The organism is Lysinibacillus sp. EB271-A1-10B (genome assembly GCF_058791335.1).
In genome coordinates this window covers 57672-115342 of record NZ_JBYTDL010000010.1, presented here as the reverse complement: position 1 = coordinate 115342, position 57671 = coordinate 57672, and the positions used below count along the sequence as shown (strand labels likewise).

Annotated in this window: 56 protein-coding genes and 2 pseudogenes; 37 read left to right on the top strand and 21 right to left on the bottom strand. The window is 37.2% G+C overall.

Annotated features, from left to right (window positions below):
* Nucleotides 1-54 precede the first annotated feature (54 nt).
* The 13 genes and pseudogenes from AC3WSK_RS14780 (at nt 55) to AC3WSK_RS14720 (ending at nt 16691) form a co-directional block, all read left to right on the top strand.
* A complete protein-coding gene (locus AC3WSK_RS14780; protein WP_492414177.1) occupies nt 55-1941 on the top strand; it encodes an ABC-F family ATP-binding cassette domain-containing protein in 1887 nt (628 codons plus the stop codon).
* 12 nt (nt 1942-1953) lie between these two features.
* Complete coding sequence (locus tag AC3WSK_RS14775) at nt 1954-3078, top strand: conserved virulence factor C family protein (protein WP_492414176.1); 1125 nt, start codon at nt 1954-1956, stop codon at nt 3076-3078.
* 452 nt (nt 3079-3530) lie between these two features.
* Complete coding sequence (locus tag AC3WSK_RS14770; RefSeq protein ID WP_079560087.1) at nt 3531-4439, top strand: hypothetical protein; 909 nt, start codon at nt 3531-3533, stop codon at nt 4437-4439.
* A 1339-nt stretch (nt 4440-5778) separates the two neighbouring features.
* A pseudogene (locus AC3WSK_RS14765) lies at nt 5779-7010 on the top strand (M20 family metallopeptidase).
* Nucleotides 7007-8095 carry a tartrate dehydrogenase gene (locus tag AC3WSK_RS14760; RefSeq protein WP_427484639.1) on the top strand — a complete coding sequence of 363 codons (1089 nt, stop codon included), beginning with the start codon at nt 7007-7009 and terminating at the stop codon, nt 8093-8095. Before AC3WSK_RS14765 ends, AC3WSK_RS14760 begins: the two are co-directional and overlap by 4 nt.
* Before the next feature lies 1 nt (nt 8096).
* On the top strand, nt 8097-8843 hold the full coding sequence (locus AC3WSK_RS14755; RefSeq protein WP_079560090.1) for an SDR family NAD(P)-dependent oxidoreductase: 747 nt from the start codon (nt 8097-8099) through the stop codon (nt 8841-8843).
* Nucleotides 8844-8854: 11 nt separating this feature from the next.
* The gene (locus tag AC3WSK_RS14750) at nt 8855-10309 is read left to right on the top strand and encodes an aldehyde dehydrogenase family protein (RefSeq protein WP_079560091.1); all 1455 of its coding nucleotides are present in this window, start codon (nt 8855-8857) and stop codon (nt 10307-10309) included.
* Between the two features lie 25 nt (nt 10310-10334).
* Nucleotides 10335-11363, top strand: a complete 1029-nt coding sequence (locus AC3WSK_RS14745; RefSeq protein ID WP_079560092.1) for an ABC transporter ATP-binding protein — start codon at nt 10335-10337, stop codon at nt 11361-11363.
* Nucleotides 11338-12315, top strand: a complete 978-nt coding sequence (locus tag AC3WSK_RS14740; RefSeq protein ID WP_427484641.1) for an ABC transporter ATP-binding protein — start codon at nt 11338-11340, stop codon at nt 12313-12315. Before AC3WSK_RS14745 ends, AC3WSK_RS14740 begins: the two co-directional genes overlap by 26 nt.
* Nucleotides 12316-12352: 37 nt before the next feature.
* Entirely contained in the window at nt 12353-13324 is a 972-nt protein-coding gene (locus AC3WSK_RS14735) for a P1 family peptidase (RefSeq protein WP_079560094.1), read from the top strand.
* 18 nt (nt 13325-13342) lie between these two features.
* Entirely contained in the window at nt 13343-14890 is a 1548-nt protein-coding gene (locus AC3WSK_RS14730; RefSeq protein ID WP_079560095.1) for an ABC transporter substrate-binding protein, read from the top strand.
* A gap of 17 nt (nt 14891-14907) precedes the next feature.
* The gene (locus AC3WSK_RS14725; protein ID WP_079560361.1) at nt 14908-15849 is read left to right on the top strand and encodes an ABC transporter permease; all 942 of its coding nucleotides are present in this window, start codon (nt 14908-14910) and stop codon (nt 15847-15849) included.
* A gap of 14 nt (nt 15850-15863) precedes the next feature.
* Nucleotides 15864-16691: an ABC transporter permease gene (locus AC3WSK_RS14720; RefSeq protein ID WP_079560096.1), complete on the top strand. Its 828-nt coding sequence runs from the start codon at nt 15864-15866 to the stop codon at nt 16689-16691.
* On the opposite strand, the gene AC3WSK_RS14715 is transcribed toward AC3WSK_RS14720, so the two are convergent.
* Nucleotides 16680-18317, bottom strand: a complete 1638-nt coding sequence (locus tag AC3WSK_RS14715) for a PucR family transcriptional regulator (RefSeq protein ID WP_492414175.1) — start codon at nt 18315-18317, stop codon at nt 16680-16682. The two genes, AC3WSK_RS14720 and AC3WSK_RS14715, sit on opposite strands and share 12 nt — an antisense overlap.
* 213 nt (nt 18318-18530) lie before the next feature.
* Nucleotides 18531-18983 carry a MarR family winged helix-turn-helix transcriptional regulator gene (locus AC3WSK_RS14710; RefSeq protein ID WP_079560098.1) on the bottom strand — a complete coding sequence of 151 codons (453 nt, stop codon included), beginning with the start codon at nt 18981-18983 and terminating at the stop codon, nt 18531-18533.
* A gap of 202 nt (nt 18984-19185) precedes the next feature.
* Here AC3WSK_RS14710 and AC3WSK_RS14705 point away from each other — a divergent pair, with 202 nt between their 5' ends.
* Entirely contained in the window at nt 19186-19626 is a 441-nt protein-coding gene (locus AC3WSK_RS14705) for a GNAT family N-acetyltransferase (RefSeq protein WP_079560099.1), read from the top strand.
* A gap of 208 nt (nt 19627-19834) precedes the next feature.
* Here AC3WSK_RS14705 and AC3WSK_RS14700 read toward each other — a convergent pair whose 3' ends face one another.
* The 8 genes from AC3WSK_RS14700 to AC3WSK_RS14665 all read right to left on the bottom strand — a co-directional run bounded on the left by AC3WSK_RS14700 (nt 19835) and on the right by AC3WSK_RS14665 (nt 26659).
* Nucleotides 19835-20290, bottom strand: coding sequence for a hypothetical protein (locus AC3WSK_RS14700; RefSeq protein ID WP_492414174.1), 456 nt, complete (start codon nt 20288-20290; stop codon nt 19835-19837).
* A 166-nt stretch (nt 20291-20456) separates the two neighbouring features.
* Nucleotides 20457-20663, bottom strand: a complete 207-nt coding sequence (locus AC3WSK_RS14695; protein WP_079560101.1) for a hypothetical protein — start codon at nt 20661-20663, stop codon at nt 20457-20459.
* Nucleotides 20664-20841: 178 nt separating this feature from the next.
* A complete protein-coding gene (locus AC3WSK_RS14690; protein ID WP_276207738.1) occupies nt 20842-20964 on the bottom strand; it encodes a hypothetical protein in 123 nt (40 codons plus the stop codon).
* A gap of 108 nt (nt 20965-21072) precedes the next feature.
* Nucleotides 21073-22047: a carbohydrate kinase family protein gene (locus AC3WSK_RS14685; RefSeq protein WP_492414172.1), complete on the bottom strand. Its 975-nt coding sequence runs from the start codon at nt 22045-22047 to the stop codon at nt 21073-21075.
* Nucleotides 22048-22331: 284 nt separating this feature from the next.
* The gene (locus AC3WSK_RS14680; RefSeq protein WP_492414171.1) at nt 22332-23246 is read right to left on the bottom strand and encodes a DMT family transporter; all 915 of its coding nucleotides are present in this window, start codon (nt 23244-23246) and stop codon (nt 22332-22334) included.
* A gap of 168 nt (nt 23247-23414) precedes the next feature.
* Nucleotides 23415-24665, bottom strand: coding sequence for a glutamate-5-semialdehyde dehydrogenase (locus AC3WSK_RS14675; RefSeq protein WP_079560104.1), 1251 nt, complete (start codon nt 24663-24665; stop codon nt 23415-23417).
* A 12-nt stretch (nt 24666-24677) separates the two neighbouring features.
* The gene (proB, locus tag AC3WSK_RS14670; RefSeq protein WP_427484648.1) at nt 24678-25772 is read right to left on the bottom strand and encodes a glutamate 5-kinase; all 1095 of its coding nucleotides are present in this window, start codon (nt 25770-25772) and stop codon (nt 24678-24680) included.
* Between the two features lie 503 nt (nt 25773-26275).
* Nucleotides 26276-26659, bottom strand: coding sequence for a sodium:proton antiporter (locus AC3WSK_RS14665; protein WP_079560106.1), 384 nt, complete (start codon nt 26657-26659; stop codon nt 26276-26278).
* A 291-nt stretch (nt 26660-26950) separates the two neighbouring features.
* On the opposite strand from AC3WSK_RS14665, the gene AC3WSK_RS14660 reads away from it, so the two are divergent.
* A complete protein-coding gene (locus tag AC3WSK_RS14660; protein ID WP_492414170.1) occupies nt 26951-27574 on the top strand; it encodes a LysE family translocator in 624 nt (207 codons plus the stop codon).
* Between the two features lie 14 nt (nt 27575-27588).
* Complete coding sequence (locus tag AC3WSK_RS14655) at nt 27589-28389, top strand: DUF1835 domain-containing protein (RefSeq protein ID WP_079560107.1); 801 nt, start codon at nt 27589-27591, stop codon at nt 28387-28389.
* A gap of 167 nt (nt 28390-28556) precedes the next feature.
* On the opposite strand, the pseudogene AC3WSK_RS14650 reads toward AC3WSK_RS14655, so the two are convergent.
* The 3 genes and pseudogenes from AC3WSK_RS14650 to AC3WSK_RS14640 form a co-directional block, all read right to left on the bottom strand.
* Nucleotides 28557-28967, bottom strand: a pseudogene (locus AC3WSK_RS14650) (hypothetical protein); the annotation flags it as partial.
* A 394-nt stretch (nt 28968-29361) separates the two neighbouring features.
* Nucleotides 29362-29658 carry a hypothetical protein gene (locus tag AC3WSK_RS14645; protein ID WP_427484649.1) on the bottom strand — a complete coding sequence of 99 codons (297 nt, stop codon included), beginning with the start codon at nt 29656-29658 and terminating at the stop codon, nt 29362-29364.
* A gap of 396 nt (nt 29659-30054) precedes the next feature.
* Nucleotides 30055-30936 carry a LysR family transcriptional regulator gene (locus AC3WSK_RS14640; RefSeq protein ID WP_427484650.1) on the bottom strand — a complete coding sequence of 294 codons (882 nt, stop codon included), beginning with the start codon at nt 30934-30936 and terminating at the stop codon, nt 30055-30057.
* Nucleotides 30937-31219: 283 nt separating this feature from the next.
* Between AC3WSK_RS14640 and AC3WSK_RS14635 the strand changes: the two genes are divergently transcribed.
* Complete coding sequence (locus AC3WSK_RS14635) at nt 31220-31972, top strand: alpha/beta hydrolase (protein WP_079560110.1); 753 nt, start codon at nt 31220-31222, stop codon at nt 31970-31972.
* A gap of 189 nt (nt 31973-32161) precedes the next feature.
* Nucleotides 32162-33511 carry a branched-chain amino acid transport system II carrier protein gene (gene brnQ, locus AC3WSK_RS14630; RefSeq protein ID WP_427484651.1) on the top strand — a complete coding sequence of 450 codons (1350 nt, stop codon included), beginning with the start codon at nt 32162-32164 and terminating at the stop codon, nt 33509-33511.
* A gap of 58 nt (nt 33512-33569) precedes the next feature.
* Here brnQ and AC3WSK_RS14625 read toward each other — a convergent pair whose 3' ends face one another.
* A complete protein-coding gene (locus tag AC3WSK_RS14625) occupies nt 33570-34328 on the bottom strand; it encodes an SDR family oxidoreductase (protein WP_492414169.1) in 759 nt (252 codons plus the stop codon).
* 197 nt (nt 34329-34525) lie between these two features.
* Here AC3WSK_RS14625 and AC3WSK_RS14620 point away from each other — a divergent pair, with 197 nt between their 5' ends.
* The 9 genes from AC3WSK_RS14620 (at nt 34526) to AC3WSK_RS14580 (ending at nt 42785) form a co-directional block, all read left to right on the top strand.
* Complete coding sequence (locus tag AC3WSK_RS14620) at nt 34526-35095, top strand: TetR/AcrR family transcriptional regulator (protein WP_094075066.1); 570 nt, start codon at nt 34526-34528, stop codon at nt 35093-35095.
* A 454-nt stretch (nt 35096-35549) separates the two neighbouring features.
* Entirely contained in the window at nt 35550-35873 is a 324-nt protein-coding gene (locus AC3WSK_RS14615; protein ID WP_079560114.1) for a PadR family transcriptional regulator, read from the top strand.
* Nucleotides 35874-36066: 193 nt separating this feature from the next.
* Nucleotides 36067-36597: a DUF2812 domain-containing protein gene (locus tag AC3WSK_RS14610; protein WP_079560115.1), complete on the top strand. Its 531-nt coding sequence runs from the start codon at nt 36067-36069 to the stop codon at nt 36595-36597.
* 12 nt (nt 36598-36609) lie between these two features.
* Nucleotides 36610-37515 carry an ABC transporter ATP-binding protein gene (locus tag AC3WSK_RS14605; RefSeq protein ID WP_079560116.1) on the top strand — a complete coding sequence of 302 codons (906 nt, stop codon included), beginning with the start codon at nt 36610-36612 and terminating at the stop codon, nt 37513-37515.
* Nucleotides 37502-38743: an ABC transporter permease gene (locus tag AC3WSK_RS14600; protein ID WP_492414168.1), complete on the top strand. Its 1242-nt coding sequence runs from the start codon at nt 37502-37504 to the stop codon at nt 38741-38743. The genes AC3WSK_RS14605 and AC3WSK_RS14600 overlap by 14 nt, the downstream gene beginning before the upstream one ends.
* Nucleotides 38744-39082: 339 nt before the next feature.
* Nucleotides 39083-40252 (top strand): toxic anion resistance protein, encoded by a 1170-nt coding sequence (locus tag AC3WSK_RS14595; protein WP_427484656.1) that lies wholly within the window; start codon nt 39083-39085, stop codon nt 40250-40252.
* Between the two features lie 83 nt (nt 40253-40335).
* A complete protein-coding gene (locus AC3WSK_RS14590; RefSeq protein ID WP_427484657.1) occupies nt 40336-40959 on the top strand; it encodes a hypothetical protein in 624 nt (207 codons plus the stop codon).
* Nucleotides 40960-41092: 133 nt separating this feature from the next.
* Nucleotides 41093-42010: an EamA family transporter RarD gene (gene rarD / locus AC3WSK_RS14585; protein WP_079560119.1), complete on the top strand. Its 918-nt coding sequence runs from the start codon at nt 41093-41095 to the stop codon at nt 42008-42010.
* A 487-nt stretch (nt 42011-42497) separates the two neighbouring features.
* Nucleotides 42498-42785 (top strand): hypothetical protein, encoded by a 288-nt coding sequence (locus AC3WSK_RS14580; RefSeq protein WP_079560120.1) that lies wholly within the window; start codon nt 42498-42500, stop codon nt 42783-42785.
* A gap of 753 nt (nt 42786-43538) precedes the next feature.
* Here AC3WSK_RS14580 and AC3WSK_RS14575 read toward each other — a convergent pair.
* The gene (locus AC3WSK_RS14575) at nt 43539-43712 is read right to left on the bottom strand and encodes a hypothetical protein (protein WP_170938889.1); all 174 of its coding nucleotides are present in this window, start codon (nt 43710-43712) and stop codon (nt 43539-43541) included.
* A 786-nt stretch (nt 43713-44498) separates the two neighbouring features.
* Between AC3WSK_RS14575 and AC3WSK_RS14570 the strand changes: the two genes are divergently transcribed.
* Nucleotides 44499-46403 carry an endonuclease MutS2 gene (locus AC3WSK_RS14570; protein ID WP_492414167.1) on the top strand — a complete coding sequence of 635 codons (1905 nt, stop codon included), beginning with the start codon at nt 44499-44501 and terminating at the stop codon, nt 46401-46403.
* 43 nt (nt 46404-46446) lie between these two features.
* Here AC3WSK_RS14570 and AC3WSK_RS14565 read toward each other — a convergent pair whose 3' ends face one another.
* Nucleotides 46447-47697 (bottom strand): helix-turn-helix domain-containing protein, encoded by a 1251-nt coding sequence (locus AC3WSK_RS14565; RefSeq protein ID WP_492414166.1) that lies wholly within the window; start codon nt 47695-47697, stop codon nt 46447-46449.
* Between the two features lie 149 nt (nt 47698-47846).
* On the opposite strand from AC3WSK_RS14565, the gene AC3WSK_RS14560 reads away from it, so the two are divergent.
* Nucleotides 47847-49133: an MFS transporter gene (locus tag AC3WSK_RS14560; RefSeq protein WP_079560122.1), complete on the top strand. Its 1287-nt coding sequence runs from the start codon at nt 47847-47849 to the stop codon at nt 49131-49133.
* Between the two features lie 87 nt (nt 49134-49220).
* Here the strand turns inward: AC3WSK_RS14560 and AC3WSK_RS14555 are convergent, their stop codons facing one another.
* From AC3WSK_RS14555 to AC3WSK_RS14540, 4 genes are all read right to left on the bottom strand, one after another.
* Nucleotides 49221-49937 carry a LutC/YkgG family protein gene (locus AC3WSK_RS14555; protein WP_079560365.1) on the bottom strand — a complete coding sequence of 239 codons (717 nt, stop codon included), beginning with the start codon at nt 49935-49937 and terminating at the stop codon, nt 49221-49223.
* Complete coding sequence (locus AC3WSK_RS14550) at nt 49937-51364, bottom strand: LutB/LldF family L-lactate oxidation iron-sulfur protein (protein WP_079560123.1); 1428 nt, start codon at nt 51362-51364, stop codon at nt 49937-49939. The genes AC3WSK_RS14555 and AC3WSK_RS14550 overlap by 1 nt, the downstream gene beginning before the upstream one ends.
* A gap of 15 nt (nt 51365-51379) precedes the next feature.
* The gene (locus tag AC3WSK_RS14545; protein WP_079560124.1) at nt 51380-52096 is read right to left on the bottom strand and encodes a (Fe-S)-binding protein; all 717 of its coding nucleotides are present in this window, start codon (nt 52094-52096) and stop codon (nt 51380-51382) included.
* A 180-nt stretch (nt 52097-52276) separates the two neighbouring features.
* Nucleotides 52277-53005, bottom strand: coding sequence for a FadR/GntR family transcriptional regulator (locus AC3WSK_RS14540; RefSeq protein ID WP_492414165.1), 729 nt, complete (start codon nt 53003-53005; stop codon nt 52277-52279).
* A 424-nt stretch (nt 53006-53429) separates the two neighbouring features.
* Between AC3WSK_RS14540 and AC3WSK_RS14535 the strand changes: the two genes are divergently transcribed.
* The 3 genes from AC3WSK_RS14535 to AC3WSK_RS14525 are packed head-to-tail and all read left to right on the top strand — an operon-like array spanning nt 53430 to nt 55081.
* Entirely contained in the window at nt 53430-54140 is a 711-nt protein-coding gene (locus AC3WSK_RS14535; protein ID WP_079560126.1) for a cytochrome c biogenesis CcdA family protein, read from the top strand.
* A gap of 52 nt (nt 54141-54192) precedes the next feature.
* Nucleotides 54193-54561, top strand: a complete 369-nt coding sequence (locus AC3WSK_RS14530) for a response regulator (protein ID WP_249071955.1) — start codon at nt 54193-54195, stop codon at nt 54559-54561.
* Nucleotides 54562-54583: 22 nt separating this feature from the next.
* Nucleotides 54584-55081, top strand: a complete 498-nt coding sequence (locus tag AC3WSK_RS14525; RefSeq protein ID WP_079560128.1) for a CcdC family protein — start codon at nt 54584-54586, stop codon at nt 55079-55081.
* Nucleotides 55082-55421: 340 nt separating this feature from the next.
* Here AC3WSK_RS14525 and AC3WSK_RS14520 read toward each other — a convergent pair whose 3' ends face one another.
* Nucleotides 55422-55850, bottom strand: coding sequence for a DUF2621 domain-containing protein (locus tag AC3WSK_RS14520; protein ID WP_079560130.1), 429 nt, complete (start codon nt 55848-55850; stop codon nt 55422-55424).
* A 121-nt stretch (nt 55851-55971) separates the two neighbouring features.
* On the opposite strand from AC3WSK_RS14520, the gene AC3WSK_RS14515 reads away from it, so the two are divergent.
* The 5 genes from AC3WSK_RS14515 (at nt 55972) to AC3WSK_RS14495 (ending at nt 57599) form a co-directional block, all read left to right on the top strand.
* Nucleotides 55972-56187, top strand: coding sequence for a DUF1659 domain-containing protein (locus AC3WSK_RS14515; RefSeq protein WP_492414164.1), 216 nt, complete (start codon nt 55972-55974; stop codon nt 56185-56187).
* 12 nt (nt 56188-56199) lie between these two features.
* A complete protein-coding gene (locus AC3WSK_RS14510; protein WP_492414163.1) occupies nt 56200-56424 on the top strand; it encodes a DUF2922 domain-containing protein in 225 nt (74 codons plus the stop codon).
* Nucleotides 56425-56511: 87 nt separating this feature from the next.
* Entirely contained in the window at nt 56512-56634 is a 123-nt protein-coding gene (locus tag AC3WSK_RS14505) for a YvrJ family protein (RefSeq protein WP_082337366.1), read from the top strand.
* Between the two features lie 104 nt (nt 56635-56738).
* Nucleotides 56739-57347, top strand: a complete 609-nt coding sequence (locus AC3WSK_RS14500; RefSeq protein ID WP_492414162.1) for an SCO family protein — start codon at nt 56739-56741, stop codon at nt 57345-57347.
* 105 nt (nt 57348-57452) lie between these two features.
* Nucleotides 57453-57599 carry an RNA polymerase sigma factor gene (locus tag AC3WSK_RS14495; RefSeq protein ID WP_240518192.1) on the top strand — a complete coding sequence of 49 codons (147 nt, stop codon included), beginning with the start codon at nt 57453-57455 and terminating at the stop codon, nt 57597-57599.
* The last annotated feature ends 72 nt before the right edge of the window (nt 57600-57671 follow it).

Below are 57671 nucleotides of genomic sequence, written 5' to 3'. Positions count from 1 at the left end.
AAAAAGTAGTATGGACATTAAACAACACCTAAATGAAAGAGATGGACAAGTGTAATGAGTCATTTAATTGTACAAAATTTAACGAAAACAGTGGGCGATAAAACGCTCTTTCAAAATATTGAATTTACCATTTATGAGGGAGAGCGAGCTGGGCTAATTGGTATTAATGGTACTGGTAAATCCACATTGCTTTCTATTTTAGCAAATGAAATCGAAGCGGATTCTATGGAAGTTGACCGCCCAAATAAATATCGTGTTGCTTATTTACCACAGGAGCCTACTTTTAATAGTGGCGAAACAGTGTTACAGGCAGTGTTTGCAGGGGATTCCCCTATTTTAAAACTGAATCGTGAATATGAAGAAACGGTTGCTGCACTTGCCTTAAATCCGACTTCAGAAAGTTTACAAAAAACGTTATTTAGCTTGCAACATCGTATGGATGAAGAGCAGGCATGGGATGTCAATGCTCTTGCTAAGACAGCACTTACGAGGCTTGGGATAGAAATGTTTGATAAAGAAGTATTAACACTGTCAGGCGGTCAGCAAAAGCGCGTTGCTTTAGCTAAAGTTTTAATCGAGCCAGCAGATCTTTATTTATTAGACGAGCCTACCAACCATTTAGATGTGCAGTCAACAGAGTGGCTACAGGAAATGGTGTTACGATTAAAGGGAGCAGTTATATTTATTACCCATGATCGTTATTTCTTAGATGAGCTGTCTACGCATATTTACGAGCTGGCTGATCAAACATTATACCGCCATACGGGGAATTATGGGGATTATTTAGAAGCTCGTGCTATTCGTGAGGAAATGAATGCAGCCTCTGCACAAAAGGATCGCAACCGCTATCGCTCAGAATTAAAATGGATTCGTCGTGGTGCGAAAGCACGTTCTACGAAGCAAAAGGCACGTATCCAGCGCTTCGAGCAGTTAGAGGATAACTTGGAGCGTAAATCTGAGGATGTCTCTCTTGAACTTGGTCTTGCAACAACACGACTCGGTCGGAAAGTTTTAGAGGCTGAAAATATTTCAAAGGCATTTGGCCAACAAAAAATCCTTGATAACTTTTCATTTTTACTACAGCAGGGCGATCGTATTGGTATTATCGGAGCGAATGGTGTAGGAAAATCAACATTATTGAACATGCTAGCAGGAGAGCTAACACCTGATGTTGGTGAAATTCTTGTTGGTTCGACAGTGAAGTTAGCACATTTCAAACAAACACTGCCAAAGATGAATGAAAATGAGCGCATGATTGAATATATCCGTGAAGCATCAAATGATATTACAGATGCAGAAGGTGTACGCTATTCCGCTGCTCAAATGCTGGAGCGTTTCTTATTCCCACTTCATGCACACGGTACACCTATCGGTAAATTATCAGGTGGAGAACGTAAACGACTGCATTTATTACGATTATTAATGGAGCAACCGAACGTATTGCTACTAGATGAGCCTACAAATGATTTAGATATTGAAACATTAGGTGTGCTAGAGGACTTCATTGAGCATTTCCCTGGAGTCGTTATAACGATATCCCACGATCGCTTTTTCTTAGATCGAATTGCGAAAAAGCTGTGGATTTTAGATGGTCTGGGGCATGTTAATGAGACGCTTGATATTTATAGTGAATATTTACAAAAGCGTGAACAGGAAGCTGCTGTAAAGGTAGAGGCGCCAAAAGTTGAAAAACCTAAGACCGAAAAACCTAAATCAGATAAGAAAAAATTATCTTTTAAAGAGCAAAAAGAATGGGAAACTATTGCTGATGAAATAGAAAAGACAGAGACAGCAATTATGGAGACAGAAGAAGGTATTGCTAATGCTGGAGCTGATTTTACAAAGCTACAGGAATTAACGGCGAAGCTAGATGAGCTGAATGCACAATATGAACATCTGATTGAAAGATGGTCGTATTTAGATGAAATCGTAAACGGATAAGGAGCGATAGACATGAAGATTATTACAATTGAACCGACACCAAGCCCTAATTCTATGAAGATTGTCGTTGATACAGAGTTACCTTTTGGCAAAAGCTATAATTTTACAAAGGATAATAAAGATGAAGCAACGGGTGAAGCGGCAGCGATTCTAGCAATTGAAGGTGTTAAAGGTGTTTATCATGTAGCAGATTTCTTCGCTGTTGAGCGTAACGCAAAGTATGCATGGGAAGGTATTTTAGCAAGCATCCGTCAAGTGCTAGGTGAAGATGTACAGGAAGTAAACAAAGAACAAGTTGCCAATGAATTTTATGGTGAAGTGTACGTCCATGTGCAGTTTTATAAACAAGTACCGCTTCAAGTAAAAGTGTTTGATAATCAACGTGAGCACCGTGTAAGCTGTGGTGACCGCTTTGTGGAAGCTTTCAATAAAATTATTGAGACAGCAGTTGATGAAAATTATATTTTCCAACGTAAGTGGATTGACTATGGTGTACGTTATGGAGAGCTAGAGGAAGTTGCGGAAGCTGTAAAACAAGAAATCGATGTAACGTATTCAGAGGAACGTTTAGCGGAGATTATTGCAACGATTAATGATTCTGAGAAAACTATTGAGAAGCCAGCTAAGCTAAAAATTTCTGTTGAACAGTTTAAACAACCAGAATGGGAAAAACGTTTCCAACTGCTTGACCAAATGGCAGATCCAGAGCTAGATGATTTACCACTTTTAGATTTAGCATTACAAGATGAGCAAATGTCTATCCGTCGACTTGCAACCGTTTATTTAGGAATGATTGAAGATGTAGCGGTTGTACCTTTTTTGGAAAAGGCATTACAGGATAAAAGCGCAGCGGTACGTCGAACTGCAGGAGATTGTATGAGTGACCTCGGCTTAGTGGAATTTGAAGACGTGATGCAGCAAGCATTACAAGATAAAAATAAACTAGTTCGTTGGCGTGCAGCTATGTACTTATATGAAGTCGGTACGGAAAAATCGTTAACGGCATTAAAAGCTGCTGAAGAGGATAAAGAGTTTGAAGTGAAGCTACAAGTAAAAATGGCGATTGCCCGTATCGAACAAGGTGAGGAAGCAAAAGGTTCTGTTTGGAAGCAAATGACAGAATCTCGCCAGCAATAAAACGAAATAACCAGCATCTATTTGAGCAATTCAAAATAGACGCTGGTTTTTTATATTTCAATTCCATTTTTTTTACTAGGCTGTTTTCTTAGATTGTTGCTTCCTAGAAATGTATGAAGCAGTCGGAGAATTAGGAAAAGCAAATCAACTAGCCTTATTGAAGGCAATGAAACAGGACCTATATCCAAAAGAAGAAAATAAAATGGAAAAATTACTTTCTAAGATCAAGGGGTTTCGCTTTGATTTTCTTTCAGTCATGTTTTTTTCATAAGTTTCATACATTGAAATCTCACAAGTTATTTTATAGTGGAACAGTAGAACAGGAACATAGGAGAGCAGGGGCATATTCTATATCGGTACCCTTGAAGTTTAAGCTATAAGAGCACAGTGCATAATAAATAATAACGAATGACAAATAGAAAAAGATTATAGTTTTTAAGGAGGGAAGATAAGTGCAGTTGAAATACGATTTCGTAGACTTGCCTTTAAATGAAATTAGAGTAGGCGCTTCAGGAAGAACACTATTCGATTATTGTCTTAATCGTAGCCATATATTTGCCTTAGCAATGAATGAAGTATTTGGATATGACATCATTGCAATTTGGAGCCCAATAATACAACACAACAGAGTTTTGCAGATGAAACTATTAAAGGTATATTTAGAAACATCTTATTTAGGCAAACCATACTTGTTCGATCCATCAGGTAATACCCAAACATCTGAAGTAATTAAATATGAAGGGGCCATTACAGAGCTTATCACCCCCGAACAGTTTAGAAGTCAAATGAAAGATTTGACTAAAACGTATTCTGAGGGAGATTTCGATGAAACTAATTTCGACAACTCATTCGCTCAAGAACTTGAAGAAATAAAACAATTCATATTAGAAAACTCGAGTCGATACGTCCCTATCTTTAGTTATATTGAGAATGCCCTTACAGAAAGTGGTTGGGAGCAAGTAGAGAGAAGCTTATATCATCCGGATAAAGAAGAACCATTCCACCGAGCAGTTACCGGGTGTAGATTTTCTGCTACTCGTTCAGTTGGTCAATTCCAACATACAATCGTAATCGATGTATTAAAAGACGGCGGAGTTATTTACCACATTGAAACCGATGATAATCACCGTATCTTCCAGACGGGTGTTTGCTCTATGGAACAATTCATCCTTGTTCTAAAGGAATGCGTCGATATTAAATATCCTATCAGATCACAAGTGATGATAGCTGCCTTAAAGATAACGGGCGAAGTAATCTATACTACTATTAATAACAACTACAAACCGCTTTATTTAGTTGATTTTCTCGGCGGTAAACACTGGCTAGAAAATGATGATTTAATGGCTATATCCATTAACTAATCTCTAGTAGGTTAGAGTAACTTCACTACACTGACACTATAACGTTTGACATAAAGTATATTAATAAGGCGCATCCTGTTCATAACAGGATACGCCTGTTAAAGCATGATTTTTCGCATATTCCTGTTATTCGTAAGAAATAGTGGAAAGGGAGGGGGATACTATAGTTGGTAAGTCTTGTGGTAATGATTCGCTTGCCCAAGGTGAACTAGGCGGATCTTATGCAAATGTAAAACCAATTAGGCTCGTTAAGCTAAATTTTTCGGGTTCACCAATGATTTTATCTATTTGTAAGAAATTTGGAGAAGTAGCTTCAATGAAAGATAAGAAATTAGATAAGTTCAAATAGTATCTTATAGTTATATTTTGGGTCACTTCCAGCAGAGTGACCCTTTATTAATTTCTCACATCAGAATTCCTCCGCCTTACTGAACATTTTCTTTCAAATGCGCTATAAGAAATACGCTTCTCTTATTGAACTAACTTGCAGCCTTAGTTGAATAGCAACAATCTTCTCAAAAACAGCCTAAATCCTCTAATGTTCCCCTTAAATCTTCAAATGTCGTAGCTCTTACATTTTGTGCCCAGTCATACGTTTTCTTGTATCCACCTGTGGCTAAGTAACCTTTAACAAGTTTACTTTATCAATGCTTTTAAAACTTGAAGCTATATAAAATTTCTCCATTATTATTTCTTTAATTCGTTCCTTTTTAACTATTTATTTTTTTATCACTGGCATTTTGATAAAACCTATATCATGTGATTGTTGATTTCCGTTCTGGCTGGACAAAGCGCCTAGCTGGAACGGAAATCAACCTCACGTTAGGGTAATGATCCTTTAAGTCTCTTTTTATCGAAAAATAACATAATATATATTATTTTTGTGTTTTCTAGCTTTTCACTACTAAACATAAAGTTAATAGCATTCTATATATTATTAACAAATTGTCTAATACTTATTTAATAGGACAATGATAGAATTATTTAACTTCTTTTAGCAGGCGTCAAAACGCCTACTAAAATAGAAGAACTCAGTCTAAGAACACCACGTCCTTTGGCAATTTATCTGTACGACAGGCAACAGCAACAGCAACACGGTTTTAACTGTGCGAAAGCGGAGCGACAACAACAACAGCAACACACGACTGAGTGACCAACATCATGTTGTTGATGACGCTACGTTAGCACTGCGCTTTCGCAGAAAACGGTTGGTTTGTTGGTCTAAGCCTCCGGCGGATGTCACGGAATCGGCTTTGTGCTTGCACAAAGCCGATTCTGGACGCAATTATGCCGAGGCATAATTGATCTCTAGAATTTTCTATAAAAGGAGGGCTTATGAATGACAGTAACTAGTTTAAAGACAACGGAATCTTATATACGTGACCGCGGAGCAGTTATTGAGCTTACACAAAAGCTAGTACGTATAGAAAGTGTTTACCGAGAAGATGACCCAAATGGCAATGAACAAGAGGTCGCAAATTATGTCGCTCAATATTTACGTGATATAGGGATTGAAACACATGTTGAGGAGGTTGTGCCAGGTCGACCGAATGTCATTGGTATTATTGATTCGGGTAAGCCAGGAAAAACACTCCTCTTTGAAGGACACCAGATGTCGTGACGGAAGGGAATCGTAAAGCGTGGACGTACGACCCGTTCGGCGCAGAAATTATTGATGGCCGAATGTATGGCCGAGGCACAAATGATACAAAAGGAAATCTTGCTTGTATGATTACAGCTTGTCAGTCGTTGTTACTGGATCAGGAGGAATTTACAGGCAAGATTATTTTATGTATTCCATGTGATGAAGAAGGGCTAATGCTTGGTATTAAACATTTTATAAAAAATGGCTGGGCAGATGATGTAGATGGAGCCATTATATGTGAGCCAGAGGAAAACAACGTTTGTATCGCACAGCGTGGGGCAATACGCTTGAAAGTGGATGTTTTCGGTAAAATGGCGCACGGTGCGATTTCTTGGAGTGGCATTAATCCGAACTGGCGCATGGCACGTTTTATCGTAGAGCTTGAAAAATTGGAAAAAGAAGAGCAGGCACGTTTAGGACGTGATCCGATGCTTAATTGGCCATCTATTACACCAACGATTTTACGCGCGCCTGTAATAGGAGATGCGCAAATTAATGTCATTCCTGATCATTGTATGACGACACTTGATATCCGTACAGTTCCTGCACAGGATCACGATGAGCTTCTCGGTAAAATTGAGGCGATTATTAAACGCCTGCAAGCAGATGATCCGGATTTTAAAGTTGAGTTAACAGTGCTTGATAATCGCCCTGCAACAGCAACAGCGAAGGAGGAGCCTGTTGTACAAGCCATTTATGAGGCAGTCGCTGAGGTAACGGAAAAAGAGCCGAAATATAACGGTGTCCCAGGGGCTACAGATGGAACATTCCTACATGTGCATGGGGTACCGATCGTTACCGTTGGAGCGGGTGATCGTGATATGCCCCACCAAATTGACGAATATGTCGATATCGAAGAATTAGCAGAAACTACAGCTATTTACCGTTTAGCAGCATTAAAGTTTTTAGTAGGTGATGCACATTGACTCACACAAAAATTGCAGTTATTCCAGGGGATGGTATTGGGAAGGAAGTTATGGAGGAAGCATTAAAGGTACTAAATACTCTTCAGGAACATGATTCTACTTTACAAATAGACACAACTATTTTTCCTTGGAGCTCAGATTATTATCTCAAGCACGGTCGAATGATGCCAAGTAACGCATTAGACAAATTAAAAGAATTTGATGCGATATTATTCGGGGCTATTGGAGATGCTCGTGTTCCTGATGACGTGACAGTATGGGAATTAATTATGCCGATACGAAAAAGCTTTCAGCAATATGTTAATTTTCGTCCGATCAAATCACTACCTGGCATAGCCTCACCACTTGCTAATGGAAGGGATATTGATTTTGTAATCTTCCGTGAAAATGCAGAGGGGGAATATTCCGATAGTGGTGGGCGAATTTATCATCGTCAGCCACAGGAAATGACGATTCAAAATACGATTATGACACGTATCGGGATTGAAAAAATTGTCCAAGCCGCGTGTGATTATGCCTATAAAAATGGCAAAACAAAAATTACGAGCGCGACAAAATCGAATGCTATTATTCATTCAATGAAGTTTTGGGATGAGCATGCTAGAAGAATTGTTGCACAAAGCTCACCAGCACTAGAGTTAGAATCTATCTATATCGACGCTTTAGTAGCTTATTTCGTGGAACGACCGCAAGATTTTCAGGTAGTTGTGGCCTCCAATTTATTCGGAGACATTTTATCAGATTTAGGATCAGCCATCGTTGGTGGTCTTGGGCTGTCACCGTCAGCTAATTTAAATCCAGAAAAGGAATTCCCCTCTATGTTTGAGCCTGTGCATGGGTCAGCACCAAATATTGCAGGAAAGGGCATAGCAAACCCAATTGCACAAATTTGGTCACTTGCTTTGTTACTTGGACATATAGGGAGATCCGATTTAGAAATGCTAATTGTAAGTGCGATTGAGACGGTACTTCGAGAAGGGGCTGTAAAAACCGCAGATATTGGTGGACAGGCGACAACCGCACAAATGGGTGATGCGATTTGTCAGGAGATTATCAAAATGAATTTAGCAGCAAGGGGTGTATAGCATGACAGTAGAGCAAAAGGTCATCATCGTTACAGGTGCTGGTGGTGGTATGGGAAAAGCCATTATTCAAGAACAGCTTGCAAAGGGCAATATTGCTGTAGGGCTTGATTTATCAGTAGCTTCTCTAAGCGATTTAGCGCACGATACCTTGCGATGCTTTGAGGTCAATGTCTTGCAAGAGGAGCGTGTGAACGAAGTATTCAAACAAATTTTTGACGAGTATGGACGGATTGATGGACTTGTCAATGCACTTGGTATAGCGCAGGCAGCAAAACCGATTGAGCAAGTAACGATGGCCGAGTGGAACCGCTTAATGGATGTCAATGTTAAAAGCTTATTTATTACAACAAAGGCAGTCGTTCCTTATATGAAGGAGCGGCTAAAGGGCTCAATTGTCACAATCGCTTCCATTTCTGCAGTACGACCACGCCCAGGTTTACAATCTTATATTGCATCTAAAGGGGCGGCGGAGAGTTTTACACGTGGTTTGGCTATTGAGCTAGCTCCGTTCCAAATACGTGTGAATACGATTCACCCAGGGCCAGCCGATACGCAGATGCTTTCTCAATTTACGGCACAAGGAGCGGACGTCGAGCAAACTAAGCAGAGTGTCTTTGTTCAATCGGTCCCACTTGGACGATTAGTGAATCCATCAGACATTGCTGGAGCAGTAAGTTATTTACTTTCTGATGCAGCAAGCATGGTTACAGGAACGACATTACATGTAGACGGTGGTCGTGGATTATAGGAGGGATACGCGTGAAGAGAATTCCAATGTTGATAAATGGTGAGTGGATACATGGTGATATAGAAGCATTATTGGATGTCATGAACCCTTCTACTGGTGAAGTCATTGCCCAAATTACGAATGCGAATAAAATCCATGTTGACGAGGCTGTACGCGCTGCGCGTGTAGCATTTGAAAGGGAAGAGTGGTGGCAAATAAAGGCTTATGAACGTGGGCAGCTACTTATTGAACTTGCCCGCTATATACGTCTGCATGCAGAGGAATGGAGTTTGTTAGAATGTCGTGATGTTGGAAAGCCGTTAACTCAAGCAAGGGCCGATATTGAAGCGGCAGCCCGCTATTTTGAGTTTTATGGTGGAGCTGCTGATAAAGTAATGGGGGATACGATTCCCATTGAAGACGGCATTTTAAATGCGGTAGTGTTAGAGCCTGTAGGTATTACCGTACATATCGTGCCTTGGAATTATCCTATTCAAATTACGGCAAGAAGTGTAGCAGCAGCAATTGCTACTGGCAATGCTGTAATTGTTAAAAGTGCGGAGGATACGCCATTAACTACACACGCTATAACGGAATGGTTTGCGGATAAAGTGCCAAAAGGTATCTTTCAGCATATTACAGGTTTAGGTCGTGATGTTGGACCGTATTTAACTTCCCATCCTGATATCAATCATATTACGTTTACAGGCTCTGTTCCAACAGGCATTGAGGTGATGAAGTCAGCGGCTGAGAATGTTGTCCCTGTAACATTAGAGCTTGGTGGAAAGTCTCCAAATATTGTTTTTTCAGATGCCAACATGGAGCAAGCGCTTGAAGGAGTTGTACGTGCCATTATTCAGAATGCCGGACAAACATGCTCGGCAGGAGCCAGACTCCTAATTGAAGAGCGTGCCAAAGAAAAATTCATGGCACAATTAGTACAAAAATTTCAGGCATTAAAAGTTGGTCCTGGTGAAGCAGACGCTGATATGGGCCCACTTCTAAATGAACGACAATATATGAAGATTTCAACACTACTGCAAAAGGCGAAAGAGGATGGCTACGTAGTTACTGGTGGTGAAACTCTGACGATTAAAGGCTATGAACAGGGCTATTATATTGAGCCAACAATACTAGCTGGAGTAGAAGCTAACGATCCACTCGCGCAGGAGGAAATTTTCGGACCGGTGTTAACAGTCTTTACGTTTACGACGGTTGATGAAGCAATTACCTTGGCGAATAGTACAGATTACGGATTAGTTGCAGGCGTTTGGTCGAAGGATTTGGATACTGCACATTATGTTGCAAGTCGTGTAAAAGCTGGACAAGTGTTTGTTAATAACTATGGAGCAGCAGGCGGAATTCAAATGCCGTTTGGTGGCTATAAAAAGAGTGGCATTGGACGAGAAAAAGGTTTTGTCGCGTTGAGAAATTATACGCAAATGAAAAATATTGCAATACGCTATGCACCACCTAATCAAATGTAATGAAATGTGAGATGGAGGGATGCATATGGATCAGCCAAAAGAAAATCAGGTGCTCTTAGAGGTAAAACATTTAAAAATAAAATTCCATTTAAAAAATGGTAAGCAGGCAAAAGTGGTCGATGATGTGAGCTTTACGATTCGTAAGGGAGAAACGGTTGCGCTTGTAGGTGAGTCTGGAAGCGGTAAAAGTATTACATCGTTATCAATTATGCGATTACTGCCTATTCCACCAGGAGAAATTACAGCTGGTACCATTAAACTTAATGGTAAAAATCTCTTAGACTTTAAAAATAAAGAGATGAGCAATATAAGAGGCAATGAAGTTAGTATGATTTTTCAAGAGCCGATGACATCATTAGATCCTGTCTTTACAATCGGTAATCAAATGATAGAAGGCATTCGTAGACATCAAAGGATATCAAAAAAGGAAGCGCGGGACAAATCTCTGCAGCTTTTAAAAGAAGTGGGTATTGCTAATGCAGAGAAGGTGATTGCCGAATATCCACACCAATTATCAGGTGGTATGCGCCAACGTGTCATGATTGCGATTGCAATGTCCAATAATCCTCAACTGTTAATTGCTGATGAGCCAACAACGGCACTTGATGTAACAGTACAGGCTCAAATTTTAAAGCTTATGATGAAGATGAAGGAAGAACATCAATCGGCTATATTATTTATTACACATGATATGAGCGTTGTAGCAGAAACGGCAGATCGCGTTCTAGTTATGTATGCCGGACAGATTGTAGAAGAAGCGCCAGTGCGAGAGCTTTTTATGAATCCAAAGCATCCATATACAACGGCTCTTTTGAAAACAATGCCTAATCTAGAGACAGATGTTAAACGATTGCCGTCAATTCCAGGAACTGTTCCACCAGCTTATGCGTTACCAGAAGGCTGCCGTTTTGCATCACGCTGTCCATTTGTGATGGCACAATGCCGTGACGTGCAACCTGAGGCAATCCATATTCAAGACGAGCATAAAGTACGCTGTCATTTATTTTCAGAGAAAGGGGCGCATGATCATGACGAAGAAAGAAGCCTTGCTTGAAATAAAACATTTAAAAGCGTACTTTCCTGTAAAACGTAAGTCGATGAAGGAAGAGAAAAAGGTCATTAAAGCAGTCGATGACATTTCTCTAGAAATTTTCCGAGGTGAGACGCTTGGGATCGTAGGAGAATCCGGCTCCGGAAAATCGACGTTTGGACGAACTATTTTAAAACTCGTTGAACCGACGGACGGAGAAATTATATATAAAGGACAGCCTATTCAGCAGTTAAAGGGAAGTAAACTACAAACTTATCGAAATCAAATGCAAATGATTTTTCAGGATCCGTTTGCATCACTAAATCCTCGTATGCGAATAGGTGCCATTATCGAAGAGCCGATGAAGCTGCAATTTACATTAACGAAAGAGCAGCGCAAAGAACGTGTAAAGGAGCTTTTACACAAGGTAGGTTTACCAGAGGATGCTATGCAAAAGTTCCCGCATGAATTTTCCGGGGGCCAAAGACAACGAATCGGTATTGCGCGGGCTCTTGCTATTCATCCAGAGTTCATTATTGCAGACGAACCTGTATCTGCATTAGATGTTTCGGTGCAGTCACAGGTATTGAATTTAATGATGGATTTACAGGATGAATTTCATTTGACCTATTTATTTATTTCCCATGATTTAAGTGTTGTAAAACATATTAGCGATCGAGTAGCTGTGTTGTATTTGGGGAGGGTAGTGGAAATTGGCGCGAAGAAAGAATTATATGCAAATCCTCTGCACCCATATACGCAGGCGTTGCTATCCGCCATTCCAGTGATCAATTTTGATGAGCCGAAACAAGAAATACCGTTACAGGGTGAATTGCCAAGCCCGATGAACCCTCCTGTAGGCTGTGTGTTTCATACACGTTGTCCCTATGTGATGGACAGATGTCATCAGGAACGGCCAGAGCTTCAGGAAGAAAATAACCATCAACGGGTAGCTTGCTTTTTATATGATAAATAGACTGAAAAATCAGTCTTTGCGAAGTGAGGTGTGTATGATGTTTGGAAATATTACAGATGTGCCTGGAGTTAAAGTAGGGCATGCAGAAAATAGTGAAGGAATTACAGGCTGTACAGCGATTTTAGTGGAAAGTGGTGCGGTGTGCGGTGTCGATGTAAGAGGCTCAGCGCCGGGCACTCGAGAAACTGATGCACTTGATCCTATTAACGAAATTGAGCATGTGCATGGGATTTGCCTATCTGGAGGAAGCGCATATGGATTGGATGCTGCGACAGGAGTCATGCAATTTCTAGAGGAGCGGGGTGTTGGCGTACAGGCAGGTGTTGCTACAATTCCAATTGTTCCTAGTGCGGTGCTGTTCGATTTATTTATCGGTGATCCAAAGACAAGACCTACTGCTCCAATGGGCTATGAAGCCGCTAAAAGTGCGGTTGTTGGTCCATTTGCAAATGGGAATACAGGGGTTGGTTATGGTGCGACTGTAGGAAAATTGGCGGGTCCTCAATATTGTATGAAAGGGGGACTAGGCAGCGCCTCTATAGCTGGCAAAGAGGATGTTGTAGTGGGTGCCATTGTTGCTGTCAATGCTGTTGGAGATGTGAAAGATCCTACTACAAGAGAAACGCTAGCAGGAGCAAGGGATCCGAAAACAGGGGAATGGATGGATTGCTGTACGTATTTAGAGGAGCATGTGCAATCGGAAGCATTGTCTGGTACGAATACGACAATCGGTGTCGTTGCAGTGAATGCCAAGCTGACAAAAGCAGAGGCGAAAAAAATAGCCCAGCTTACACAAAATGCTCTTGCACGGACAATTTATCCAGTACACACAATGCTGGATGGAGATACAATTTTCGTGCTTGGTACAGGGGATAAAAGATTTCCGGTGGATTATTTGGGCCATATGGCTACAAGAGTCATGGAAGAAGCGATCATTACTGGCATTAAAGCTGCTGATAAATTAGTTGAAGTAGAAAGCTATAAAAGCATTCAAATAATGAGCACATAGAGAATAGGGGGAAATGACATGAGACTAAAGAACAATTGGTCGTTGCTGTTATTGACAATGATAGTCGTTTTACTAATGAGTGCCTGTTCAAGTGATGATAAAAAGGATGCAAGTACTAGTGGAAAGACAGTAGCGGATTTACCACAAGAAATCGTAGTACGTATAAATGACGACCCAGATTTTTTAGATCCACATAAAGCAACAGCGTCTATATCGTACCAAATGATTCTTAATATTTTTGAAGGACTGATGGCACCAGAAACAGATGGTACTTTAAAAGAAGGTCTAGCCGAGAGCTATCAAGTATCTGAGGATGGTTTAACTTATACATTTAAAATTCGTCCGAGTGTGAAATTCCATAATGGTGGGGATTTAACTGTTGAGGATATTCAGTATTCATTTGATCGTTTAATGGGGAAAAACGGCGGCGAAAAGATGTCAAATAGCTTTGATAATGTTGCGTCAACGGAAGCACCAGATGCCAATACATTTGTGATTAAGCTAAAGGAGCCAAACTCCAACTTCTTATATTCATTAACAGCACGTCAATCAGCTATCTTACCAAAAAGCAATGATGGAAAGCATAATGAAAACCCAATAGGTACTGGACCATTTGCATATGTAAAATACTCACCGGGTACAAATTTAGAACTGAAGAAAAATGAAAACTACTGGAAGGAAGGGTTACCATACTTGAATAAAGTGACGTTTACCTTCCAATCGGATGATCAAGCAGCGATTATGAGTTTAATGGCCAATGAAGTCGATTTAACGAGTGTTCCGTGGCAACGTGTAAGTGAAGTAGAAGGTAATTATAACTTATCTCATCAAAATAATAACTCATCATTAATCGTTACATTTAATGAAACGAAAGCACCTTTTGATAATGTAAAGGTCCGTCAGGCAATTAACTACGCGATTAGTAAGTCCGATATTATTGACTCAGTGTTTGCAGGTTATGCTGTACCACTTGGTTCAAACATGAGTCCAGCGATGGGGGACTATCAGAAGAAAGGCTTAGAAGATATGTATAAGCGTGATGTGGAAAAAGCTAAAGCATTATTAACAGAAGCGGGCTATCCTAAAGGCTTTAAAACGAAAATTACAGTATCTTCGCATAATGATATTTATTCAAATATCGCGCAAATCGTTGCGGATAATTTAAAGGAAATTGGCATTGATATAGAAATTGAGGTTGTAGAATGGGGAATTTGGCTAGACCGAGTTTACTTTGGTCGCGACTATCAAATGACAACAATCGATTTAACGGGTCGTGCTTCTGCTTATGAAATTATAAATGATTACATTTCAACTAATGATAGTGAAAACTTCTTCAAATTTAAAAATGATGAATACGATAAAATTATGGTAGACGTTTTAAAGGAAAGAGATCAGGCGAAGCAAATTGACTATTATCATCGTGCACAGGAAATTTTAGCTGAGCAGGCAGCAGCGGTATATATCGCAGATTATCAAATTGTTTGGGGCTCTAAGAAGCAAGTTACTGGATTAAAGAACTACCCATTCTGGTTCCACGATATGTCTGAGGTGAAAATTTCTAACTAGAAAGGGATGAGTGCTTGTTGATGTATATAATACGTCGGTTCATCCTGTTAATAACTACTATCCTTCTAGTGTCGATAATTACATTTGGTGTTTTTCAAATTTTACCTGGTGATCCGGTTCAGACGATGTTAGGTACTGAAGCGGATCCCACACAAATTGAAAATTTGCGATCAGAGCTTGGCTTGAATCGCCCCCTTTATGAGCAATATACAGATTGGGTGAAGGGATTATTAACAGGAGAATTAGGAAATTCTATTCGTTTTTCAATGCCCGTAAAAGACTTACTGTTTGATAGACTACCTGTAACGATGTCATTAGCTGGGCTCACCCTCGTAATTGTGTTACTCATTTCCTTACCGTTGGGGATGTTTGCGGCGAGAAGACAAAATAAGTTTAGTGATATGTCGTTGTCTACAGTGACGCAAGTTGGAATGGCCATTCCTTCTTTCTGGCTAGGAATGATTCTCATTTTATATGTTGGACTGCAGTTTAGCTTCTTTAAAATAAGTGGCTATATTCCGTGGACGCAAAGTGTAGCAGGAGCGTTAAGTACACTCGTTCTCCCGGCGTTAACAATTGCTATTCCACAAATTGCGGTCAATTTCCGCTATGTTCGTACGTCAATTTTAGAGCAAGTTCAGCTCGATTATGTGCGTACGATTCGTAGTAAAGGGATGTCTGAGCAAAATGTTATGTATAAGCATGTCTTAAAAAATTCGATGATTCCAATATTAACGGTATTTGGATTGATTATGGCTGAAGTTGTTGCTGGAACGATTATTGTGGAGCAAGTATTTTCACTGCCCGGCGTTGGTCAACTTCTCATTACAGCTATTAGTAATCGTGATTTTCCATTAGTACAGGGAATCGTTATGTATATTACTGTTGCGGTGGTCATGATTAATTTTATGGTCGATATTTTATATTCAGTGTTAGATCCTAGAATCCGATTACGATGAGCGAGGTGGATACGATGAAACATATACAAAGATACATGAAAAATATTAATTTAATCATTGGTCTACTAGTCATTGTCGGTTTTCTAATCATCATGATAATCAGCTTTTTTTATACACCTCATGATGTGAACTCGATGAATATACCCCAAAAATTACGTAGCCCAAGTAGTGATTATCTATTTGGAACGGATGAATTTGGTCGTGATATTTTTAGCCGTATTATGAAAGGAACACAAACGGCATTTGCAGTCGGTTTACTGACGGTATTTATCGGAACAATTTTTGGTATTTTAATTGGTGGTATAGCGGGGTATGTAGGTGGCTGGATCGATGAAATTTTTATGCGCATGATGGATGCATTAATGGCCTTTCCGGGAATTATACTAGCTTTAATGCTCGTAGCGGTATTTGGGCCGGGAATTGTTAATACGGCTATTGCATTAGGCATTATTGCCATACCGGCCATTGCTAGAATTACACGTGGTGGTTTCGTCCAACATCGTGACACTGAATATGTTTTAGCAGCAAAGTTAATTGGTGTAAAACCTTATAGCATTATGTTTCGTCATATATTACCTAATATTTCATCGCAAATTATCGTCGCTGCCACTGTGACCTTTGCGACTGCGATGCTTGCGGAGGCGGCACTTAGTTATTTAGGGCTTGGTGTGCAGCCACCAAACCCTAGTTGGGGACGAATGTTAAAAGATTCACAAGCCTATTTAGTGGGAGCCCCATGGTACACTTATGCGCCAGGCGGAGCTATTACAGTACTTGTATTAGGTTTGTATATGCTTAGCAATGCGTTGCGCGATTTTATGGATCCGCGTTCAAAAGCGTAAAATATCCGGGGCTGTTTTTTTCAATAAATCATAGGCCTTCACCGCTATTTCTATATTGAGACGATGAGGGGCTTGTAAAAAGTCAGCACCAAAAATATTTTCTAGTCGTTCAATGCGTTTATAGAGTGTTTGGCGGACAATAAATAATTGTTCAGCTGTATCATTTTTGGCACCATTGCATGCTAAATATACACAGAGCGTTTGATAAAGATCATTACCGTTTTTTTGATCAATTAACAGTATTTCTTGTAAATAATCTTTAACATATTGCAAAAGTGCGACATGATCCTGATGTAATAACAATCTGTATACACCTAAATCCTTGAAGTAAATAGAAGAAGCAAGTTCATTATGTTGCATTTGAATAGTTGTTTTTGCTTCCTTATAGCCTTGATGTACACTATTAATGGATTGATAAACATTACTAATGCCAAAGGTAAGGGTTATTTGCTCGAAAAGCTGTGGCGTTTTTCGGGCAATAATCTGCTTTATAGCTTGATTAAATGGGTCACGATTTTTTTCCATATCATCTGCTGCAATATAAAACGCAAGGATAATTATTTCATGCTGTCGAACCGAAACGGTAGGGAAGAAGCCAAGTTTTTTTAGGATGGAACGAACAAACATGACATTTTGCAGCTGGATTTCTTGCCAGTCTTCCTCTGTAAAAGTATCGGCATAATCAAGAATAGTAAATACGATGACACGATAAAATAAGTTGCGACTTTCCATTGGCAAAAAGCTTTGATAATATTGAAAATCAATAGGCTGACCTTGTATTAAGGAGAGGATAAATTCATCCTCTCGGCTTTGCTTGCGTTCCTGTAGCATTCGATTGCGCATTAAGATTTGAGCAATAGACATCGTTGCACGTTCAAGGTTTAACAATGTATAGTCGCTTGGCTTCGGCAGTACAGAATGCATACATAAATAACCCCATACTTGTCCAAGTCCATTGACCGGAATGATGACGAAATGATCGTTGTCAATGGATAGAAGTTGAAGGGGTTCTTGTAATTCTAATTGCTGACAGTGGTCCTCCAAAAGTTGTAAATACTTTTTGGCTTCTATTGGATAATAAAAGCTTTTTGTATCTTCGGAGACAAATAAAAATAATGCATCTGTATCTTGATAAAGCACCTGTAAAATTTTTAAAATTCCATTGGGCATTAACGACAATTCCATAAAAGTCTTTGAAATCGCATCAAGCTGTGTTAATGCTTGCTGATGCTGATTAATAATGTAAGTATGTAGATCCTGTGTAATATCGATAAATCTTACAACCTCTTCAAAAATGATGATAGGAAAATCATGAGCATTAGCCATAGCAACCAGTTCTACAGGAACATAATCAAAATAATCACCAATCTCAATACAAAGAGCTGCAGCACCGTTGCGAATAAGATTTTGCAAATAAGCGATTTGTGTTTCACGCTCTAACTGTAAACCTACCCCAGTTGTTAAAATGAGCTCTCCGCCATTTATTAAAGTATCAAAATTTTTAATTTCTAATATATGTGTCCATAGTACTTGTCGATTTAGTCCTTGTTGTCCAGCGATTAACTTGGCAGATTCAAAATGCTTTCGCTTTAATACATCACGTACAAGTAGAGGATGTTTCGACATAAATAAGCACCTACCCTTCGATGTACAATAATTATGTTAGATTAATCAGAAAATTTCAACATTAACTAGGATAAAAGTTAGAGGGTTACCGGACTGAGAGAAGGAAAAGACCATAAAAAGGTTTGCAATTTTGATATGGTCAACTGTATTGAAATAGGTATTCTTCGCGAAGAAAGGCGATTCCAAATGCTCGAAAAGCACAAGGAGTCGCCTTTAATAATTTCGTTTATGTCCTTTTTTTACGTATTCCCAATCGGTTTCAATGTTTTGACGAATACGAACTAAAAAGTCTTGAACACTGTCCATTTCTTCAGGAGAAAAACCATCTAATGCTCTAGCATTCGAATAGTCTCCTTCTCGCTTTAAAAATGGATAAATCTTTATACTTTTTTCTGTTGGGAAAAGTTGCTTGTTTTTCTTGTTACCTACTTCACTACGCTTTTCTACAAAACCTTTAGTCTCCAACTTTTGAATCGCTCGGGAGGCCGTTGTGCGATCTACCTTCAATAGTTCAGCAACCTTTTCTTGAATAATACCAGGGTTTTCACAGATGCGAGTGACATACAAATACTGTCCCTTTGTTAGATCGAGTTCTTTAAACTCAATATTACTAATGGAATCAAGTGCCCGTGCAATTGCACCAATATCTCGTAAAATTTCCTTCATTGATTGCCTCCGAAATATATTGTATTTGCAATAAAAAATACTCTATACTATATATTATCATCCATGAAGGGAAATTTCACTTCATATCTACAGGTGGTTCTCTTTTCCAAACTTACAGTCTGAAGCGTAGTGGTGTATAACGGCGCAGTTGACAATTCTACCAGTGGTCACCAAATTCAAGTAATAATCAGGAGGAATAAAAATGAACACAAAAAAAATTACAGATGAAAAAGATTTACAAACAGCGTTTGCGATTCGTCAAAAAGTTTTTATTGAGGAGCAAAAGGTGCCAGAGGAAGAAGAATTTGATGAGTTCGACACGCTAGATGCAGCATGTGATCATATTCTTGTGTACTATAACGATCAACCTGTTGGTACTGGCAGACTACGAGTTGTTGATGGCTATGGCAAACTAGAGCGTATATGTATATTAATAGAATTCCGCAAATTTGGTTTAGGTAAAGTAATTATCCAACGTTTAGAGGAAATAGCACTTGAAAAAGGTTTAGCAAAATCAAAATTAAACGCGCAATCTTATGCAGAAGGCTTTTATGAAAAATTAGGCTATAAACGTGAAGGTGAAGAATTTATGGATTGTGGCATCCCGCATATTTTAATGAAAAAACAATTTCATAAGGCGTAGAGTATTCATTATTTATTATAAAATAGCAAACTAGGTTTTATTAGTTTGCTATTTTGTTTTAACTTCTTTCAGCGGGTTTCCAAACACCCGCTGAAATAGAGGAACTCAGTCTGAGAACGCCACGTTAGCACTGCGCTTTCGCACAAAAAACATCGCAGGCCTAAGCATAACGCAGATTCCGGACGCAATTATGTCGAGGCAAAATTGATTACAATAGCTCTCTTATTTTTTCCCATAATGGCTTAATTTTTTCTTTATTCGGCGCATTTGCAAATATCCAATCTGATTCATTATTAAAGGCGTTCACTAATTTCTTAACGGCGACCTCATGTGTCTCAAGGCTCAAACAATTCATGATATGGACTATCTCATTTAATGGGTCAGTGGGTAAAGATTTATCTAGCGCTTTAAGTCCAAGTACAGCTCGTTCAGGGCAATATTTATGCAGGAGTACTTTAGCGAAATGTTCTAAACTATTCCGCAGTAAATGAACGCACCAAATCTCATTTTCACGTTTAGCACTCCAATAATATTGATACAAATACCAAACAGTATCATCTATTGCATCTTGAAATTCAAGAGGCGTTAATGACAAAGTTGTTTTTTTCTGTTTAGCTGTAAGGATTCTATTCGGATCAAATAATATTTTAACTGCTTTCAGCAAAAGTCTCCTACTTCTATAGGTTGTAAGAAGAATGCGGCGTTAAGTTACTTTCAGCGAGTGTCCAAACATTTACTGAAAGAAGTTAAAGCCTCCGGCGGATATCACAGAATCGGTAAGGAGTTCTTTGTGCAAGCACAAATCCGATTCCGGACGCAATTATGCCGAGTCATAATTGATGGGCATCTTTATCACTTATTTCAGAGGGTGATAAGGTAAATAAATCGATATGAATCATATCTTCATATACGGCTAGTAGCTGGGGGGCAAAAATGTAAATGTCATCAACGAATAATGTTTTCATATAAGTTTCAATATGCTTCTTGCGATTGGATAAAAATGCTTCAATATTTTCTTCCTTCACAACGCAATACATATCGATATCTGAAAATTCATCATGCTCCTCATAGATCCTCTTAAAAATACAGCTTCAATATATTGATCATCTTTTAGACTTTCAAGTAAAATCTTCACAACATAATCCAAATTCAAATATATCCGCTCCTTATATTAAAACAAGCTGCCCAAAGTATATTTCGAGCAGCCTTATTTTGCTAGATTTCTTTTACAACAGTACCTGAGAAGCTATCGTGAGGACGAAGTTGTCCGTTTTGTTGTTCGAACGATTCTGGATTTTTCAAGTAATCGAATGAGCTAATTGAGTCACGATATACCATCCGTTTCAAAACTCCAGCTGTGAAATTACCAAATCAATTAGAAATGCTTTTGTTCGTTTTTTTTGTAATAGATTTCATCGGAGTTCCTCTTCATAAGTTTCGAAATTTTCAAAGGAACTGATTGTCTTTAAATAGCAATTCTTGTTTAGTAAGGTAAGATGCAATGGCCCCATATTTTTCTGTCGAAGCGCCTGCATAGCTATTCGCGAATGTAAGGAGGGAGGTAGCATGCTGCTGACAATAATCGATTAGATTGTTTGCTGTAATCTGCTTGCTAAGGAGAATGGCTAACAATGCACCGATGAAGGCATCACCCGCTCCAGTTGTATCAATCGCATGAACCTTGTCAGCGGGTACTTTAATATGAAGATTTTTCGTATTAAGACTTGCACCTTCTGCTCCACGAGTAATGATAAGTACTTTTACTTTCCCTTGAAATAATGAATGGACGGCTGTTTCTTCATCCTCAATCTCTGTTAAAAATAAAAGCTCCTCCTCGGACAATTTAACGATATGGGCCTTTGGTAAAAACTCTAAAATCGTTTGACGACATGCCTTCACATCATTCCAAAGTGGCAAGCGAACATTTGGATCAAAAGAAACAAGACTCCCTGCCTGATGAGCCTGTTCTATCAGGGCCACATGTGCATGTTTCATTGGGCTTTCCACTAAATTAACTGAACAAAAATGAAGAATATCTTTATCTGTTAAAAGATTAGGTGGCAGTTGCTCTTTGTTGTATTGTAAATCTGCTGCGTGGCGGCGATAAAATAAGAAATCTCGGGCTCCATCACTTGTCAGTGAAACAAAGGCTAGACTTGTTTCACCCTCAATAGTTTGAACAATATAGTTCGTATCGACATCGGCATTTTTTAATGTTTCTACTAGAAAATCTCCAAAAGCATCCTGACCTACTTGTGTAATGAGGGCTGCTTGTTGCTCAAGCTTTGCACAAACAGCTGCAACATTGGCAGGGGCTCCACCAGCATTTTTAGTAAATTGCTCAACTGCAGCAAGGGAGGCATTTTGTTCAGTAGGTGTAAAATCAATTAATAATTCACCAATTGCATAAAGTTTACTCATGGAAAAACCTCCTTTATATCAATTTCGCCTGGTAATTGGTGCTGTCGCACAGAAAAAATTGCCATAAGGCGTGACTTTCCGTCGTTTTGCCTTTTCTATCTGTCACTCAGCTGGCCCCTTCCGTCGCTATGCGCATTGTATCCGTCGTTAAGCCAGTCGTTTCTGTCTGTTGTATTTGAATCCGTCGCTCAGCACGATCGTTCCGTCATCTTGCCCTCACATACTTAGACTGAATTCCTTATTTCAGCAGTTGTTTAGATATCCGAACCACACCACATTCACCTTTAAAGGTAGGGGGGTTCCGTAGCTGACGCTTCGCTTTCGCTACGAGGCATTCGCTTTTTCTTTGGTACGTAAATAGTGTAGAAAATACCGCCAAAAATTAATACAATACCAGCTGTTTGCATAAAGCTCGGCATAAAATCAAGTAACAGCATATCAAGCAATATTGCCACAACAGGGTCAACAAATACTAATACTGAAACTAGTATGGTAGAGAGGCTACGAATACTATCAAAAAATAAATAGTAAACAAATCCTGTATGAATAAAACCTGTTCCTAAAATATATAGCCAGTTTGTAGTCGTTAAGCTTTCAAATAATGAAAAATTAACAAATGGCAATAGTATGATAATTCCGACCGTTGTTTGGATATATGTTAATGCGTAGGAGCTAAGCTTTGTGATCGTTTTACTTGTTAACATCGTAAATGCGTAAAACAATGCAGACAGTAATGCCCATATAAAGCCTGATTTCATAAATTCAGAGAGGGACATAAAATTATTTAAACCAATAATAAACATACTGCCGATAAAACAAGTTAGTGTTGCTAGTAAAGCTTGAATAGTCATTTTTTCTTTTAAAAACAATGCGCCAAAAATTAATACGAATATTGGTGCTAAATTATAAATAGAAATCGCAATGGAAATCGACATCTCTTCAAAGGCTTTAAATAAAAATACCCAGTTTAAGACAATAAAGACACCGCATAGAAGTGTACGTAATATTTCTTTTTTACCCCATTTTTCCGTCTTATGCCCACCAGTGATAAGCCACATACCGCCAAGGAAGAGGGTGGCGCAAATACATCTAATAAATACTAGCTCGATTGCAGGTACGCCCGTATGAACGGTGAAAAATCCAATAGAGCCAAAAAGGGCCATTGAAACAGTTAGTTTGATAATCGCTGAAATGTTCATATAAAACCTTCTTTCTATTAAAATTTTTGACGCTTGAGAAAGTAGGGGAGACTTAACGTTTATTTCGCCCCGCCCCTTCTACAAATCTTTCAATCTTAAAGCTTCATAAAATAAGCGAAGAAAGCCGACAGTGTACGTACGTCAACTGTCGGCTTCATTGTTCTACAATTATTCTCGGATTTGGCCGTTACCGTGAATGAAATACTTTGTAGATGTTAACGCAGGTAACCCCATTGGCCCTCGAGCATGTAATTTTTGCGTACTAATGCCGATTTCTGCACCGTAGCCAAATTCAAAGCCGTCTGTGAAGCGAGTGGAGGCATTGTGATAAACAGCGGCAGCATCTACGCTATGTAAGAAAGTATCTGCTGATAACTGATCCTCTGTCATGATGGCTTCAGAGTGGTTAGTGCCGTATTTATTAATGTGCTCAATTGCTTCATAAACGTTTTCCACAATTTTAACGCTAATTTTTAAATCTAAATATTCAGTTGCATAGTCTTCTACAGTTGCTAGTTGCGCGAAATCAAGAGCTTGACAGACAGTATCATCGCCGATAATTGTCACACCAGCTTGATGTATAGCACTTAGTAGCTGTTTGCCGTGCTCATGAAACCATTCAGGATGAATAAGTAAGCTTTCTGCGGCATTACAAACAGAAGGGCGCTGAGTTTTTGCATTGATGCAAATCTTTTCTGTTTTTAAGTAATCGGCCGTTTGGTCTACATAAATATGACAGTTGCCAGCACCTGTTTCTAGTACTGGTACAGTGGCTTCATTTACTACTAAATCAATAAGTGCCTTTCCGCCACGAGGAATTAAAACATCTAAGTATTCTTTTAAATGGAATAATTCTTTGACAGTTTCGCGATTTGTATCCTCGATTAATTGCACAGTGTCCGCAGGGATAGACGTTTTGCTAAGTGCACGATGAATACTTGCCACTAGCGCTACATTCGAAAATTTAGCAGAAGAGCTACCGCGTAAAATGACTGCATTGCCTGTTTTTAATGATAATGTTGCAGCATCTACTGTTACATTAGGGCGTGCTTCGTAAATCATCCCGATAACGCCAATTGGTACTAGGCGCTTTTCAATTAGTAATCCATTATCTTTTTCTATTCGCTCTAAGAGACTACCTACTGGATCATTTAATTCAACTAGTAAGTGGATAGCACTTGACATTGCCTCTACTCGTTCTTTGTTTAGCATGATGCGATCGAGGGTAGAAGCGGGCATTCCTTGTGTCTCGCCATTTGCTAAATCCTTTGCATTTTCAGCAATGATCATATCTTGGTCGATTAGTAATTGCTCAGCAATTTTTGTGAGAGCCTCATTTTTCTCGCAAGTTGTTTTAATATTTAAAATATAGCTTGCAGCCTTAGCCAGCTTTCCTTTTTGTTGAACTTCACTTGTCATGTGAATTCCTCCTTAATTTGTTTGAATTTTTAGCCATTTATCTCGGTGAATGACCTCAATGGGATAGTTCGCTAACTCGTCTGTACGTTTTCCCATCGCATGTGCTAACTCTAGGGAAGAATATAAGACCTCACCACGGCCAAGCAGTCCCTTGTCACTATAGACTTCGACAACGTCGCCAGTTGCGAAGTCGCCTTCGACACGATATACACCAGCAGGCAACAAGCTTTTACCATTTGCCAATAATGCATGTTCTGCACCGCTATCTATAAAGATTTTACCAGATACTTCCGTTAGTGCAATCCACTGTTTATTATTCGTTAAAACAGCAAGCGCGTCATGCTCAACATACGTACCATCACCACGTCCTTCTACTATATCGACAAGTTTATTAGCACCGTGACCAGTTCCGATAAACACCTTGACACCTGCATTTAAAGCTGCTCGAGCTGCTAGTAATTTGGATTCCATACCACCTGTACCGACCTTAGACCCTGAACCATCTGCAAAGCCAAGCATCTCATCAGATACCTCTGTTAAACGATCAATACGTTGTGCATCAGGATTTTTAGATGGATTGGCATTATACAGGCCATTGATATCTGTTAAGATAATGAGCTGATCGGCATGTATAAGACCACTTACAAGTGCTGATAACATGTCGTTATCTCCAAAGGTTAATTCGCTGACAGATACCGAATCGTTTTCGTTAATGATAGGTAAAATGGAGCGTTCTAATAATTCCTCAAATGTGGCACAGGCATTTTTATAACGCTCTTTTTTTGAAAAATCAGTGCGTGTAAGTAAAATTTGAGCAGGCACAATATCATAAATGCTAAATAAAGCATTGTAGGTTTGAATCAGTAAACTTTGCCCAACTGCCGCGGCAGCCTGCTTACCTTTTAATGTGACGGGACGAGAAGGGTAGCCTAGCTGTTTAAAGCCCGCTGCTACTGCACCTGATGAAACAAGCAATACTTCATGACCGTATTTTTTTAATTCAGCGATCGCTTGGACATGGTCCATTAAACGTATTTTATCAATTTCACCTTTTGCATTTGTTAAGGAGCTACTCCCAATTTTGACGACAATTCTTTTTCTTTCCATAGCAATACCTCCAATTCGCCATTACACTTGTACTATGATTTAAACTTTAGCAGCTACTAAGATTTCGCTAAATTTAAAAATAAAAAAACCTTTTCATCCTAAAAAATTAGGACGAAAAGGTTTACTTTCCGTGGTACCACCTAGATTGAACATCATTGACATTCCACTTTGCTCATAACGCTTGAGACTGCGCCTAGTTAGCTAGGACGATTTACGAAGTAGGTTCTTTAGTCTTTCTTGTACAATGCCTTACAGCCGATGGGCATCGCTCTCTGATCAAGCAGTTTCTAGGTACTAATCTTCGCTCGCTTATATTGTATAATTCAATATCTTTGTTGAATGGACCTTCATCAATTATTTTGGTTGGTGTCCGATTTCTATACAGAATGCACTACTTTAGCATGTCTGTCAAGCTGATTAGGAATGTTAATAGAAAGTTTTGAATAAAAAAGTAGGTATTACTGAACAATCGAGAGTACCGTGTAGGAGCAACATAACCTTGTTTATTTGAACCACCAGATTGCGATTAATAGTGGGAGCATCGCTAAAACAATCACGAAAGAACTCCATACTATTTGTTTTCCTGAAGACATATTTTTCGGTTTAATACTCATTTGTTCATATAGTTCGTTGATGGAACGTTGTTCTTTTGCATAAAGCATAGTTTGAAATTCATCGTAATCTTGAATATAACTTGAGGGAGGGCGAGGGCTAAAGCGTAAACTTCGAATATCGTCTGTAATCTCTTTTTCACCCATCCAATAAGTAATAACTGGCGCTAACCCTGAAGTTTGCGTAGCCTGTACCCTGATGTCATGTGTTTTCATTTTATAATAGACATTTCCTTGCTCGTCTTCATATTGCTTTACAATATCGCTTACTGCCATCAACAAACACCTCTTTCTCCCAAATAATCCGACTTTTAAGTTATGATAATATTTATTATAATGGATTAAGGTAGAAAAGTATTGCTGAAACGAGCAGAATTGGTTAGGGGATTTTTTTGTAAAAATTTAGAAAAAGTATATTGGTATATAGTATAATGTTAAGAAATACATTTTATGGTTATTATTTTTTGGAAAGTAATTTTTCTACTAAAAGTAGAGTTAGTCGGAATAAAAATTAATCTCGCTTATGATGAATATTTTTGTGAAAAGTAATAGAAAGAAGGGATAGTTTTGGCATTTTCAACCTTAATGGCGTTTTTAGGGGCGGCAATTATTTTAACTATAATGCCAGGTCCAGATAATTTATTTGTTCTTGCACAAAGCATTGCACAGGATAAAAAGGCTGGTATAGCAACATCACTTGGCTTATGTACAGGTTTGCTCGTTCATATAGGAGCGGCGGTTCTCGGTATCTCGGCTATTATTTATCAATCAACAGTTATTTTTTCTATTGTTAAGTTTGCAGGAGCGGCGTATTTATTGTATTTAGCATGGCAGTCGTTTCGTGCGAAAGGTGATCCGTTCACAATGGAACAGCAAAATGTACAAGCCTATGTGACTTTATATCGGAAAGGTATTTTAATGAATATTTTAAATCCAAAAATTTCTTTATTTTTCTTAGCACTATTGCCACAGTTTGTAAATCCTTCTAATGGCCATGTAGGTTTACAGATGCTAGTTTTGGGTATTGTATTTTTAGTACAAGCGCTTATTCTGTTTTCATTATTTAGTATTTTTGCCGGTAAAGTAAGAAAAGTAATTATTGGGAAGCCTGCAATTGCTAAACGATTAAATATGATTCAAGGTGTACTTTTCACTTTTATTGGAATACAAATAGCGCTAAGTAAACAGTAAAATGGGGGATTTTTATGGCAATTTTACATATAACGTTTAGCTTATCTACGCAAGGCTCAATTAAACATGCAATACGACAACATCATTTACAAAGAGAGGAGTCAGTGCTTAGTGTCAATGAGATTTTCTCGATTGGTCCGCTAAGCAGCTCAGAAGAACGAAAAAGCTGGTTAAGAGCCAATATCTTTAGGGACAGTGAAGAACGTGAATTGAACGAGGATCTTTATAAAGAATGGAAGAAAAAAATTGCAGGTTTACCGTGCGATGTTGATGTCTGGGTATGGTACAGCCAAAGTACTCATGAAGAGATTGGGTTACGTTATGTCATGAGCAAGTTGATCAATAAATGTAGTATGGTATATGGGATTGATGCCACAGATGGCCTGAAACGTGTACAACCAAATATGATGATTCGTCAAACAGGTGAGATCTCACCAGACTTGCTTATGAAACTACGTTCGGAGGCAAAGCGTTTTTCTATTGATGAGTGTCAACAATTTGCTAATGAATGGGAGGCGCTAAAACAAAACCCTAGTACATTGCGAGTTTGGCAAGATGGAATTGTCCATGTAGCGGAAGATGCATTGGATCCTATTATTATAGAATGTGCCGAAAGAGCTCATGCAGAACTAAATGAGGAATGGCTTAAACCGATGCGTATCATCGGTGAAGCAATTGGTTCAATTGATGAGTATTTAGGTGAAGAGTTTGTGGAAAAACGACTAATGACACTTGCAAAGCAGGGACTTTTTGAGGTTGATGGAGATACAACAGATATGTATTCGTATCAAGTAAAATATGTAGGGGAAAAATAATAAAACTGCTTCCAGTAACCACCTTTCATTTAAAGAAGGTGGTTTTTTGTAGTTCAAGAAACTTGGAAATTCATCTAAAGGACTAACTTTTCCACAATTGAATATAAAGAAAAGCGAGTAACAATTGTTATATAAGGATATAGGAGTAGAGGATAATTAGTCTATTATAGAGGCTGGTTATCCTCTTTACTAGCGTCTTTAATAAGCTTTGTTGCTTTTCTTGCATCTGTTACCCCTACTTGTATGTCTTTGTGAATGTCTTTGTATTTATCAGGAACTTTTATATACTCCATATTGTCTAAAATCTTATCCATCTTGTTTGCTGTTTTTAAAATATCTTTTTCTTTTTCTTTGTCTTCCATAGCTTTCATCGAGTTTACTATGAATAAATCCTTCATGTATTGAAACTCTACTAATTGTTCACAAATATAATAGGGATACTGTTTCTCTGATATTACTGTTTTCATTGTTGATTTGCTTAACTGCTCAGTCTTAGGAGTAGACTCTTTATTTTCTACCGCACAACCTACTAATAATAGAATAGGTATTGCTAATGATACGAGTTTCGTTGCTTTCATTATATATCCTCCTTTTAGAAATTATTGTAATTAATTAACATATTGTACCACAACGTAAATTATAAATAATAGATATATAAAATTCCTATCATTTGAAAGAAGTGATTTGTCATAAATATTGGATGTATATTCCATACATGTCAGGTTTACATAACGCATCATTATCGGTAGCAAGAAAAAATTCTTTAATGAATGGAAAGTTCCTTCTTCAACTAAACTGCCTCGTTAGCTCAACAAGAAAAAAGATGCTGCCGCAGCAACACCTTGTCTAACTCTTGCACCCCGTTACATTCGTGGCTTTTTGTTGTATTTCCAAACTTTCATTTGGGAACGTTATTTGTATATTGAATTAATAATATCGTACATTTTTTACATACATAATTACTAGGTTTAGCTATTTAACATATTGAATATACCCTAGCATATCAGCAACAATGAAAGTAGCTATTATGCCCAATAATAGACTTAAAAGTAATCTAAACTTTTGCCATGTAAAATAAGGTGTATCAATATCGCTATGGTTATCATTCGTCCGTTCTAACAAATACCACATAGAAGGTAGAATGATGAAGGATACGATTAGTTGTTTCCATATGGGTAAATGTAATGGTAAATCTGGTCCTTCTTCTATAAAAAGAAGAATTGTAGCAATAATCATACCCATAGCATACTTTTCAAGATATTTCTTCATGTAATACCACATTTCATTTAAAAGTCATTTAGATATTATACCAAAAAACAAGCGGACTAATTATAAACATTTTAGCCTTCTGATTCCCTCAAACCTTCAGAAAATTACCAAAGCGTCGTTTGGTAATCTTTCGTAAAAAGTTGTTATTCAACAATCTGGCCCGATTGTTGAACAATAAGTTAAACAACACTCTTCAACTAAACTGCCCTATTAGTTGAGTAAGACAAGACAAAACAAAACAACAATCGTTACGAACAGAATCATAAAAATAGACCAAACATATTTTATATATAAAATATGTTTGGTCTATTTATTTACATACGTTTGAAGGTTGTCACCCTAAGATAATGGTCGTTACTCACTTTAATGCTTTACCCATTCTATATGAATGAAAGATTACTTCTCATCGTAAAAATCGAATACAAATTGCTGAAATTGTCGTGCTGATGGTGGAAGGTATCGATTTTCAATCCAAGCCATACCTATGGTCCGTTCACAAACCATATCCTCAACACGAATTTTCGCCAATTTATTTGGATTCAAGTCTTCATCAACAGGTAGCAACGACACGCCAAGCCCAGCACTTACAAAACCAGCAACTGTAGATACTTCATCACCTTCAAACGTAATTTTCGGCTTGATACCTGCAGCATTTAATAATTTATCAGCTGTGCGACGTAATGCGTAACCCTTTTTCAACAGAACAAAATTTTCATTTTCAAGTTCCTTCATTTTGATGCTTTTACGGTTCGCGAGGGGATGGTCAATCGGCACCATAATAAAAAGCTCGTCTCGCCATAGCTCTTTCCAACAAACAGGTGGCTCTGTGTCAATCGCTGCGAGTAAGCAAAGATCTAACTCTCCCGCAAGTAATTGCTTCAACTGGGAGTGTGAGTAATTTTGTGTAAAGTGAAAGCGAATATGCGGATGGTTCTGACGGAAGGAACGGATCAAGTCGGGTACAATGCTAGTCCCTAGAGTATGTAAAAATCCGAGTGATACATCTCCTAGCTCTGGGTTATTCAGCTCCTGTAATTCAATAACTGCTTTTTCGTACTCCTTACGCATGCGTTGGACACGATACAAAAAAAGCTCGCCATATCGGTTGAGCATAATCGAGCGTCCTTGACGGTCGAACAAGGGTACTCCTAATTCCTCTTCAAGCTTTGAAATAGAGCGACTTAATGCTGGCTGAGAAATCGCTAATGCTTCAGCTGCACGAGTCATATGCTCAAGTTTAGCTACCGTTACGAAATACTCCAATTGCTGCCACTCCATTTTTTCACCTCTATTCTCGTTATTTTCGAGTTAACTGCATTATAACGGTAAAAGAGTAGGAAGTATAGGCGCCAAAAAAATTTAAAAAGATGGAGTACTTAAAAAGAGAAATGAGAAATGAAAGTAGCTGAAAGTGTGATAGTACAGCCGTTAACCTCACATCATTAATGCATGAAACACATTAATATGATAAAAACTATAAATTGTACATTATGAATAAAGGGTGTTAAGATAGACACATAAATTACACAATTACAAATTTCCGTGAAGGGGATATTATAAAATGAATTTTTCTAAGCCACAACCTCTAACAATTGAGGGAGGCAAAAAAGCCGTACTATTACTGCATGGATTCACAGGTAGCACAAAAGATGTGAAAAAGCTAGGAGAATTTTTATCAAAACGTGGTTATACGGTTCATGCACCGATTTATAGTGGGCATGGTGTAGAACCAGAAGCATTACTTGAAACAAAACCAGAAGACTGGTGGAATGATGTTGTGGAAGGTTATAACTTCCTAAAAAGTAAAGGCTATGAAGAAATCGCGGTAGTAGGAATTTCGCTTGGCGGCGTATTTTCGTTAAAAGTAGCAGAGACATTTCCTGTGAAAGCATGTGTTGCCATGTGTGCACCAATCACACGCGATAACTCAAAAGGCTTATTTACACGTTTATATCATTACGCTCGTTTATATAAACATTTTGAAAATAAATCAAAAGATCAAATTATTTCAGAATTACATGAATTACGTATTACACCTAAGGATTCATTAGATGGTGTGACACGTTTAACGACCGAAACACGTGATGATTTATCTACAATCAAAGCACCTACATTAGTATTACAAGGTTCATTAGATGATGAACTTTATCAAGAAAGTGCACCATTCATTTTAAATACCGTGGAAACAGACGATAAAGAGATTATTTGGTATGAAAATTCTGGTCATATTATTACTTTAGATAAAGAGCGCGAAAAAGTGTATGAGGACGTATATAAGTTTTTAGATCATATAGAGTGGTCAGTAGCAAACTAAGGGCTGTCAGCAGACAGCTCTTTTAGTTTTGTCTATTTACAGCTAGGAACTGTACAATTTATTTTTTAAAAAGAAAAAACAACTATTGTTTTACAAATAAATGCTATGTTAATATAGTGGAATTATAGTGATAAATCTCTTCATTTAAATTGTTCGCAATAGTTAAATACATCTAAGGAGTTCATCAAAATGCAACAGAAAATACCTTTTTCAACATATGCAGTCATCGGTACGATGCTTTTCGGACTGTATTTTGGAGCGGGGAATCTTATTTTTCCAATTCAGCTTGGACAATTAGCGGGGACCAATTTTTGGTTTGGCCTAATTGGATTTTTAGTAACAGCTATCGGTTTACCGTTTCTAGGTATTTTAGCTATTGGTCTATCAGGTAGTAACGGTTTACGTGACTTAGCGAGCCGTGTTCACCCATTATTCGGTGTCATCTTTTCATTAGCACTCTATTTAACGATCGGTCCTTTCTTTGCGATTCCTCGTACAGCGACAGTTCCTTTTGTAGTTGGCTTTGAACCATATATACAAGCTGAACATACAACACTATTACTCGCTTTATTTAGCTTTGTATTTTTTGCCATCGTTTATTATTTCTCATTGAATCCAGCGAAAATTATGGATTATATCGGAAAATATTTAACACCAGCATTTCTAATTGTGTTATTTATTTTAATTATTATTAGTATTGTAAAACCGATGGGGCATTTCCAACCGCCAATGGGAGATTATATTGATTCAGCATTTATGACAGGCTTTAAAGAAGGCTATAACACAATGGATGCATTAGCTTCATTAGCCTTTGGTATTGTTGTCATTAATGCAATTAAAAGCGCAGGAATAACAGACAGAAAAGAAATTGCTAAAGCAACGTGGAAATCGGGTATTTTTGCCATGGCATTAATGATGTTAATATACGGTTTAATTACGTATATGGGGGCATCAAGTATTGGAGCTGTTGGTACATTTGACAACGGTGGTTTAATATTTGCCGCAGTGGCAGATCATTATTTCGGATCATTCGGGGCTATTTTATTAGCAGTGATTATTGTCCTTGCTTGTTTAAAGACAAGTATTGGTTTAATCACATCTTGTAGTGAGTTTTTCCATGAGGTATTTCCGAAAATTAGCTACAAATGGTTTGTATTCATCTTGTGCGTTATGTCATTTACAATTGCCAACTTCGGATTAACGAATATTATTAAGTTTGCCATTCCAGTGTTGATGTTCCTATATCCGATAGCAATTGTCTTAATTGTACTCGCATTATGCTCATCACTATTTAAAAATAAGCAACCGGTATATGCGGTTACTATGATTTTCACAATTTTTATTAGTGTCATTGATGGCTATAAAGCATTAGTAGTTAGCATTCCGTCAGCGAAGCTAAGTATTTTTGATGCAATTGAGAAAGCTTATTCGAACCTTTTACCATTTTACGACATAGGATTAGGCTGGATATTACCAGCGTTAATTGGGGCATTTATTGGATGCTTATTCCCAACAAGAAAGCAAAAAAATGAATTTTAAATGATAGAAAGCACGCACAATGAATTTTACATGTGCGTGCTTTCTCTTATGTTGAATCTTAGTAAGCTGTCCAGCCACCATCAACAGCGATTACTTGTCCGTTGACAAAGCTTGATTCATCTGAGCCTAGGAAAATAGCAAGCTGAGCGATTTCCTCAGGTTGTCCAGCTCGTGGGTTAATGGCCATACCTAGTGATTGGCGTGCTGCACCTGTTTGGCTCACGTTTGTCATGGAAGAAGCAATGTTTGTAATAACTGCACCTGGAGCGATGCCATTGCAGCGAATATTTTTATCTGCATACATAAATGCTGTGTTTTTTGTTAGCCCAACAACGGCATGCTTAGAAGCAGTGTAAGCAGCTCCAGCACGAGCACCATAGAGACCGCCAGCCGAAATATTATTGACAAATACACCATGTCCTTGAGCAAGGAAAATCTCTGTCGCCATACGCATTGAACGCATAACAGCAGTTGTATTTACTGCGAATACTTTATCCCAACGTTCATCAGAAACTTCACCAATTGGCTCCATTCCATCCATAATACCAGCATTATTCACTAAAATATCTAATGTGCCAAAAGCATTTTTTGTTTCATCAAATAAGCGTTGTAAATCTTCTGTTGATGCAACATTTGTTTGAATGGCGAATGCAGAGCCACCTGCTGCTTTGATACCTTCAACAACAGCTTGTGCACCTTCTATATTTAAATCAGAAACTAGGACTTTTGCTCCCTCTTTTGCATAACCTTCTGCAATTGCTTTACCCATACCTGACGCGGCACCTGTTACGATTGCTACTTTACCTTCTAATCTCATCACAAAAACCTCCTATAATGTATGTTCTTTCACCAGAGTTTGTTCAGGTGATTTCTTGGATATATAATGTTAGATATTGAACATGTGTTCATTAAAATAATATAATAGTTTTGTAAGCGATTTCAATATGCAAAAAGCTCAGAACTGTTCAGTAATCAACACATATAAAAAAATCTGTTCAATAAGGAGAAAAAAATTTGAGTGCTAACGATTTAAGAGTTATCAAAACGAAGCAAGCATTACACAATGCTTTACTAACGTTATTAAGTGAGAAGCCTTTAGAAAATATAACAATCGCAGAAATTTGTCGGGTGGCAAAGGTGAATAGAGGTACCTTTTATTTGCACTATGAGCAAAAGGAAGGGCTATTTGAGGAATACTTTCAGGAAATTATGGAGGATTTGAATAATTCATATGAGGAACCGTACCGCGCAGTAACAACAATGGATAAAAACCAAATAGATCCAAATACTATTCGTATTTTTCATCATATTGAGCGCTTTAAAATGTTCTATCGCATTGTTTTTTCTAAAAATGTGCCTTTGACCTACTATTACATGTTATTTGATGGAATTTTCTCTCTGCTAAAAAGGGATATCACAATCCATAAAGAAATACATGATGAGATATCCATTGAATATTATAGTGCGTATCAAGCAAATGCAATCATAGGCCTAATCATTCAATGGTATCGCCAAGATTTTGAGGACAGTGTAAGTACCTTAAATAAACAACTTGCTGCTATTTTGCGGATTGGTGAAAAGTGATGAATTAAGAGTCGGTTAGAAGCGTGGAACAAAGTAGGCGTTTCCCTCGTTCTGCCGAAAAGCACACTATAATTTAATAGGACACTAAATGATTAACATATTGTAGTTCAACAATATCAGCGGTGTACTAACTCAAAATTAGTACATCGCTTTTTTAACAATATTATTGAACAGTAGCGGGGGAAAATTGCTCACTTTTGCTTTTTACTTTTGATCTTTTTAAAGCTATGACGATAGTAGAAATGGCCAATGTTACAGCAATCAATAACTGCTTAGATATTCGGGTATCCAGGAAAATCACTCGAAGTGAATCAAAACAACCTAATAGTACTACACTAAATTTGTTAATAACTTTTTATGGAAAAAATAGCATTGACAACTATATCGTCAGCTGATATATTCTAAATGTATCGGCTGACGATATATTGTTAGGCGATATAAAAGGGGGGGTCGTATGACGCAAGAGCATCCGCCTTTAACAGAGGGCGTTTATTATATTTTATTAGCGTTATTTGATGCCAGGCATGGTTACGGCATCATGCAACTGGTAGAGGAAATGAGTAATGGTCGGGTTCGACTTGGAGCGGGTACGATTTATGGAGCAATCAAAACATTACTCGAACGAGGATGGATTGAAGCGCTAGGTGGTGACGGGCGAAAAAAGGAATACATCATTACTGATAGTGGAAAAAAAGTAATTGAATACGAAATTTTGAGATTAAGGGAACTTTTTGACAATGGCATCCGTATAACAAAGGATGATGGAACAAATGGATAATATCGATTGGTCGTCAACCCTTATCAAATTGAAATATGGGTTAACAATATGGTAAGCAAAAGATGGATATTCAAAATTATTTTCTGGGAAATTGGAAGAATATGATAATTAAAAAGAAGAATGCATTTAAAGTTACATATTTAACCAGGAGTTCACATCGATTTTATAAGATTTAGATGGGAGGTGGAATTTTATGAAAAAAAGAGTGTATCGTTTTTTTCTTGATTATGAACAAGAGGAAGCATGGGTTAATAATATGGCGGAACAAGGTTGGCATCTAAAGCGTACAATGTTGGGTTACTTTATTTTTGAAAAAGGAGAACCTGGACAATATATTTATCGCAATGAACTAGTCAAAAATAAAAATCAAGATTACTTTGAATTTTTAGAGACGATGGATATTGAGTTTATTTCAAAGTTTGGAGGATGGGCTTATTACCGCAAACAGAAATCAAAAGGTCCATTTGAATTATTTTCAGATAGTTCTTCGAAAATACAGTATTTAAAATCAATAAGTCGTCTTTTTATATCAATTACATTTCTTAATCTATTATTTGGATTTATCAATCTTAATATTGGACTTGGTGAATCAACAGAAAGTTTTTTAAACACGGGAATTTCGTTGTTAAATTTTGTAGTCGTAATGATCATGTGTATACAGATTTATAAAGTTGAGAGACGTAAAATAGGACTACAACGCGAATTACATATATTTGAAGGGTAAGGAGGAAAAAAGATGACATTACAATTAGAGCGTGTCACAAAGAAATACAAAGATTTCACAGCAGTCGATAATCTAAACTTTAAAATCGAAAAAGGGGAGATTTTTGGGCTGATTGGACAAAACGGAGCTGGTAAAACAACGACGTTCCGAATGATTTTAGATTTACAGGAGACAACGGCTGGTACGATTACATGGGATGGCAAACCCGTTAATGCCATTAACCGTGATGTACTTGGCTATTTACCGGAGGAACGAGGCATTTTTCCGACGATGAAGGTGGAAGATCAACTTTACTTTTTTGGCGAGCTACGTGGCATGAAGAAGTCGGAGTTAAAGAAGGAGATTGACTATTGGATTAGCCGATTTGAGCTCGAAGATAGACGGAAAGATAAGGCTGAAACTTTATCAAAAGGGAATCAACAAAAAGTACAACTGATTGCTAGTTTTATTCATAAACCACAGTTCTTAATACTAGACGAACCATTCAGTGGACTGGATCCTGTGAATAAAGATTTACTGAAAGATGCAATATTACATTTAAAAGAACAGGGCACAACGATTTTGTTCTCTAGTCACCAGATGGATAATGTAGAGGAGCTATGCGATCATCTTTGTCTATTAAAACGTGGAGTCTCTCTATTTTCAGGTAGTTTACTAGATTTAAAGAAACAGTACGGAAAAACTAGATTAGCAGTACGTACAGAGTGGTCGACAACTCAATTGTTGGCACTTGAAGGAGTCAAAGATGTTCGAGTGGAGAAAGAGCAAACTGTGCTCACTCTGGAGGATGAGAGCTATGCACAAAGTATTTTCGAGAAGCTTTCCAATGGTAAATATATAGAAAAATTCAGCTTAGATTATTTATCGTTAGATGAGATCTTTAAAGATAAGGTAGGTGGCAACGTTGTCGAAGTTTAATTTGTTAATGAAACAGCTTTACACATCAAAAATAAAATCAAAATCGTTTGTTGTAATGACAGTCATTTATATACTTGGGATGTCCGTTGCAGTTTTCTGGTCAGATATTAAAGAGCTTTTTACAGGTGATGATCAAGCGCAACAAATTGCAATCGTCAATGAAACAACAGCTGATTTAAGTGGTCTCTTTGTATCGAATAGCGATATGGAATTTATACAAAATAAATCGAATATATCGGAGCTAGAGAAAAAGGTCAAAGACGAAAAGCTAGATGCAATCGTTAAAATAACAGATCAAAATGGACAGCTACATGCTGAAATTGCCACTTTCACTCCGTTGAAATTAAATGATCAAGGTGCGATAAATTCGATATTGCAACTTGCTGGCCAAAATTATGCTGTACAACAGTTATCATTAACACCAGACCAAGCAGCTCTAATTATGGATGCCAAAACGATTATTACTGATAAAAATTTAAATACAGAGTCTGCAGGTGGTAAAAGCGAAGAAGAAAAGCAATCAGGACAATTTGTATCTTATGCAGTAGGTATTTTAATTTATTTCTTTATTTCTACATTCCTATCTATGATTACAACGGAAATTGCTACTGAAAAAGGTTCACGTGCAATGGAAATGCTGCTAGTAAGCGTTAAACCAGCTACTCATTTTAAAGCAAAAATTGCTGGTGTATTATTACTTGCATTAACACAGATGGGTATTATTATAGTTGTCTTCCTAATCTATGCGAAATTTGCGAAGAACGGTGTTATTTGGGATATGGCAGCTAGTATCGTTAGTGAATTATCGATTGGTTATGTCATATATGCTGTGCTATTCTTACTATTAACAATTATTCTTTATTTAATTGTTGGGGCATTATTCGGTTCTTTAGTGTCTAAAGTTGAAGAAGCAGGTCAAGTATTAATGCCAGCCATGATGATTACATTAATTGGTTTCTATGTCATGTTATCGGGAATGGGGAATCCGGATACTCTTATCATCAAGGTATTCTCTTATATTCCATTTACGTCTGGAATGATCATGCCGATGCGTATCGGGGCTACTGATATAGGCGTTACGGTACCACTTTTATCGTTAGGTATTTTAATCGCAACAATTATTGTGGCTTACTTATTCAGCATATCATTCTATAAACGCAGTGTGCTAACTTATAGTACAGGTGGCGTTATTCAAAAAATTAAGACCGTACTAAAAGTGACAACATGATGGTGAAAGCAGCTACATTAAAAGTAGCTGCTTTTTTAGTGCGAATATGTAAATACTAGAAAACAATGTAAAGTATTTCGTAGATTCAGTCGAATTTCCGAATGAAACAAGCTATAATTTACAGTAGAGAGCGAAGTTTTATTTTCTCAAGCATGGATTGAAGCTTTATTAAAAAAATCACCTATTTAAAGCCTTGCCACATAAGAAAGTCAACTAGAGTATCTCGAGGGTTACCTACATTTAGTGACTCTTATTTTGCAGATGCTTGACTAAAATGAAACTTTTTTAGCTTGGAATCGTATGTAAGTAAAAGAGATAAATCGCAGGGGGTAAAACTTTATGTCTGAATTTGACAACGACCTAATGAAATCAAAGGATCCATTCGCATCAGAAAATCCATTATTACAACCTAATCCATTATTACAGGCGGAGCCAGCACAAAAACCAGTGCTTGTTTCCGAGCAAGAGCTATCACAAATTGCTCAAAATCAACTTGCGCTCAAGCAAGATCCTGAGGTTCATGCATTAGCACAAAAAATTGATGTGAAAGATCAAATTGCTATGCTAGAACTTGGAAAAGAAACAGCGAATGGTATTTCTACCTTTTCAGATAAAATGCTAGCAACGATGAAAACAAGTAAACTTGAGGAATCTAGTGTATTATTAAATAATTTAAATAGAATTATGGATAAATTTGATCCTCAAGATTTTGCGGAAGAACAAAAAGGTGGCTTCCTTACGAAACTATTCAGTAAAGGTAAGGAACAATTAGAAAAGTTTCTATCCAAATATGACAGCATGAATAAAGAAGTTGACGTTATTTTCCGTGAGGTTCAAAAATACGAAGGTGAAATGAAGCGAAATACTATCGATCTTGAGAACTTATATGATCAAAACTTAAACTATTTCCAAACGCTTAGTAAATTTATAGCAGCAATTGAAGTGAAAACGGATGAAGTGCGTTCATCATTACCATCACTTGAACAAAAAGCACAAACTGGCGATCAATTAGCAGCAATGGAATATGAAACGATGGTACGTGCCGTTGATTTACTAGAACAACGTCGTTATGATTTAGAAATGGCACAACAAGTATCATTCCAGTCTGCTCCACAAATTCGATTAATGCAGCAAGGTAATAACCATTTAATTGCTAAAATTAACTCTGCATTTGTGACGACAATTCCAATATTCAAGCAAGGGCTTATTCATGCGGTAACGTTAAAGCGCCAAAAACTAATTTCTGATTCAATGAGTGAATTAGACCGTCGTACTAATGAAATGCTTGTCAAAAATGCAGAAAATATTAGTAAAAATAGCGTTAATATCGCACGTGCGGCTGGTAGCCCGAGCATTAAAATCGAAACAATTGAAACAACATGGCAAACAATTATGTCTGGTATTCAAGAAACGAAGCAAATTCAAGCAGAAACAGCAAGAAATCGTGAGGAAGGCCGTAAACGTATTGAACGTTTACAACTAGAATATGAAAAACTGAAAAAAATGTAAATGTGAAGCTTCTTGCAATCTTATTTTGCAAGAAGTTTTTTTATTTTTTGACAAAATTGGAATTCCTCATTATGATAAGGTAAATGAGAATGATTATCAGAGAGAAGGAAGCGGAAAGATGCTACACACTGAAATTCGATTATATAAAACAATCAATCATGGAGAAAAAGATGATGAGCAAAATGAATCCAATTTTATTATCCTGTGAGTCTTTAAATGATGGAGCACTTGCGATTAATACGACAGAAAAACTAATGCTCGTATTAAAAAGTCGCTACCATGAATTAACCCATATAGAAGAACTGTTCAATGCCTTGCATAAAGATTTAGATGAAAAGCACAAAATCCTAGAGCAAGAGAGGAAAATTTTAAAGAAACAAAACTTAGAGCTTGTGGAAGACATGCAAAAAATAAAGAAGCAAAACGCCGTCTTACAAAGAAAGTTAACAGAATATAATTGCGTCGTAGAAGAGCTCAAGGAGATTCGCCGACAAAATACAGAGCTACTAATTGAATTAAGTAAATATACTGCTCTGTCAAAGGAATCCTTGTCAGGTCCTTTAAAATGTATGATTCGCGATATGCGAGAGCAAGGTGTCGGTATTAAAGAGATTCATATTCGCATTAAACGTCAAATTAACCCTGATATTAGTTATAGTACGGTGCGCAAATATATTTCTGAGCTTGAATCTGAAATGAAAAAGTAACAATATTCATGACAATTTATTAAAATATGGGCATTTACAGTTTCCACTCAAAGTCCTATAATAAATCTATTCTTTAAATGGTAATATTACGCAAAGTCTTATAGATTCATATGGAGTAGGAGAGTTAGAGGCAATGTCAAATGAGAAAAAAGGGGTTATGGCGGCATTTTTAGCTTATGCTCTTTGGGGTGCATTTCCGCTTTATTGGAAATTACTTGAGCATGTGCAGAGTATGGAAATTTTATTATCGCGCGTCATTTGGTCCTTTGTCTTTACAGTACTAGCAGTAATAGTATTAGGAATGCGCAAGGAACTTCTCGCAGACTTAAAATATTTGTGGTCACATCAAAAGCATTTTTGGCAGCTTGTTGGGGCTTCATTAGTTATCTCGATGAACTGGTTTTTATATATATGGGCAGTTACGCATAATCACTTAATTGAAACGAGCTTAGGCTATTATATTAACCCATTACTATCAGTGATTTTTGGGGTTGTATTCTTTAAAGAAGCACTTACTCGTGCGCAATGGGCGGCTACAGGAATTGCTTTTATTGCTGTCATTATTTTAACGATTAATTATGGATCAATTCCATGGGTAGCACTTCTTATTGCTTTATCCTTCGCTATTTACGGTGTTCTGAAAAAGAAAATTAAGCTTGACGCGACAAGAGGTCTAGCCATTGAAACGTTATTTATTTTGCCGTTTGCATTAGGGTACTATATTTACCTTTTTACAACGAATCAAGCCTCATTTTTACATGTAGATGTGAAGACAGACACGCTCATGATTTTAAGTGGTATCGTGACAGCAATACCGTTAATTTTATTTGCGAAAGGTGCACAAAATATTCCACTCTATTTATTAGGCTTTATTCAATACGTATCGCCAACAATAGTGTTAGTGTTAGGGATTGTGCTTTATAAGGAGCCATTTAGTCAAATTGAGCTATTAGCATTTAGCATTATTTGGGCAGCGTTACTACTGTTTTCAGGATCGAAAATTATTGAAACGAGAAGGGCTCATCATAAATCTGCAAAAATAAATACATGAATGTAAGTAGTACAAACCATGTCTTTGGTTTGTACTACTTTTTTGTGTTTTTAGAAAAGTCCCTGCAATGTGAGGGGGAGGCAAAGAGCTTTTTGCCTTTTCAATGTTTCTTTAGAAATGGGCTAGTATCCTAGCATTTCACACGTATAGAAACTATTAATTGAGGTTACTAACAATGAAGAAAGGTCGAACAGACCCTGATGAATGGCTTTTTTCACCACTATAACAATCAATTTTAAAAAGTAATGATTATGATTATTGGCAAACTAAACACGTTAAGAAATGGCAAAAGTACCTTGCCTATCGCTTAAATTTAGTGAAATGAGATAATAACAGGAAAACGGTCCTAAAGGAGCTTCCTTCTTTGGGACTGTTTTTCTTTTTGAAATTGCTGTTTTGTTGCTATTAAACATTAACGGGGCAGAAGAGTTTAATAAGGAATGCTATAATAGTTAATTTCAAGACGATTTTAAGGAGTTAAAGTTTTATGATTATAAAAATTGATTTTGGTGACGATTTTATTCAATACATTTCTTGTTCAACAAAAGTAGGTAGGAAGATGAACAATATTCAGGAGGACTTTCTAAATTGGGTTTTTGACGAAGAAAAGAATACAAAATATTGGGCTTTAGAAAATGGGGAAAGAATTCACCCTAATTATGATGCAAATGCACTTGTTGAATGGTTAAACAATGTAAGATTTAAGCAAGGAATAGCGAAAGCTAAATTAATCACGAATCCTCCATTATGTGTTAAAAAGAAATTATATTTTTAGAGTGTTTCTTTAATGTTCAAATCATTAAAATAACAGGTCTTTACTTCAATATGGTCCCTACTTTTCACCAATCCCTAAATCTTTTATAGAAACGAGGCAAAATGTAAAAGCAAAAAACTGCATCCATTTGGATGCAGTCTTATTTTTTTCTTAACAGTGTATCCCCAAGAGGGATTCCAATCACAACAACCAAAACCGTTAGAATTAGCAGGGCTTGAAAAATAAAATACGCAACTTGATCGAACATCGTATCTCTCCTTCTTTTTTTTAATTCCTACCTTGTCCTGTAATTATCCAACTCCATTTGAAGAGTCAAATAAAACTTAATAAAGCACAAAATCATCTGTGTTTTTATAATATAGTTTACTTCAGTCTAACGTATGTATGCGTCTTTCTTTTTATATTTTGTGATCTGCAACAATGGAACGATTTCAAGATGTTGGTACGTATTATTTGGATAGTTACCTACTATTGGTATCGTTGGCTTGAGTTACATAAGAACTTAGCATTTGAAAATCGTAGAGCAAATCCTTATTTAGTTTGTATAAAAAATCTAACTATTTCACAGTTGAAGCATTAAGAAAAGATAAAAAAGCATCATTAAAGATGCTTTTTAGTTGGATACAGTGGTTTATTTTTATTTAAATGATGGAACAATTTAGTTGAATAAGAATAAAGATTAATGCGTATTTGACTTAAAATGCGAAACAAAAATGAACCGTACAAGGATGACAATTCATTTAATAGGTGGTATTATTTCACATTTTTCAGAGGGGAAATTACATTGTTATAAAAAAATCTTTCCCATTTAGCTAACAAACCGTTCCCATTTTCACCACGTTGAATTTCAATTTCATGGTTTTTATGAAATTCTGCTATTCGTTTATTATGTTCTGTGTGCAATTGATGGAGAGCTACTTGTTTCATTATTATCCCTCCTTTTGATGAACCATAATTATATATCTTGGGTTGATTATAGCAAAGTATTCTACACGTATTGTAAATTAACTCGGTTTTTTAGTTTTTCTCAAGTTTAAAGTCGTGTCAAACATAAGTACCTTTACTTTTTTACCAGCATATAGTAAGATGATGACAAATTAGATAACAATGATAATTAATGAGAGGTGCTTTTGATGAGTGCGGTAGGTTCTAAATAGGAACAACTTAAAGAAATAAATTTAATGACACCAGGGGATTTATGTCAGTATATCACCCTTTATTTAGTCGTGGATTTATTTCGATACCTATGAAGATACCTACAATACTTTATAAAGCGTGTAATGGTCTGAATGTGCTTCACTTTGATGAGGTCTTTTCATGATGCTTTTTACACATGCCTTGTAATGGTAAAGCTGTGGGTTCTCCCGCAGCTTTTTTTGTCTTTTTTAACTTCTTTCAGTGGGTGTCCAAACACCCGCTGAAAGAAGTTGAAGCCTCCGGGGATGTCGCAAAATCGGTGAGGAGTTCAGTTAGGATGTTAGCCTAAAATCATCGCATCCATGCGATAACGGCTAACTGACCTGCATCGGTAAAAACGTCACGTCCTGTGGAATTACCGAAATGACCGACATCGTGTCGGCCCTCGTCAGGCCTAAGCACAAAGCCGATTCCGGACGCAATTATGCCGAGGCAAATTGATAAACATCATTGCTATCTAATGAGTAGGTGTCTTCATGAATGATTCTAGAAAATCATAGTGAGGAGACAGTAACAATGAATCATACTACTTTTGAGAAGTTACAATACAATGAATTGAAGGATATCGTTAAATCATACTGTGTCAGTGGATTAGGTAAACAGTTATTAGATAAATTAACGCCAAGCCCAAATTTGACAGTTGTTAAAAATCGTTTGAATGAAACGACTGAGGCACGAGCAATTTTAGATGCGGAAGGTCATGTCCCATTTTTAGGGGTATCCAATATTGACAATACCATTCAAAAACTTGAAAAGGGGATCATTCTAGAACCAAGTGAATTAGTTAGCATCTCAGACTTTTTAAGAGGCTGTAGAAAAATTAAAAAATTTATGCTGGAAAAGGAGTTTTTTGCACCCGTACTTGCATCCTATGCTAATTCGATGTCTGAATTTAAAAGTGTGGAAGAGGAAATTAATTTTGCGATTAAAGCAAATCGTGTTGATTCAGCTGCTAGCAGAGAATTGAAGCGTATCCGAAATCATATCGAAACAACAGAGGAAAAAATTAAAGACCGTTTAACAAAATTTTTGAATAGTAGTGCAAATAAAACATATATCCAGGAATTTTTTATAAGTAAGAAGGATGATCGATACACGATTCCTATTAAGGCTTCTTACAAAAATCATGTGCAAGGGACGGTAGTAGAGATTTCATCAAAAGGTGCTACGGTCTTTATGGAGCCAAGTGCTGTCGCTAAATTAAATGTAGAATTGGCCACTTTGAAGGCAGAGGAAGCGGTGGAGGAATATCAGATTTTGGCGACATTATCGGGGCTCCTGATGGAAAATATCCGTGAAATCAACATTAACATGGAGTTAATTAGCCAATATGATATGGTGTTTGCTAAAGCCAAGTTTAGCAAGCATATTGGAGGCGTAGAGCCAAGCTTAAACGATGTTGGCTATATAAAGCTCATCAATTGTAAGCATCCACTGTTAACAGGTGAGGCGGTGCCACTTCATTTCGAAATTGGTAAAGACTATCGTAGCCTAATCATTACAGGGCCGAATGCTGGCGGAAAAACAGTTGTCCTAAAAACCATTGGCTTGTTAACATTGGCTACAATGTCAGGCTTCCATATTGTTGCGGATAAAGGAACTGAAATAGCTATATTCGATCATGTTTTTGTAGACATTGGTGATAATCAAAGTATTGAAAATGCACTTAGTACGTTTTCATCCCATATGAAAAACCTTTCGGATATTATGAGGGCATCCAATAATAATACTCTTTTGCTGTTTGATGAAATAGGGAGCGGTACGGAACCAAATGAAGGAGCAGCGCTGGCCATTTCCATCTTGGAGGAGTTCTATCATATGGGCTGTATTACAGTGGCGACAACGCATTATGGAGAAATTAAGCGTTTCTCTGAAATGCATAGTGATTTTATGAATGCGGCTATGCGTTTTAATAGTGAAACATTAGAACCATTATACAAATTAATGATCGGAACATCTGGAGAGAGTAATGCTCTATGGATTTCAAAGAAAATGAATATACGTGAAACAGTATTACAAAGGGCTAAAGGCTATATTGACAGTAAGGATTATCATTTAAAACGAGTAAGTGATAGTAAAATACGGAAGCCGAAAATTGAAAATGTGAGAACAACAGTAAAGTATGAATTTAAAAAAGGAGATCGAGTAAAGCTGTTAGATCATGATGACGTTGGAATCGTTTATGAAGAAATGGATAATTTCTTTAATGTTGTCGTGTTCTATGGGGGAGAATTCATAAAGGTAAATGTTAAACGCTTAGCATTAGAGCTACCAGCAACAGAATTATACCCAGAAGGATATGATTTAGAGACATTGTTTGTGGACTATAAAGATCGAAAGCTTCAGCATGATATAGAACGCGGTTCGAAAAAAGCCCTTCGCAAGATACAGAAGGAAATTAGAAATAATAAATTGAGCTAAAAAATAGGGATTGCACATATGTCAAAGTGCAATCCCTAAATATTTATTGAACCGAATTTATTTGTGCTTTAATTGAAAAATAAGTTTCTTCAATTTTTTGTTTATAAGGTAGGTCGATTAAATCTTGAGAATCCGTATAGGCCATTTTGGCGATTTCGTAGGCAGTTGTTAATTCACCGAAATGTGCATAGCAAAGCGCTTTATAGGAAAAACACTCATTTAAGCCTAATATGTCAAATGGATGTAAGATGAATGGGGGAACGTTTGTGAAATGTTCAAATGCTTCCTTAGCTTCTTCATATTGACCTAGCAAATACAAGGATTTACCTTTTTCTGAATAGTATAAGTTTTTGTCGAAAATAACCGAGCTATCATTCAAAAGTGTACCAAAACGCTCTATTTCCTCTAGTGCTTGCTGATAATCGTGCTTGTAATTGTTACAATAATGCGCTCTTAATACGAAAATCAAAGCATCCACACTCACTTGTTCGGCAAAAATCCGATACTGCTCAAGCTTCTTCAACATATGCTCTACTTGCTCGAAATCATGGTCAATCATGGCACAAAACGCCCCAATACGATACATATCATCTATATAAGAGTAAAATTGATTTTTATGTGCATCGGTAATGGTCTTATAAATGAGCAGTTTACCTTCCTCATATTCACCAATTGCTAACTGAAAAACGCTAATATAATAAGCCATTTTCACAGTATCTCGCGAATCTAATTGGTAATTTTCCTGTTCAGCCTCTTCTTTCGCCTGCAAAATACAAGAATAAGCCATTTTGTAGTTTCTTTCTTCCGATAATATGCCCAACTCTAATATATAAGTTTCAAACCAATGGCTTAGTAAATTAATTTCTTTAAACATCATGCGTGCCTGTTGAAGCGGTGATACCCATGTCGTTAATCTCGCATGATGTTGTGCTGCTGCATATATATACAGTAAACGCCCAGCCTCATAACTAAGCGAAAGATCTTCTATATAAGGCTTAATCATTTCTACGATTTGCTTCGCATTATCTGTATTATCAAGTTTTAATTCAGCAAATAAAATTTCTACCTGCTCTAAAAGATGACGTATGGAAGAGGGGTTTACTTGTTCAAGCAATTCACTTGCTTTGACGCCTAAACGTTCCGCTATATAATCAAGACTTTCCATCGAAGGCTTGGCCTTATCATTTTCAATTTGGCTTAACATGCCCTTTGTTAGACGATCACCGGCAAGTGCCTCTAATGTTAATTTTTGTTCTTTCCTTAATTTGCGAATTCGTGTGCCTAAAGAGTTCACTGCCTTGCCTCCTTTTTCATTAAAAGTGAGTAATATCATTTTGTTTAATTATATTAAACTTTTGCTTGCTTGAAAAGGGGGAGGTGTGTTATATTTTGTTTAATCAAATTAAACTTTTTAACATAATTAAAAATATGGAGGGGTTTTAGATGAATGAAGCGCAAAAGTATAAAAAGGCGACGTATCATTTATGGACATTTACAGCTAGCAAAATGATCTCGCAGTTAGGGTCTCATGTTTTATCATTTGGGATAGGTTTATATATTTTGGCACTGACAGGGTCAGCGATGAGTTTTGCGACAACGATGATCTGTTCCATTTTACCTCGTGCATTGGTCGCGCCTTTGGCTGGTTATGTAGCTGATAATTATTCAAAGAAACGCACAATTTTAGTAGCGCAAGCAGGTACAATTTTGACCGTTGTTGGGTTACTACTTTATACAGAAATGGTCGGTTTGTCGGTGTATGCTATTTATATTGCAACAGTTTTTAATACAATATGCTCTGCCTTTTCGGGTGTAACATTTTCTTCCTCAATCGCAACACTAGTAGATCCAGAACGCCTACAAAAAGCAATGTCATTTAATCAAATGTCAGTGTCCATCGCAGCAATTGGAGGACCAGTAATCGGTGGAGTGATGTATGGATTTTTCTCCATGGAAGCATTTTTACTTGTACATATGGTGGCCTATGTGATTACGTTTTGCTTAGAAGCCACAATGAATTTTACTCTGTATAGTACAAGGGGAAAAACGGAAGAGAAGGAAAAGTTGTGGGCTGGGCTTTCTAGTGGTTTTCATTATATAAAGCAACAAAGAGTTGTTAAAACCATTATGTGGGTTTCGTTATGGATTAATTTATTTTTCTCAGCCATCGTTGTAGGGGGGACTTACATTATTATTGAATTATTAAAAGTAAAAGCAAATCATTTTGGTTTTATACAAGCTTCAGGCGCAGTTGGTATGCTTATTGCTTCCGTCTATTTCGCAACACGTGCAGAGGTAAAGGCCCCACTACGTTTTTCTAAATTCAGCTTAATACTGTTGGCTAGCAGTTTAGGGTTGGCGGTTGTCCCATTAATAACGAATTTATCGTATTTAACGATGGTTATCTTTTATATTGTAATTTACTTTATTTTCGCTATTTTTGAGATGGGGATTAACATGCCGATTATGGTTTATATGCAAAAGCTAATTTCAGAGGAATACCGCGGACGTGTATTGGGTTTGATGGAAACAATGGCAATGTCAATGATGCCGATCGGTATGGTTGTTTACGGTATCTTGTATGATACATTCCCGGCAACGGTTATTTTACTTGTCACAAGTGCTATTATCGTTATGATAGCACTAGTTATGCTACGAGCATCTGTCTTAAAAGAAGCACATCCAGAGTTTTATGAACAAAAAGGAGTAACTGAGAGTGTAACAAATTAATGTATCGCTTTGCATATAGCATTAGAATAAAACCAGGCATCTCTTCACAATGTGAAGTATGCCTGGTTTAGTTTCATTCAACAAGATTTACTGATCCTCAATCACAATATAAGTAGCTTTCATGGGTCCATGTACACCAACAATAAGAATCATTTCGATATCTGCCGAATTACTTGGTCCTGTTATAAAGTTGATACAGGAGGCAATTTGCTCGCCAGTTCTGACTTTTTCGCTAATTAGGCGGGCTGCTTGGGTCATCCGTGGAACGATGGTACTTTTCGGAATTAAAATAATAGAGTTCTCGGGTAAAAAACTGACGGATCTTCCTTTATCCTTACTACTAAAAAGTACAGCAGTCCCTGATTCTGCTAATGTTATTTCACTAATCGTAATGCCAATATTAGCTTTTTCAGCCTGTCGAATATTTTCCTCTGGCTGCTTCGAATCCCATTCGTACAGCTGAATATTTGCTTGAGGCCATTGCTCGGTCATTAGTGATGATAGGCCAAAGCGCTTAAAACGTTTGTCTTTCCATGTTATTACAGATTGACCTCCATAATTTTCAATTACTTTTTGTAAGTCTGCAGGAAGATTAGCTGTATTTGTAAGGACAATATCCGTATGAATATTTTTGCATTGTTCAACTAAAACCTCTACTAACTCATCTTTTGTCGCTTCTTTTAGGACACGATCTTGAGGTTGATATTGCCATGTCGGTCGCTCCATTTCTGTTTTTGGCACACGCCCAAGCTGTTTTGCAATTTTAGATAAAAATACATCTCTATTTTCAATAGTACCTGCCATCATTCATCGCCTCCTTTTTGGCGGTGTTTAAACCAGTCACGGAAATTATCTTTATTTGGTGCTGGAAAATCTCTTGCTTCCGTCCATGCTTTCAGTGGGCCTGGACCATTTGAGATTTTTTGATCTTTAGTAAAAGGAGCCATTGCTGGTGAAGCCATTTTTGTCGCCATTTTATATAAGGTAGGGGAAGAAGCACCTAAACCAAAGGCCTTCATTAATAGCTTTTCTGATACAGGAGCTTTACCCTCGTTTTCAACAATTACTTGACGATGTCTATGAATAAGCTGATGTAACGGTATTTTAACAGGACAAGCATCCGTGCAGGCGCCACATAATGTAGATGCATATGGTAACTCTTTAAAATCTTCATAGCCACCTAATAATGGCGAAAGAACGACACCTACTGGCCCAGAGTAGATAGAACCATAAGAATGCCCACCAACATGACGATAAACAGGACAAGCATTCACACAGGCTGCACAACGAATACATTGTAAAATAGGCTGGAACTCACTGCCTAAAATATTAGAACGCCCATTATCGACGATGACTAAATGGAATTCCTCTGGTCCATCTGTATCACCCTCGTCTTTGATCCCTGTTAATGTTGTAATATAGCTTGTTAACTTTTGCCCAACTGCACTTCTTGTTAATAAGCTTACTAGCACTTCCATCTCTTCAAATGTAGGAACAATTCTCTCCATCCCCATTACTGTAATTTGCGTTTTGGGCAAGGCTGTCACTAAATCTGCATTCCCTTCATTCGTCACGAGTGTAATCGATCCGCTCTCTGCAATAGCAAAGTTACAGCCTGTAATGCCTATATCTGCTGTTAAATATTCATTCCTTAATTTTTCACGTACATATAAAGCTATTTCCTCAGGCTTTTCACTTTTCGCATAGCCTTGTTTTTCTTTGAAAATATCACGAATCTGTTCCTTATTTTTATGCAAAGCTGGGGCAACGATGTGAGAGGGTGGCTCGTGATCATCTACTTGCAAAATGTATTCTCCAAGATCTGTTTCAATGACTTCACACCCGAGCTCTTCTAAAGCTGCATTTAAATCAATTTCCTCCGTCACCATAGATTTTGATTTCACAATCTTAGCAGCCTTGTTCTTTTTAGCAATACTTTGAATATAGTCCGTCGCTTCTTTTGCTGTTTGCGCAAAGTAAACATGTCCACCTCTTTTTGAGACATTTTCACTTAGCTGATACAAGTAGTAATCTAAATTCGCAAGTACATGCTTACGAATTTCTTCTCCGTGAGAACGCCATTCCTCCCAATGTCCGAGCTCATCAGCTTGTTTTAGCCGACGTGTTTGAAAGCGTTCCTGTGCACTTGACACTGCTCCGCGCATAAAAGTATTTTCTAATTCTTTCGATACTCGATGATTAAAGCGGTCATCACTTGTTTTCATGGACATTTCTTTTACCCCCTCTTAGCGGCAATTTAATACTTCCGCAATATGCATAACTTTAATAGGCTTACCTTGTCGATTAATTCGGCCACCAATATTGATTAAACAGCCAGCATCAGCTCCGATTAAAATGTCTGCCTCTGTTTCTTCAACATTCCGTACTTTCTCATTGACCATTGCTCCCGAAATATTGCCCATTTTTACTGAAAATGTACCGCCAAATCCACAGCATCGATCTTTACCTGGGAGTTCGACATACCGTAAACCTTTGACTTGATTTAATAATTTAAACGGTGCTTCTGTAACACCCAGTAGACGTGTCATATGACAGGAAGTATGATAAGTAGCCTTGCCCTCTAAATGTGCGCCTACATCCTCGACCTTTAATACATCTACTATAAACTCTGTAAATTCATATGTTTTATTTGCCAATGCTTGCGCTTTAGGCTCCCAAACAGGATCTCCCTTAAACACTTCTGGATATTCCTTAAACATATAAGCACAAGAACCAGAAGGGGAGACGACGTATTCGGCATGTTCAAATGCTGTGATCATTTTTCTCATGGCATTTTTAGATTCTTTTACATAGCCACTATTATAGGCTGGCTGTCCACAGCAAATTTGATTTTCAGGGAAGTCTAGATCACAGCCAAGCCTTTCAAGAACTTCGACAACAGCTTTTCCTACATCACCTTGAAACATATCAACTAAACAAGTTGCAAAAAGTGTAACTTTCATATTAATCGCTCCTTTATGTCTCTCTTACCCCTCGACTACTAATCAACAGGTCATCTGATGACTTAATGAGTAAATGTGTTGTGTTTATAATACTACAACTTTTCAGATGAATGAAAGGTGTTTAATTTAAATTTTCTAAAAAATAAAGAACTGCCTATTATAAAAACTAGGCAGCTTCGGTTATTTTTTAGTTTCTGTTGTTTCGAAATATTGCAATAAGACTTCTTCCACATTACTTAAATGTGAAGCCATAGCATGTTTTGCAAGTTCTTCATTTTGCTGTTTTATTGCGAGGAAAATTTGCATATGTTCATCATATAACTTTTCACTTGTTATTTTTTTTGAATACAACCAAATTCGTCGTGTCTCTTTCATCGTTTCAATCATTAAACCTGAAACTTGGTCTAATAAAGTTGCAAGTAGGGGATTTTGGGATGCTGCAGAAATGGCCGCGTGAAATTGAAAATCTGCTTTTTCACCTAGCTCACCATTACCTTGTGCATGTTTCATTTCATCTAAAATTTGCATCATTGACTGTAGGTCTTCGTCTGTTCGGTGAATGGCTGCGCTAGCCGCTGTGCCCACTTCAATAATTTTGCGTACTTCTAACAAATGTGAGATATCTTGCTTATTTGTTAAAATGGCAGTTGATAAGGGGAAATCGTGCTGATTGAATTGATTACTTTTAACAAAAGTACCTGAGCCTTGTTTAATTTCAATAAGCCCCATTGCTTTTAAAGCGGAAAGAGCTTCTCGGATGGCAGATCTACTTACTTGTAATTGTTCTGCGAGTTGTTCTACTGAATCAAGTCGGTCACCAGGCTTTAGTTCGCCACCTCTAATTTTTTCATAGAGGATTTCGGATACTTCCTCATATATTTTTTTCGGTTTAATTTTTCTTAATTCCAAGGACTACACCTCATTTATCTCTATCAATGGTTCTATTGTTTATTATACATGAAGAAAAGAAATTTTCTCACTATTTAACAGTATAGACTTTGTACAGTCTACAATAAAGCTGTGCACCTGCATGAAAGCACTGTACTAGTGCCTTTTGAATAGGCGTAGAATGTTATAACTTGGAATGCGGAAAAATGATAAATTTTGTTGACAGATAATATAAGGGGAGCGCATAATGCAAAAGTATATGAACTACATCACGTTGATGTAATAAGTTTGAATAATAAATTTGTATACTAGTATAATAGAACTTCATAGAACTTCATTTTTTCAACACCTTTTTGCCATGAAACGTTCACAAACAGGAAGGGCGCAATTTACAGTGTTTTTTGGTACGATGGAGGCAGTAACTGTAAGGAGCGAGTGAGAAAATATGGAAACTGATATTAACTTATTTTTAGCTTTAGGTGCAGGTTTTTTAAGCTTTATTTCACCATGTACTCTACCGTTATATCCCGCATTTTTATCATACATAACGGGGATGACATTAGATGAGCTAAAAGCTGAACGAGGTATGATGCAAAAACGTGCTATTTTGCACACCCTCTTCTTTTTACTAGGATTTTCAATTATCTTTATTATGATTGGACTAGGGGCATCGTTGGCGGCAGAGTTCTTCCTTAATTATCAAACATTATTACGTCAGGTTGGTGCCATCTTAATCGTAGTATTTGGTTTAATGATTGTGGGATTACTACAAATTGACTTTTTAATGAAGGATCGAAAATTCCAATTTAAAAACCGCCCATCAGGTTATTTGGGATCAGTATTTATCGGAATAGCCTTTGCGGCTGGTTGGACGCCGTGTACTGGCCCAATTTTAGCATCGATTATTGCATTAGCTAGTGCAAATCCAAGTTCAGGTTTTAGCTATATGTTAGCTTATTTCTTAGGCTTTGCGATTCCGTTCTTCTTGTTATCTTTCTTTATAGCACGTATGACTTGGATTCGTACACACAGCCAAAAAATTGTGAAAATCGGTGGCTATATTATGATTGCCGTTGGTATCGTGTTATTCTTTGATGGATTAACGTATATAACACGCATTTTAGAGCCTATTTTCGGTGGATTTACAGGCTTCTAATCTGCTAAACTAAAGTGGCATACCATACCTTAACGTGGAGGGAGATGAACATGTGCCTACAGTTTTAGTAGTGGATGATACGCTCTTTATGCGTGTTGCAATAAGTAATATGTTTACTGAATGGGGTTATGAGGTAGTCGGTAAGGCAGCAAATGGTAAGGAAGCTGTGGCTATGTATCGTGAGTTACAACCAGATCTTGTAACGATGGATGTAACAATGCCCGTTATGACAGGTATTGCAGCGGTAAAAGAAATCATCCCTGAATTTCCAGATGCAAAAATAATTATGATTACAGCTTTAGGGCAACAAAAGTTAATTGTGGAAGCAATTGAAAGTGGAGCAAAGGATTTTATGACAAAGCCTTTCGAGCCAGAAAGATTAAAAGCCGTAGTTGATCAATTACTTGGACAAAATTGTTAATGACATTAGAGGAGGATTTTTTATGTTTAGCAATATCCCTTCTCACTATTATGTAATAGGTTCGACCATAATGGCCATTTTTATGGGTACCTTTGTCATGGTTATACGTATGCGGGCGTCTAAGAAACCGACAAATGAGAAGAAAATTATCATTCCACCTATAGCGATGTCTACAGGTGCGTTAATGTTTTTATTCGAACAATTTCGAGTGCCACCCATGCAAATTCTTGAAGCGGCAGCAGTCGGCATGGTATTCTCGACAATCTTAATTGCTACTTCTAAATTTGAAGTAAAAGGCCAAGATATTTATTTAAAACGTTCAAAAGCATTCGTTTTTATACTGATAGGACTGTTAGTGTTCCGTGTAGTTGCAAAAGTAATATTAAGTAACTCCATTGACATTGGTGAATTAGCAGGAATGTTTTGGATTCTAGCGTTCGCGATGTTACTTCCTTGGCGAATCGCAATGCTTATTCAGTTTATAAAAATCAAAAAAACAATTCCGCTGAAGAATTATTAATGGAAGAACTACACTAGAGATTTTATCTAGTGTAGTTTTTTTATGCATTTTTGCTGATGGATAGAGTAGATCTAGCGACGGACAGAATCGTCAAAGATATGGATAGAAAGGTGAAAGCTGTGGATAGAATCATCAAAGTGATGGATAGAAAACAGAACGACGGAAAGAAATGCCGAAGTGACGGAAGAAGTCATCCAAGCGATGGAATGAAAGGCGAAAGCGACAGAAAGAAGAGCCAAGGCAACGGATAGACTCCAAGAAAAACTTATAAAAAAGAATATATGGTAATTCTTATCTAAGGGCAGAAAAACGCTGCACAACGTTTCTGTGCAGCGTACCTTCATTCAAATAGATGTTCATATGGAGAAATGTCAATCTGCATTTCATCTAATTTCTTACGTAAAAATTTATGGTCGCGCTTAGGCGTTGCTTGAATATAGCCACGTATAATTAAATCATGGTTAATAGCGGATGCCTTTTCTTCTATTGCAAGTTCTCCAATTTTTCCTGCAATTTTTTCCTTTGCTACTTGTCTAAATAGCTCAGGTACAGGGCTTACAAGTTCATATAGAAGATCTTTCTCAGGTTGTCCCCATAAATGAATCGTTTTATCTAAATAATACTCTTGCCAATCTAAATCAGATTTACCGTCCTGCTTCGGTAATGCCTTTAAAAATTTGCGGAACATGAAAAATCCGCCAATCGCCATAAGGGAAATAAGTACAACTACCCAAAATAAGATAAACCATAAAAACCAACCACTTAACAAATCGTTCACCTCTTTGCCTTCTCTCACTCTATTATAAAAGCTTACATAAAAAAATTCATCCTAAATGTCCCTTTTTTAGCAATAAGTCTGTATATATTGTGTAAGAAAGGGGGTGACCTCCATGGCAAATGTCAATTTCGTAGGTGCTACACTGCGTTTAAAGTATGTCGCTGGACACGATGTCCAAAACGAGCCTATGTTCACAACAAAAACGTACCGCAATTTGAACAGCACGCATACGGCAGACGATTTAGTAGCTGTTGCAAAGGCCATTGCAAGTCTATCTTCACACGCACTAGACAGCATTGTAAAACAAGAAACAACAGATTTATCCTAAGGAGGGAACGCTATGACACAAGTTTTAGAGCTGCAATTTGAAACAGCAGCAGGGAAAACGGCAACATTTGCGATTGATGCACCGAAGCCAAAGGTAACAGCGGAAGAAATTCAAAAGGTCATGCAAACGATCATCGCTAAAGATGTTTTTGAAGGACAAGCTGGCGCTCTAGTTACAATGACTGGGGCTCGTATCGTTGATCGTCAAGTAACAGAATTTAATTTAGAAATCGAATAGCCAAGAAATGGTCTTTGCAGCATGTACTGCAAGGACCATTTTCAGCAATAGTAGTCTTATTCATCTAGGAGCGAAGGAGGGACTAACATGGAACAATGGTTAAACATGATATCGGATATCGGTTTTCCTATTTTAGTGTCGTTTTATTTACTGCACCGAGTAGAAGTGAAATTAGATGCCATTCATGATGCACTTGTTTCGTTAAAGTGAAATCGATTTCACAAAGATGTACGAAAGCTGTCACTTGAGTGTCCTTGTCAATAGTTACATCGTACGATAGGATGAGGATAGTGTAAGTGGGGAGCGTGTTAAAGATGAGAAATAAAATAATTGGGCTTGTTTTACTTTTTGCATTAGCAACTGTGCTGAGTGCGTGTGGAAATTCAAAGTTTAAAGCAGATTATAGTTTGGAATTACCAGATTTTGAACATGTCAATCAACGCGGAGAAAAAGTTTCCTTAGAGGGTTTAAAAGGAAAACCGTGGATAGGTATGTATATTTTCACGAATTGTACTTCAATTTGTCCACCAATGTCTTTTAATATGACGCAAGTTCAAGAGAAGCTGAAGAAAAAAGGTGTGGAAGATTATAATATTGTTGCGTTTTCAGTTGATCCTGACGTTGATAAACCAGAAGTATTAGCTGATTATTTGAAAAAATATAATGTTCCAGATCAATCAAAATGGAATCTACTTACTGGTTATTCACAAAAGTATATCGAGCAGTTCGCTGTAAAATCAACAAAAATAATCGTCAGAAATGATCCTAACAGCGATCAAGTCGTCCATGGGAATCAATTTTTCTTAGTTGATAAAGATGGCGTAATCGTAAAAATGTATTCAGGGTTTGCAGAGAATCCAGAGGATGTCCCTATTGACACGATTGTATCAGATATAGAAACATATATTGATGAAAATTTATAATGGCTCGAAGGAAACCGTCTCAATTAATGAAGAGACGGTTTTTTTGTTTAAATTTAATCTTTTATACTTGTAGCCTCGTTTATAGTGTAGAAGGAGGGAAAGATTTTGTCTGATACAGAATATTTAGAGCAACTAATGGAACTACATACAGAGCATTTATTTCGTATCGCATACTACTATACGAAAGATCTACAAATAGCTGAGGATATTGTTCAAGATGTGTTTATTAAATTTTATCATCATCAAAAGTAGTATGAAGAAAGAGAAGAGATGAGGGCGTACTTAGCACGCATGACCATTAATAAATGTAAGGATTATTTAAAG

Excerpts from the sequence above, each read along its gene's own strand:
- AC3WSK_RS14780 (WP_492414177.1), top strand. The coding sequence starts at position 55 with ATGAGTCATTTAATTGTACAAAATTTAACGAAAACAGTGGGCGATAAA.
- AC3WSK_RS14775 (WP_492414176.1), top strand. The coding sequence starts at position 1,954 with ATGAAGATTATTACAATTGAACCGACACCAAGCCCTAATTCTATGAAG.
- AC3WSK_RS14755 (WP_079560090.1), top strand. The coding sequence starts at position 8,097 with ATGACAGTAGAGCAAAAGGTCATCATCGTTACAGGTGCTGGTGGTGGT.
- AC3WSK_RS14745 (WP_079560092.1), top strand. The coding sequence starts at position 10,335 with ATGGATCAGCCAAAAGAAAATCAGGTGCTCTTAGAGGTAAAACATTTA.
- AC3WSK_RS14740 (WP_427484641.1), top strand. The coding sequence starts at position 11,338 with ATGACGAAGAAAGAAGCCTTGCTTGAAATAAAACATTTAAAAGCGTAC.
- AC3WSK_RS14735 (WP_079560094.1), top strand. The coding sequence starts at position 12,353 with ATGTTTGGAAATATTACAGATGTGCCTGGAGTTAAAGTAGGGCATGCA.
- AC3WSK_RS14730 (WP_079560095.1), top strand. The coding sequence starts at position 13,343 with ATGAGACTAAAGAACAATTGGTCGTTGCTGTTATTGACAATGATAGTC.
- AC3WSK_RS14720 (WP_079560096.1), top strand. The coding sequence starts at position 15,864 with ATGAAACATATACAAAGATACATGAAAAATATTAATTTAATCATTGGT.
- AC3WSK_RS14715 (WP_492414175.1), bottom strand. The coding sequence starts at position 18,317 with ATGTCGAAACATCCTCTACTTGTACGTGATGTATTAAAGCGAAAGCAT.
- AC3WSK_RS14710 (WP_079560098.1), bottom strand. The coding sequence starts at position 18,983 with ATGAAGGAAATTTTACGAGATATTGGTGCAATTGCACGGGCACTTGAT.
- AC3WSK_RS14705 (WP_079560099.1), top strand. The coding sequence starts at position 19,186 with ATGAACACAAAAAAAATTACAGATGAAAAAGATTTACAAACAGCGTTT.
- AC3WSK_RS14695 (WP_079560101.1), bottom strand. The coding sequence starts at position 20,663 with ATGTATTGCGTTGTGAAGGAAGAAAATATTGAAGCATTTTTATCCAAT.
- AC3WSK_RS14690 (WP_276207738.1), bottom strand. The coding sequence starts at position 20,964 with ATGGTATATCGTGACTCAATTAGCTCATTCGATTACTTGAAAAATCCA.
- AC3WSK_RS14685 (WP_492414172.1), bottom strand. The coding sequence starts at position 22,047 with ATGAGTAAACTTTATGCAATTGGTGAATTATTAATTGATTTTACACCT.
- AC3WSK_RS14680 (WP_492414171.1), bottom strand. The coding sequence starts at position 23,246 with ATGAACATTTCAGCGATTATCAAACTAACTGTTTCAATGGCCCTTTTT.
- AC3WSK_RS14675 (WP_079560104.1), bottom strand. The coding sequence starts at position 24,665 with ATGACAAGTGAAGTTCAACAAAAAGGAAAGCTGGCTAAGGCTGCAAGC.
- proB (WP_427484648.1), bottom strand. The coding sequence starts at position 25,772 with ATGGAAAGAAAAAGAATTGTCGTCAAAATTGGGAGTAGCTCCTTAACA.
- AC3WSK_RS14665 (WP_079560106.1), bottom strand. The coding sequence starts at position 26,659 with ATGGCAGTAAGCGATATTGTAAAGCAATATGAAGACGAGCAAGGAAAT.
- AC3WSK_RS14655 (WP_079560107.1), top strand. The coding sequence starts at position 27,589 with ATGGCAATTTTACATATAACGTTTAGCTTATCTACGCAAGGCTCAATT.
- AC3WSK_RS14645 (WP_427484649.1), bottom strand. The coding sequence starts at position 29,658 with ATGAAGAAATATCTTGAAAAGTATGCTATGGGTATGATTATTGCTACA.
- AC3WSK_RS14640 (WP_427484650.1), bottom strand. The coding sequence starts at position 30,936 with ATGGAGTGGCAGCAATTGGAGTATTTCGTAACGGTAGCTAAACTTGAG.
- AC3WSK_RS14635 (WP_079560110.1), top strand. The coding sequence starts at position 31,220 with ATGAATTTTTCTAAGCCACAACCTCTAACAATTGAGGGAGGCAAAAAA.
- brnQ (WP_427484651.1), top strand. The coding sequence starts at position 32,162 with ATGCAACAGAAAATACCTTTTTCAACATATGCAGTCATCGGTACGATG.
- AC3WSK_RS14625 (WP_492414169.1), bottom strand. The coding sequence starts at position 34,328 with ATGAGATTAGAAGGTAAAGTAGCAATCGTAACAGGTGCCGCGTCAGGT.
- AC3WSK_RS14615 (WP_079560114.1), top strand. The coding sequence starts at position 35,550 with ATGACGCAAGAGCATCCGCCTTTAACAGAGGGCGTTTATTATATTTTA.
- AC3WSK_RS14610 (WP_079560115.1), top strand. The coding sequence starts at position 36,067 with ATGAAAAAAAGAGTGTATCGTTTTTTTCTTGATTATGAACAAGAGGAA.
- AC3WSK_RS14605 (WP_079560116.1), top strand. The coding sequence starts at position 36,610 with ATGACATTACAATTAGAGCGTGTCACAAAGAAATACAAAGATTTCACA.
- AC3WSK_RS14595 (WP_427484656.1), top strand. The coding sequence starts at position 39,083 with ATGTCTGAATTTGACAACGACCTAATGAAATCAAAGGATCCATTCGCA.
- AC3WSK_RS14590 (WP_427484657.1), top strand. The coding sequence starts at position 40,336 with ATGAGAATGATTATCAGAGAGAAGGAAGCGGAAAGATGCTACACACTG.
- rarD (WP_079560119.1), top strand. The coding sequence starts at position 41,093 with ATGTCAAATGAGAAAAAAGGGGTTATGGCGGCATTTTTAGCTTATGCT.
- AC3WSK_RS14580 (WP_079560120.1), top strand. The coding sequence starts at position 42,498 with ATGATTATAAAAATTGATTTTGGTGACGATTTTATTCAATACATTTCT.
- AC3WSK_RS14575 (WP_170938889.1), bottom strand. The coding sequence starts at position 43,712 with ATGAAACAAGTAGCTCTCCATCAATTGCACACAGAACATAATAAACGA.
- AC3WSK_RS14570 (WP_492414167.1), top strand. The coding sequence starts at position 44,499 with ATGAATCATACTACTTTTGAGAAGTTACAATACAATGAATTGAAGGAT.
- AC3WSK_RS14560 (WP_079560122.1), top strand. The coding sequence starts at position 47,847 with ATGAATGAAGCGCAAAAGTATAAAAAGGCGACGTATCATTTATGGACA.
- AC3WSK_RS14555 (WP_079560365.1), bottom strand. The coding sequence starts at position 49,937 with ATGGCAGGTACTATTGAAAATAGAGATGTATTTTTATCTAAAATTGCA.
- AC3WSK_RS14550 (WP_079560123.1), bottom strand. The coding sequence starts at position 51,364 with ATGTCCATGAAAACAAGTGATGACCGCTTTAATCATCGAGTATCGAAA.
- AC3WSK_RS14545 (WP_079560124.1), bottom strand. The coding sequence starts at position 52,096 with ATGAAAGTTACACTTTTTGCAACTTGTTTAGTTGATATGTTTCAAGGT.
- AC3WSK_RS14535 (WP_079560126.1), top strand. The coding sequence starts at position 53,430 with ATGGAAACTGATATTAACTTATTTTTAGCTTTAGGTGCAGGTTTTTTA.
- AC3WSK_RS14525 (WP_079560128.1), top strand. The coding sequence starts at position 54,584 with ATGTTTAGCAATATCCCTTCTCACTATTATGTAATAGGTTCGACCATA.
- AC3WSK_RS14515 (WP_492414164.1), top strand. The coding sequence starts at position 55,972 with ATGGCAAATGTCAATTTCGTAGGTGCTACACTGCGTTTAAAGTATGTC.
- AC3WSK_RS14510 (WP_492414163.1), top strand. The coding sequence starts at position 56,200 with ATGACACAAGTTTTAGAGCTGCAATTTGAAACAGCAGCAGGGAAAACG.
- AC3WSK_RS14505 (WP_082337366.1), top strand. The coding sequence starts at position 56,512 with ATGGAACAATGGTTAAACATGATATCGGATATCGGTTTTCCTATTTTA.
- AC3WSK_RS14500 (WP_492414162.1), top strand. The coding sequence starts at position 56,739 with ATGAGAAATAAAATAATTGGGCTTGTTTTACTTTTTGCATTAGCAACT.